The 57,671-nt window shown below is 36.3% G+C and carries 30 protein-coding genes (1 of these 30 running past the window's edge); 8 read left to right on the top strand and 22 right to left on the bottom strand.

Annotated elements, in window-relative coordinates:
- The 5 genes from HHU12_RS12275 to HHU12_RS12255 all read left to right on the top strand — a co-directional run.
- Nucleotides 1-483 carry the 3' portion of a helix-turn-helix domain-containing protein gene (locus tag HHU12_RS12275; protein ID WP_169657040.1) on the top strand. 432 nt of this gene lie to the left of the window's left edge, so the window shows 483 of its 915 coding nt (coding positions 433-915); its start codon lies off the left edge, out of view; its stop codon occupies nucleotides 481-483.
- Nucleotides 484-592: 109 nt separating this feature from the next.
- Nucleotides 593-1,033, top strand: a complete 441-nt coding sequence (locus HHU12_RS12270; RefSeq protein WP_169657039.1) for a nuclear transport factor 2 family protein — start codon at nucleotides 593-595, stop codon at nucleotides 1,031-1,033.
- 15 nt (nucleotides 1,034-1,048) lie between these two features.
- Nucleotides 1,049-1,456, top strand: coding sequence for a nuclear transport factor 2 family protein (locus HHU12_RS12265; protein ID WP_169657038.1), 408 nt, complete (start codon nucleotides 1,049-1,051; stop codon nucleotides 1,454-1,456).
- A gap of 27 nt (nucleotides 1,457-1,483) precedes the next feature.
- Nucleotides 1,484-2,392 (top strand): alpha/beta hydrolase, encoded by a 909-nt coding sequence (locus HHU12_RS12260; RefSeq protein WP_169657037.1) that lies wholly within the window; start codon nucleotides 1,484-1,486, stop codon nucleotides 2,390-2,392.
- 322 nt (nucleotides 2,393-2,714) lie between these two features.
- The gene (locus HHU12_RS12255) at nucleotides 2,715-3,311 is read left to right on the top strand and encodes a hypothetical protein (RefSeq protein WP_169657036.1); all 597 of its coding nucleotides are present in this window, start codon (nucleotides 2,715-2,717) and stop codon (nucleotides 3,309-3,311) included.
- 153 nt (nucleotides 3,312-3,464) lie between these two features.
- On the opposite strand, the gene HHU12_RS12250 is transcribed toward HHU12_RS12255, so the two are convergent.
- The 22 genes from HHU12_RS12250 to HHU12_RS12145 all read right to left on the bottom strand — a co-directional run bounded on the left by HHU12_RS12250 (nucleotide 3,465) and on the right by HHU12_RS12145 (nucleotide 52,286).
- Nucleotides 3,465-5,285, bottom strand: a complete 1,821-nt coding sequence (locus HHU12_RS12250; protein WP_169657035.1) for an arylsulfatase — start codon at nucleotides 5,283-5,285, stop codon at nucleotides 3,465-3,467.
- A 118-nt stretch (nucleotides 5,286-5,403) separates the two neighbouring features.
- Nucleotides 5,404-6,744, bottom strand: a complete 1,341-nt coding sequence (gene fucP, locus HHU12_RS12245) for an L-fucose:H+ symporter permease (protein ID WP_169657034.1) — start codon at nucleotides 6,742-6,744, stop codon at nucleotides 5,404-5,406.
- A gap of 144 nt (nucleotides 6,745-6,888) precedes the next feature.
- Nucleotides 6,889-7,776 carry a T9SS type A sorting domain-containing protein gene (locus HHU12_RS12240; RefSeq protein WP_169657033.1) on the bottom strand — a complete coding sequence of 296 codons (888 nt, stop codon included), beginning with the start codon at nucleotides 7,774-7,776 and terminating at the stop codon, nucleotides 6,889-6,891.
- Nucleotides 7,777-7,788: 12 nt separating this feature from the next.
- The gene (locus HHU12_RS12235; RefSeq protein ID WP_169657032.1) at nucleotides 7,789-9,318 is read right to left on the bottom strand and encodes an SUMF1/EgtB/PvdO family nonheme iron enzyme; all 1,530 of its coding nucleotides are present in this window, start codon (nucleotides 9,316-9,318) and stop codon (nucleotides 7,789-7,791) included.
- Nucleotides 9,319-9,344: 26 nt separating this feature from the next.
- Nucleotides 9,345-11,165 carry a hypothetical protein gene (locus HHU12_RS12230; protein ID WP_169657031.1) on the bottom strand — a complete coding sequence of 607 codons (1,821 nt, stop codon included), beginning with the start codon at nucleotides 11,163-11,165 and terminating at the stop codon, nucleotides 9,345-9,347.
- Between the two features lie 133 nt (nucleotides 11,166-11,298).
- Nucleotides 11,299-12,450, bottom strand: a complete 1,152-nt coding sequence (locus HHU12_RS12225; RefSeq protein WP_169657030.1) for an alpha/beta hydrolase — start codon at nucleotides 12,448-12,450, stop codon at nucleotides 11,299-11,301.
- A gap of 13 nt (nucleotides 12,451-12,463) precedes the next feature.
- Nucleotides 12,464-13,669, bottom strand: a complete 1,206-nt coding sequence (locus tag HHU12_RS12220; RefSeq protein WP_169657029.1) for an alpha/beta hydrolase family protein — start codon at nucleotides 13,667-13,669, stop codon at nucleotides 12,464-12,466.
- Between the two features lie 12 nt (nucleotides 13,670-13,681).
- Nucleotides 13,682-15,034 (bottom strand): sulfatase family protein, encoded by a 1,353-nt coding sequence (locus tag HHU12_RS12215; protein WP_169657028.1) that lies wholly within the window; start codon nucleotides 15,032-15,034, stop codon nucleotides 13,682-13,684.
- A gap of 566 nt (nucleotides 15,035-15,600) precedes the next feature.
- Nucleotides 15,601-21,777, bottom strand: a complete 6,177-nt coding sequence (locus HHU12_RS12210) for an alpha/beta hydrolase family protein (RefSeq protein ID WP_169657027.1) — start codon at nucleotides 21,775-21,777, stop codon at nucleotides 15,601-15,603.
- Nucleotides 21,778-22,471: 694 nt separating this feature from the next.
- Nucleotides 22,472-23,806, bottom strand: a complete 1,335-nt coding sequence (locus tag HHU12_RS12205; protein WP_169657026.1) for a SwmB domain-containing protein — start codon at nucleotides 23,804-23,806, stop codon at nucleotides 22,472-22,474.
- A 353-nt stretch (nucleotides 23,807-24,159) separates the two neighbouring features.
- The gene (locus HHU12_RS12200; RefSeq protein ID WP_169657025.1) at nucleotides 24,160-27,123 is read right to left on the bottom strand and encodes a hypothetical protein; all 2,964 of its coding nucleotides are present in this window, start codon (nucleotides 27,121-27,123) and stop codon (nucleotides 24,160-24,162) included.
- A gap of 182 nt (nucleotides 27,124-27,305) precedes the next feature.
- Nucleotides 27,306-28,895 carry an Ig-like domain-containing protein gene (locus HHU12_RS12195; protein ID WP_205959872.1) on the bottom strand — a complete coding sequence of 530 codons (1,590 nt, stop codon included), beginning with the start codon at nucleotides 28,893-28,895 and terminating at the stop codon, nucleotides 27,306-27,308.
- A gap of 50 nt (nucleotides 28,896-28,945) precedes the next feature.
- Complete coding sequence (locus HHU12_RS12190) at nucleotides 28,946-30,571, bottom strand: RagB/SusD family nutrient uptake outer membrane protein (RefSeq protein ID WP_169657023.1); 1,626 nt, start codon at nucleotides 30,569-30,571, stop codon at nucleotides 28,946-28,948.
- 3 nt (nucleotides 30,572-30,574) lie between these two features.
- Nucleotides 30,575-33,745 (bottom strand): SusC/RagA family TonB-linked outer membrane protein, encoded by a 3,171-nt coding sequence (locus tag HHU12_RS12185; RefSeq protein ID WP_169657022.1) that lies wholly within the window; start codon nucleotides 33,743-33,745, stop codon nucleotides 30,575-30,577.
- A gap of 278 nt (nucleotides 33,746-34,023) precedes the next feature.
- The gene (locus HHU12_RS12180; RefSeq protein ID WP_169657021.1) at nucleotides 34,024-38,028 is read right to left on the bottom strand and encodes a putative glycoside hydrolase; all 4,005 of its coding nucleotides are present in this window, start codon (nucleotides 38,026-38,028) and stop codon (nucleotides 34,024-34,026) included.
- A gap of 167 nt (nucleotides 38,029-38,195) precedes the next feature.
- A complete protein-coding gene (locus HHU12_RS12175) occupies nucleotides 38,196-39,359 on the bottom strand; it encodes a putative glycoside hydrolase (RefSeq protein ID WP_169657020.1) in 1,164 nt (387 codons plus the stop codon).
- Nucleotides 39,360-39,405: 46 nt separating this feature from the next.
- A complete protein-coding gene (locus tag HHU12_RS12170; protein ID WP_169657019.1) occupies nucleotides 39,406-41,841 on the bottom strand; it encodes a hypothetical protein in 2,436 nt (811 codons plus the stop codon).
- 125 nt (nucleotides 41,842-41,966) lie between these two features.
- Nucleotides 41,967-46,052 carry an ATP-binding protein gene (locus HHU12_RS12165; RefSeq protein ID WP_169657018.1) on the bottom strand — a complete coding sequence of 1,362 codons (4,086 nt, stop codon included), beginning with the start codon at nucleotides 46,050-46,052 and terminating at the stop codon, nucleotides 41,967-41,969.
- Between the two features lie 228 nt (nucleotides 46,053-46,280).
- Complete coding sequence (locus HHU12_RS12160; RefSeq protein WP_169657017.1) at nucleotides 46,281-47,216, bottom strand: SGNH/GDSL hydrolase family protein; 936 nt, start codon at nucleotides 47,214-47,216, stop codon at nucleotides 46,281-46,283.
- 69 nt (nucleotides 47,217-47,285) lie between these two features.
- Nucleotides 47,286-48,695, bottom strand: coding sequence for a sulfatase family protein (locus tag HHU12_RS12155; protein ID WP_169657016.1), 1,410 nt, complete (start codon nucleotides 48,693-48,695; stop codon nucleotides 47,286-47,288).
- Between the two features lie 11 nt (nucleotides 48,696-48,706).
- The gene (locus HHU12_RS12150; RefSeq protein WP_169657015.1) at nucleotides 48,707-50,536 is read right to left on the bottom strand and encodes an alpha-L-fucosidase; all 1,830 of its coding nucleotides are present in this window, start codon (nucleotides 50,534-50,536) and stop codon (nucleotides 48,707-48,709) included.
- A gap of 721 nt (nucleotides 50,537-51,257) precedes the next feature.
- Nucleotides 51,258-52,286: a LacI family DNA-binding transcriptional regulator gene (locus HHU12_RS12145; protein WP_169657014.1), complete on the bottom strand. Its 1,029-nt coding sequence runs from the start codon at nucleotides 52,284-52,286 to the stop codon at nucleotides 51,258-51,260.
- Nucleotides 52,287-52,557: 271 nt separating this feature from the next.
- Between HHU12_RS12145 and HHU12_RS12140 the strand changes: the two genes are divergently transcribed.
- The 3 genes from HHU12_RS12140 to HHU12_RS12130 all read left to right on the top strand — a co-directional run bounded on the left by HHU12_RS12140 (nucleotide 52,558) and on the right by HHU12_RS12130 (nucleotide 57,001).
- The gene (locus HHU12_RS12140) at nucleotides 52,558-54,336 is read left to right on the top strand and encodes an L-fucose isomerase (RefSeq protein WP_169657013.1); all 1,779 of its coding nucleotides are present in this window, start codon (nucleotides 52,558-52,560) and stop codon (nucleotides 54,334-54,336) included.
- Between the two features lie 66 nt (nucleotides 54,337-54,402).
- Nucleotides 54,403-55,800, top strand: coding sequence for an L-fuculokinase (gene fucK, locus HHU12_RS12135; protein ID WP_169657012.1), 1,398 nt, complete (start codon nucleotides 54,403-54,405; stop codon nucleotides 55,798-55,800).
- 154 nt (nucleotides 55,801-55,954) lie between these two features.
- Nucleotides 55,955-57,001 carry a GntR family transcriptional regulator gene (locus HHU12_RS12130; protein WP_062618508.1) on the top strand — a complete coding sequence of 349 codons (1,047 nt, stop codon included), beginning with the start codon at nucleotides 55,955-55,957 and terminating at the stop codon, nucleotides 56,999-57,001.
- The last annotated feature ends 670 nt before the right edge of the window (nucleotides 57,002-57,671 follow it).

Genomic DNA, 57,671 nt, shown 5'->3' with positions numbered 1-57,671 from the left:
CATAAGGAATATTATAGTGATCATGAAGATAAATTTCAGTTTATACAGGTATATGTATTGCAACTTTTGAATCAGATAAAAAGACTGTTTCAAAAAAATGTCAATACTAAAGATGCTGATGAGCAAATCCGCTCTGCTGACTTGAAATTACTTTCACGCTTTCAGAAATTAATCAAAACAAGCTTCTACCCTGATGCAAAACTGGAAACCTTTGCCAACTTGCATTCACCTTCCTATTATGCGGGATTACTCAATATTCACCCTAATCACTTGAATGCCGTAGTGAAATCCATCACAGGGAAAACGGCATTGAACCATATCCACAATCATATTTTGAAACTCGCCAAAGCAGAATTACTTCAAACAGAGAAAAATGTGAAGGAAATTGCTTACGGTCTTCACTTTGAATCTCCGAATAATTTCAGTGCTTTCTTCAAGAAGAATACCCAAATGACACCTGGTGCTTATAGAAAAAGTAAGTAATCTTTGAAATTTATACTTCTTGCTTTGAAACGAAAAATTCATTCATAACAATCCTAACGACATTTGTATTGTTCAAAAGATAAAACAATAACCTTAAATGTCGTCACTTATGAATTTTGCTGAAAAAGCTGTTACACAACTCTTTATCGCTACAGATCAACAGGACTGGGATAAAATCGAAAAGATATTTGATGATCAAGTAGTACTTGATTATTCGAGTATGAACGGAAATCCGGCCACAACTTTAAGTCCTCAGGCTATTACAGATGCATGGAAAGGAATTCTTCCTGGCTTTACACATACGCATCATCAATTAGGAAATATAATTTCCATTATTGAAGGCGGAACTGCTGAAGTTTTCTGTTACGGTACTGCCACGCATTATTTAGAAGATGAAGGTGGGAATGTGTGGACAGTTGTCGGTACGTATGATTTTGAGTTAGAATTGAAAGAGGAAGAATGGAAAGTGACGAAAATGAAATTCAATTTTAAATATCAGGATGGGAATACTTCTCTTCCACAAAAAGCCATCGAAAAAGTAACTCAATAAATTATCTATCAAGAAATGAAAGAAAATACAATTGCTTTTTTAAAAGCACTCGAAGAAAAAGATGTCTCAAAAGTAGTAGCTCTATTTACAGAAGATGGTGTGCATTCTAATCCTTATCACTCTGGTTTATTCCCTGAAGGAGCAAAAGGGCGTGAAGCAATCAAAGCGTATTGGGAACCTGTTTTTCCAAACTTTGAGCAGATGCTTTTTCCTATTGAAGAACTTCATGTGATGGAGGCATCAAGAATGATTTTCGTGAAATTCAAAGGGAGAATTGAGTTGAAAGGTAATGCTGGGTGGTATGAAAATGACTACTACGCCACTTTCAAATTCAATGAGGACAACCTTATCACGGAGTATGTAGAAATCTTCAACCCTATAGTAGCAGCGAAAGGTTTTGGCTTGCTAGATCAAATTAAATAATAACAAAAACACAAGAGACTTATAACTATGAAAAAGATTAATTTTAAAAGCGAAGGATTCAATTTAGCAGGCCATTTATTTTTCCCTGCAGATTTCAAAGAAGGAACACAATACCCTGCCATTGTAGTATCAGGAAGCTGGACTACTGTCAAAGAACAAATGGCAGGATTGTATGCTGAAAAGTTTACTGAGAATGGATTTATTACCCTGGCATTTGATTTTAGAAACTATGGGGAAAGCGAAGGTGAACCTAGATTCTGGGAAAACCCTGAAATGAAAGTGATAGATATCAAGAATGCGGTTTCTTATTTACAGAGCCTTTCAGAAGTGGATAGTGAAAGAATTGGTGCTTTTGCCGTTTGTGCAGGCTCTATGTACACCTTAATGGCTGCTTCTGAAGACAATAGAATCAAAGCTGTAGTTACGGCCGCTTCATGGCTTCATGATGCTGAAGCGGTGAAGTTATTTTATGGAGGCGAAGAAGGTGTGAATACTAAAATTGAAGCTGCACGTAAAGCTAAAGAAAAGTTTGCCAAAGAAGGTGTTGTAGAATACATTGAAACTATTTCAACTACAAATACTGCTGCCGCAATGTATGGTAATTATGATTATTATCTAAATCCTGAACGAGGTGGAGTTGCAGAGTGGAGCAATGACAAGTTTGCTGTGATGAGCTGGGAAGATTGGTTGACTTTAGACCCAATGCCTTATGCTCCAAAACTTCAGGCACCTACATTAATGATTCATTCTGATGGCTGTGTGTTGCCACAATACACCAAAAATTTCTTTGAGAAAATTGCTACTGATAATAAGGAATTAATGTGGCTAGATACAGAATTGGAGTCTCCTATTCAACAATTCAATTTCTATGATCAAGAAGAGGAAGTAGGTTTGGCAATTGCTAAAGGAAGTGATTGGTTTAAGGCAAAATTGTAATAATTTTATTAAAAATCGGGAGATTTCTAGTGATCTATAGACACGGATGACGCTATCGCTTAACATCCGCGCCATTGGCTAAGTACCTCTAGCGCAAATGTTAATCGATAGCGTCATTTGTGCTTTAAAGATCATAAGAAGTCTCTGACTTCTACAATAAAGAATCAGTAACTATTCTTTTAAACAAAATACTTATAAAATAGCACAATAGACATATCATTTATAAATAATCCATTATTTCATAAACAATCACAATCCATTTCAGTTCTCTTGTGGAATGCTCACATCGCAACTACTCTTTTCTAACTAAAAGTCTAATCTGATGAAAACTATCGTTTTACAACTCATTGCCTTATTCCTTATCTCCTCATGCACAACTACAAAAACGGCACTTGTAGTACCTGCTAACAACAGTATTGAAATTGATTACCCTTCTATGGATGTCTTTAGAGCCAGCATCAAAAATGGCGGCGATGATGTAGGGATTGCCGTATTATCCAAATCTACAGAACAGCAAATTAGAGGTTTTGGCCTGGCACCGAGAGCCAATGCTGATGTGATGGTAGAAAGAGAAAACAAATTGACCATCAAAAATGAACTCGATCATCCTGTGAGTGTCAAATTACAGATCACTAAAGAAAGTAGAGCGGTTTTCCAAAAAGAAGGAGAATATGTGAGTTTTACTTTGAGAAATAAAAGTGCACAATCCATTCCTTTGATTATCCCCACAGTAATGAACCCCAACCTTTCCCCCTTTTCTAAAAGCGGCGTGGATTTGAAGATGGGGCAAGAAATTCTTTTTAGAGTTAAAGGCCGTAATTACAACCTTCTTACTGTAGATAACAATATTAATAATGGGGATGAGATTGATGTCGCTGACCTTCTAAGAAATAGAAAAAGAGAATTAAACCTAGATTAAATAATCTATTTTCCCATTAAGCAATCACACCTAAGCAAAAAAGACTACCACACAAAAATGTGGTAGTCTAAAACACTTTTTCAAAACACCTTCATTTAATGTTGGCAAAACTAAATAAGGTGTGTTATACTAATTAATAGAAATTTACTGCGATTATATAGTTTCCGTTTTCCCTTCCACATAAATATAGAATGCGTTCGTTTCTGTTTCGTCTTCGGTTGTAAACCATGCGGTCAACTCAGCATTACCCTTTGTCATTTTAGCTTCTATTGTTGCAGATGGCAATGTATTATCAACATCTACTGAATATATCTTTTCACCTACTTTAAGGTGTGCTTTTTTAAATTGGATTGCTTTTCCGTTAATTCGTTTATCCTTTGATTTTGTAGCCGGATAAGCATCTTCAATTGAAGCACCTAACGCCAATCCACTTTCCTCAGGCCATCTGCTTAAATCAAATTTATAAGCTCCGTCTTTTGTAAAGTTGACTAAAAGTTTTGCAGGCTTCATTGTATTTCCTTTACGGATCAAACTTTGATTCCAAGGTGGGTTAACTCCTAATTCTGTATGAGCATCATGGCAAGTCAACACATCTACTGAGTCTACCCCTAAGTTGATGATAGAGTATTTTGTTTCCTTAATCATGTTATCCCACCAAGTGTTATAGAATTCATCCATTGCTGCTACTTTGTCAGGATATTGAGTGGCAATATCATTGGTCTGCCCTGGATCTTCTGAAATATTGTACAATGCTTTTCCATCGATCAATCTCCAGTCACCTTGCATCACACAGCTTTGCTTTCCTTTTTTGGGCCATGGAAGACGCTGTGTATCTACCACCAACATACGGTCTTCTGGCTTTTCTTCTTTTTGAAGGTAAGTGCTCACATCTAAACCGTCCATTTCTTTTACCGGTTTGAAATCAATACCGGCAAATGTTGTCAGCGTAGGTAATAAATCTACGTGAGCAATCAACTCATTCAATTGTTTACCTCCCGTAAGTTTACCATTTGGCCATCGGATGATAAATGGAACTCTGTGTCCTCCATCATAGTGACTTGCCTTTGTACCTCTCATACCAGCATTGTAACCGTAATATTCTTTTGTCTTTCTGTTTTGCTTATACCCTGCCGCTGTACCATTGTCTGAAGTGAAGATGACGATTGTATTATCAGCAATTTTCAATTCATCTAACTTTGCTAATAGTACTTTGAAGTTGTCATCAATATTAGAGATCATACCATAAAACCTTTTTTGAGGTTCTAGTAACTTTTTCTCGTCTGCATACTTTTGATAGTACTCATCAGGTACATTGTAAGGGCCATGAGGGGCGTTTAAACTTAAGTAAGTAAAAAACGGCTTGTCTTTATTGTCTTCAATAAATTTGATGGCTTCGCTAAACCATACGTCTGTACAATAACCTTCTTGCTTTTCTGGTACTCCGTTTCTAAAATAAGTGTCATCAAAGTAGTCATTGTTCCAGTAGTCAGGCGTTTGCCCGATACCTCCACCACCATGATAGAAGGTCACATCAAAACCTTTATCATGCGGTCTGAAAGGGTGGTTATCTCCCAAATGCCATTTACCAAACATTGCGGTACTATAACCATTTTGCTTGAAAACCTCTGGCATTGCCAACTCATCACCGTTGAGCATAGAAGCACCCTTGATTGTATGCCACACACCATTTCTGTTAGGATTTCTCCCGGTCATCATTGCACCTCTTGTGGGTGCACAAGTAGTCGATACATGGTAATTGGTTAGGTTGATGGCCTGCGTTGAAAAGTTATCAATTGCAGGTGTCTGGATAATTTTATTTCCATTAAATCCCAAATCACCATATCCTTGATCATCTGTGATTACAATAATCACGTTCGGTTTGTTTGTTGTCTCTTCCTGCTGACTCACTTTTTGACATGATGTCAAAACCATGAAATAAGTCAAAGCAAGAAGGATAGTATATTTTGTTTTCATAAAAATTAAAAAATTACTAATGGGTTTGAATGAGGTAAGAGGGAAGAATTAAGAGTTAAGATGGTTCGTGTTGAAGAGTATATATCTTCATTCTTAACTCTTAATTCTTAACTCAATTTTATTTGTTGGCAAATCTTCTGTAGCCAAATAAAGCGATCATACAGAAACATACAAATGGAATTAGGAAAGAGAAATTCACTCCGTCCAATCCCATAATTTTGTCCTGATCGATTAAGGCTCCTTGCATTGGAGGCATTAACGCACCGCCTACAATGGCCATCACCAAACCTGCCGCACCAAACTCTTTATCGTGTTCTAAATTTTCTAAAGTAATTCCGTAAATGGTAGGAAACATCAATGACATAAATGCTGAAGTAGCAACCAAAGCGTAAAGTCCCGTTTGTCCTCCTACAAATACTGTAATACCTATGGTTGTCATACCACCTAGTGCAAAAACGGCTAGCAATAAAGCTGAATTTACATATTTCATCATGGCTGTGGCCACAAATCTACAAAGTAAGAACGTTACCATTGCTACGATATTCAAGCTTTGTGCATCTGCTTTTGTGTATCCGATGTTTTCAGCATATTGAATGATAAATGTCCAGCACATAATCTGCGCACCTACATAAAACACCTGTGCTAAAACACCTTCTCTATAGATATTATTTTTTACCAATCTGCTTAAAGTCGCCTTTAAGTTGAATTGCTCATCTTCCTTGTTGTTTGGAATTTTTGTGATCGCAATTACAATCGTCATCACAATTACTACAATACCCAATAATGCGTAAGGGTCTCTGATAATCATTAAATCGTGCATCTTGATCGCTTGTTTCTCTGCTACGCCTAACGTCGTATAAATTAACGACCCATCCGTTGCTTTTTCGGCTGACTGTAATTGTGATAAGATAAACTGCTGTGCCACAAACATACCTGTGATTGACCCGATAGGGTTGAAAGATTGTGCAAGGTTTAATCTTCTAGTTGATGTTGATTTCGTTCCCAGTGATAAGATCAGTGGATTGGCAGTAGTCTCTAAAAATGCCAAACCAAAAGTCAGGATATAAAGGGAAATTAAAAAGAAGCCAAATAGCTGGAATTGTGCCGCCGGAATAAATAATAAGCATCCTGTTGCATACAACCCTAAGCCTATTAGAATTACAGATTTATATGAATATTTTTTGATCAGAATCGCCGCCGGCAATGCCATTGTGAAATATCCACCATAAAAAGCAAACTGTACTAATGATGCTTTAAAAGTTGTGATTTCCATTACTGTCTGGAAAGCCGAAACCATAGGGTTTGTGATATCATTCGCAAATCCCCAAAGGGCAAATAAACTTGATATCAGAATGAAAGGCACAAGGTATTTTTTTTCTACCACCTGCTCTTTCTCGGGCGTAATTTTCTGTTCAAAACTCTCTTGAGTTTCTACGTGATCGGTCAATAATTCATTCATTTCTAAAGTGCGTAAAAGTGTTTTTGTAATTTGTACTTCTGAGTAGATTGATCAAAAATTGTATACCGTAAAAGTAGTAAAAGCAATACAGGAAAGTTTCCTTGGGTTTCCTGCTAAGTGGCGGTTTTAAGTATCTCAAATCTTTCATTTTCTAACCATAATTACACTTTTTTCCATTGATTTCAAAATATAAATCCCCTTTGGACCATGTACTAGTTTTAATGTCATCTGGTCCGATAATGAGGAAGTTACATCATAGGATATTTCTTTACCATCTATAGAAAACACTCTTAATTTTGAGTGATATTTTTCATCTAGTAATAGTGTTAATTGATCCGTAAAAGGATTAGGATAGGCTACTAATTCTCTTTCATTTTCTAAATTATTTGTAATAATAACGATAGAAGAATAACTGTACTGACCATCAAAATCCGTTTGTTTTAACCTGTAATAAGCAATTCCATTCAGAGGTTTTTCATCATCAAAATGATAATTTAAAGACTGATAAGAATTCCCTGCCCCTTTCACTTCTTTCAAAGCTTCCCAATTACGTTGGTCAGTACTTCTTTCTACAGTGAAAAAATCATTATTGAGTTCAGTAAGAGTACTCCATTCAAGCCTTACTATTTGCTCTACTTTTATCCCTCTGAAATAACTCAGTTCAATAGGCAACTCAAACCCTTCATCCAGCATTAAGGTGCTTGAGCTATAACCTAATGCGGCTCCACCTGTATAAATGGAAAATAGGTCTAAAGGAGTATTTTCATTGACCACTACCAGTTCATTACCGGCACTTCCACCACCTCCATAAATCAAGGCCATTCCTGATGCAATCCCTTCATCTATTACCTGTGATTGACTTCCAATGCCTTGCCCGCCTCCGTAAATAAGAGGCAGACTGATGGCACTTTCTGTAATCACAACATTTCCAAAGCCATTTCCTCCTCCTCCTTGATAGATATTTTGAGCTTTTAAATTCAAAGCAAAAAGAACTAAAAAGGGAAGAAGTATTTTATCTTTTATGGTATCCATAACCTGTTTTTTTTAAGGTGCAGTTCTTACTCCTCTTCCACCACCGTAACCATTTCCACCGTTATAAAACGCCGCGTAGGTTCGAGCAGATGTATACATAAAGGTTTCAATTGTCCTGAAACCACCTCCTCTTTGTCCTAGCCCTTTATCTCCTGTTTCTGAGGTATCATTCGGGTCTGAAATAGTATATGGGCCTGGCCAGTTTTCTGTATTATGGTTTCCTGCGTTATCCAAGGCACCATCACCATGAATACCAGTATATGCTCTTCCATCAGCATGTGCTACAGATACACATGTTTCAAAAATATTTCCTCCCATATCCATAATACCATAATAAGTAGCACCAGCAGTCACTCTTCCTGTCGAACTTGCGTGGTCTGCAAAAATTCCCACTCTAGTAGGGCTATTGATATTATCTTTTGTGATGGTGTAATAATTTGCATTTCCTGCAGTTGTAGAATATCCAGTTGAAATCACTTCGTTTTCTGTTCCTCCACTCGAAATCTCCAAAATATCTGTGACTACATCTGCTGTCCCCCAAGGGTACTCCAATCCGACAGCAGGAAGTGTGCCTCTACATGCTTTCTCAAACTCAAGTTCTGTCATAGGACGCAACGCAGCCCAATCCAGATAAGATAAAAGATTATTAGCAGTCATAAAACCCTGTGGCACACTTGGTGTGGAAGAAGAATAGGTATCTCCTGATTTCTCTAAATTATTCCTGTAAAGGACAAATGAATTAATATGACATTCTACCAACTGCCCTGATGATAATGTATTGAGGAAATCAGCATATTGGGACTGTGTAATTTCATATTTCATACAATAAAAAGCTTGATAACCTTTAGGATAGTCGGCAGGCAAAGTACCGTCTTGAAGTGTACCTGATAAATTAGACGTATTATAATACAGATTACCTGCAGTAGTACCAATCGTAATTGCATCTTCAGAGCCAACGGTATAGGGAATATTTCTTTGAATTGTACCTACTCCATTTTCATAATACATATGGAAAGAGTAACTCTCATTATCAGGCGTTCCAAGGTAAAATTGTCCAGTAGGTACATACACCATTTCTATCCCAAAAATTTGTACTTCAAAGGTATCGTTATCCCCTTGATTGTCTTTTCCGTATTCCCATTGCAAAGTCACATCATAAGAAGCATCCCCTTGACTTTTTTCGATTGCACTATATAAAAACACTCCTTTTGAAACACCTGTCCCTGTATCATCACTGCTTTCGATAATTCCTCCAGAGGCAGAATGTCCCGAATCAAACGTCAAGGAGGCGTGTTGCCAGTAATCGTGATTCAAATTTCTGAATTTCACAAAAAGCCAAACGGCATCCCAGTTGTTTTGCCCTCCATTCACTCTCCATGAGTTTTTCCAACTTACAGTAAAGTTGATAGGAACAGTTTTGGTCAACGCATTACGTGTACCAATAGCAGGATCACTTACTGTGATATTAAGATCGTTGGCATGGGTGAGTTGAAATAAGAACCCTTGCCCGAATAGTAGTAAAGTAAATAATAATCTTTTCATTCAAGTACTGCTTAAGTGTGTAATTTTTAAAATTCAAAAGGCTGTAGTAGCTGACCTTTCACCTCTCCTTCTTTATAAGAGGCATGTCTCCTTCTTGATAATTCCTCTGCTTCCATTTCTATTTCTTCCCAAATAGAATAGTTTTGACTACCGAGAATTCGAGCTATTTCTTTTTTATATTTCTTGTTAGTTTTTGCTCTTTTTTGGCTTAAGCTTGATGATGTAATTTGATGCTCTTTCAATGTGTTTATATTCTCCATCACTTTAGTTCTCACTGCTTCTTTATAAGCTTGCTGTTGTTTTTGAGTGAGTAAAAACCGCATCGTGTTTTGTCTTACTACAGGGTCAACTGCTAAATCAATAATTTGATCTAAATACTTCTGATCTTGATTTGTGTAAGTATTAATTAAAAAGTTATAACGGTAGGCTTTATCTTTTATCGGTGTTGTTCCAGTGACTGTATATACCTTCTTATTTTCTCTTTTCACTTCAGCAGTCACTACACCATTAGGAATATCTACATAAAAATTATTCATCCCTTTTTGGGCCTTACCTACAAACTGTTTATTACAGTACACATCACCTTCAGAGGTTAAATAAGTAACAATTTCTACCTTATCCATCTCCTCTTTTTTAGCATGCCTCTCTGTTATGATCAAGTTCAGTTGAGACTTTACTTCAGTAGTTGTTTTTGTAGTATTGTAAGCCAATAAAAGTATTTCATCTTCACTGATTTCATTATTTTTCCATTTGTCTTTATAGTGTTTTAATAAAACAGTGAAGCCAAAACCATGATTTAGTTCAGGTGCAATAAAATTCCCTTTCTTTAAATTATTCCATGAGTTTAAACTGATCATCTGCGCATCAAATTTCACAGCATTTTCAAGTTCACCTCTAAACGTCCCAGTCTGTTTATTGGCTGAAATCACCAAATCATGAGGTTTGTTCTTTCTGTACATAAATTGACTTTCTTGCGCCGATAAAAACTGTACATAAGGTTTATTGTGTTTTTTTGCCAGTGAAGGAATAATCTCATCTACTGTACTGTTGTTGACATGAATATTCCAGATTCCAGCGTATTTTGATAATACTTTATTGATATAATTCTTGCTTCTTGGAAATCGAGTCTGATAAATATATTCTAAAGGTTCATTGATAAATTTTTCAATTGAAACCAACGCTGAATCAACGGTTTCTACATAACTCAAATCATTTTCTATTTTGGTTTGAATAGTACCATATGACACATTTGAGATATTTAATTCATCAATAATTGATTCCGTATTTCCAGTCAGCGTGATAATTTCTCCTCTTTCTGACCTCAACCACTTCGCACTATAAGTCGTATTTTCCAATGCGTATTTTAATTGCATTTTCATCATATCCATCATCTGATCCTGCTTAACTGAAGCTGGGTGATGGAAGTCTAGGTAGAGTGAAAAATTAAAATCTATATTCTCTTCATTGGCTACTCTATGATAAGCCTCTATGATCCTTGAAAGTACTTTTAAATCACTAAAAGGAGTATACCTGATTACAAATTGAAAGCCATCTACTCCACATGCTTGTGCTGACAACATCTCAAATTTCACCGCATCATCTATGTATAAGGGGTTGGTAATTTCTGAGATCAATGGTAAATAAGTAGCTTCTGTGGTATGCACGCCTATTTCTTTATTGACGTAATTCGAATACTGAAAGAATCCAAACCAAGGTGATTGTGCACTGTATAAAGAATAAGGATGATTTAATGCCATGACAAGCTTCTCTGGAAAAACTTGTGATGGTTGTGCTTTAGTCATTACTCCCAATAAGAAGAAAGGAATAGCGAATAATAGTGATTTCATTATTTATAACTTTTGGAATAGTGAATCAAAAAATGAGATGATATGGGTTAAAATTTAGAGGGAAGTGGGAAGAAGTAAGAGGGAAGAGGGATGAGGGTAGTTGCTATTCCAACATCATACCTCTTACCTGTAATTATTGCGACTGATCAGGTGAAAAACTATTTACTGATTGCCCTTTACGATATTTAGTCAAACGTAAAGTATTATCAGAAATAATTTGTTTTCTCCTTTCGATCTTCAGAATTCCTTGGCGTTTAGAAGTTACTTTTCCCAACTGATCATCCAGCACTCCTAAAGACTGTAAGAATTGATCTGTAGAATGAGTAGATTCTTCTAAAAACGCTGCGGATGAACAAAAACCATGTCCTCCATTTTCTTTGATGAAAGCGTAACTTCCTTTATTTTTTTCAGCTAATAATTTTACAAAAGATTCTCCATTACGTTCTGTTCTTTTCTGACTTGGATCATCATCATAAGCTGCTTTATCTTTTAGGCCGTAAGCGACCCAAACAGGTGCCAATTTAGAATAATCCAAGTTGTAGATATATGACTTTTCATTGAGATAAACGACATAAGGATTATGCAATATAAAACCAATCACATCTGTATTTACACTCAAATCATCGTGCGGATCATCGACAGATTTCAATTGTGTGGCTAAAGCAAGATGTCCTCCAGCGGAACCACCTCCTACTATTATTTTATCAGGGTCAACACCCAACATTGCTGCATTTCTTTTTACCCAACGCAGGGCTGTTTTGGCATCTTGTGCTGATGTAAAACCACCGTCTGAAATACCATCTCTCTGTACCACTCTATAGTCTACTCTGATATTAATAATACCTCTTTGTGTAAAATATTCTGCTTGAGGTTTAAAATGAAGAATATTTCCAGAGCTCCAAGCCCCTCCATAATACCATATAATGGCTACTCTCTTATCTGACTTTTTCCAGTCTGAAGGGTAATCTACAAATAAAGCAAGGTCACGATTCGGTGTAGATTTATAGATAAAAGCATCACTGTCTACAAAGCGTAATTGTCTTCTGTAAACAATTGTCTCAGTAAAAAGATGTTCGTCTTTTTGATCTCCTTCTCTCAATGCCCTCCAGGTACCATTTTCTGAATAAAGCACTTCATTAAAATCCATTACTTTATTGCCGTTGGTATCCTCCTGCCATTTGAAAAGCTTGTCGCCATATTTCAGCTCTTCTCCAGGTTTTATGCCTTCTTTATCATATTTCCCTCCTGCAATTGTCATGAAGGGCAGAAGGAAAAATAGTATCATTAATCTTAGCATTTTATAGCTGTTTTTTAGATAAAATAATTGTTTCTGAAGAAGTAGATATTCCCTCTTCTGTAGTGATTTGGAAATAAGCTGCGTACGTATTTTCAGGTAAAAGGTGATGGATCTTTTTCCCCTTCCATTCAACCGTTTCAGTATTCCATTCTTTTTTAAGCCACTCACTGCTCTCATATGTGGAGTAGAAAAGTTGTATTTCTTTGATATTGATATTGTTCAAAATAGAAATAGAAACCTTCCCTTTCTTAACTTTGGGAGCTGTAAGTTGGGCAAAGTGAGGTGCCCCATTGATCACTTGATCTGCAAAAGCATAGCTTTCTTTTACATTCCACCCAGAGCCATGACCATGTTTTAGTCCATTTTCGAGATATAAAAACGCTTCTCCTTTCACTGCCTTTTTAGATTGTATAGTGGCAGGAAGTGGAAAATGTGCATCATTCGTACCGTTGACAAAAAGTATGGGCATTTGTGTCTGAGGCAAATACACTGAAGCTTCAAAATAAGTCATTGCATTCTCTAGGTAAGCCACGTTATCAGAAGCTAATGCTCTACCCATATGCCCGTCAGTATCTTTCAAATAACCACAGCCATAAATAGGAACTGCAAACTGAAAACGGTCATCAATTCCTGAAATAGAACTCGTCAGCATTCCTCCCCAACTGATACCTGTAATCCCTGTTTTATTAGGGTTGACACCTTCAAAAGAGCGAAGCAATGAATGTCCTAATATCACTTGAGCAACGGCTTGATAATACCATTGATCTTGTAAAGGCAGGTCATAATCATGAAAAACACCTTTTCGTTGTGGGCCAGATCCTATAAATGTATCTCTTTCATCATGTTTTTTATTGGAAGGAATATGACCTTCCAAATCCATGGAAATAGCCACAAAACCCTGCTCATTCCACTTCTTTACCCAGGCAGGATATCCTGTTCCGCCTCCTCCATGAACTAATACAACTGCAGGATATCCCCCTTCGGGTTTAGGTGTCTTTGGATAGCTGTAATAAGCATAAACTTTTGTTGGATTTCCTTTGTAAGGAATACCTTCATAAAAAATGCTTTGCATTCCCTCTACTTGGGCTATTTCTGTTTTTTCCCATTTAGGAGCTTTGAATAACTGTTCTAGGTCCCAAGTACTCTTCTTTTTTTGAGCGAAAAGAAAAATGGGTGAACAAAGAAGGAGAATAAGTAAATACTTCATTTCTAATAACGATTAAAGTCGTACCTCAGAAATACATTTTGGATCAGGTAACTCTGGAAGTTCTGATTGCCAATTCAACATTTCTTTTTTCAGTACTGCTACCACTTTAGGATATTCAGATGCCAGATCATTTTGCTCTTTGGGGTCGAGTTCCATGTTATACAATTCAACCTTAGAATGATCTGTACTCATCATCATTTTCCATTTTCCCTTTCGTATTCCTAAATGAGGCCAATAGTAATCTTTTCCATGAAAACCTTTCCACTCCCAAAAAACAGGCTTCTTTCTCTGTGACGGTTTTCCTTTTAATACATTCGCTCTTGACTCTCCATCCATTTCTTTCGTACCACTGATAGACAGCCCTGCCATATCCAAAAACGTAGCAGGCATATCTACCCCAGTGATTACAGATGTTTCATCTACTTTTCCTGCTGGCACTACTCCTGGCATCCATGCTATGAAAGGTACCTTTACACCTCCTTGGAATAAAGACCTCTTTTTTCCTTTCAATCCACCTGTTTCTCCAACACAATAGTACAATCCTAAAGCTTTTTTGTTTCCTTGATGGTATTTTTTACCCTCTCCGTGTGTATGTTCAGGGCCATTATCAGAAGAGAAAACGACCAAAGTATTTTTATCCAGTCCTAAAGTCCTCAGTTTCTCAAATAGTTTTCCTACATAAAAATCAGCTTCTGCAATAACGGCTGCATATACTTGCTGTTGTTCTGGAAGATCTTTGAATTGCTCTAAGAAATGTTGTTGAGGAAAGTGGGGTGTATGTGGTTCATGTAACCACAGATTAATAAAAAAGGGCTTATTTTTATTTTTTTCTATAAACTCAATGGCTTTCGGTACTGTTTCTTCTGTCTTAATTTGTTCTCCAGGAAGATTAAAGGCCGCATACTCATCATAGCCGTATTCATAAGGAGTTGGTGCATCTTTGATGCTACGATTTGTTAGGTGCCATTTTCCAAAATGACCTGTAACATATCCGTTTTTCTTAAAGAGGTCTTGAACTGTTGTAGCTTTGGGGTCTAACCAATCAGGCATCCCCGCCTTTATATGATGTTTAGGTGTTGCGAAATGTTGATGTACGCTGAGTCTTGCGGGATATTGACCGGTCATAACAGCTGTTCTACTTGGTGAACAAACAGGACTATTGACTACAAACTCTGTAAAGTCAGTGCCTTCGTCTATCATCCTATCTAAATTTGGTGTTTTACAAAAAGAGCTTCCATGCTTGCCTAAATCACCATATCCCCAGTCATCTGCGAAGATAAAAATAACGTTCGTCTTTTTTTCTTGTGCAAAAGATGCTATTGATAAAACAGTAAAAATTGCCAATATAAAAACTCTAATATTCATACTTGTCTTGTTTAATCTAATAGGTTCAGTAAACTAAATTATTGTCAACTTTTAATCTACATTTCTCATAGCTTTCTATGATCTACTTTCAAGCCTCTTTCTTCTTCATTTTTGTCTTGAAACAAAAACGAAGCAAAAAATTCAAGGCTTTGAAGTCAAAAGCTAAATTCCATTCCTCTCGCCTAAATGATTTTAAACTCGCTAAAGCTCAAACAAGAAAATCATTTTTAACGGCTCAATACATGAAATTCTTAACGCTTTTCCCTTCAAGGCCGAGGGAAGCACTACCAAACGAATTAGGCAGAAAGCCCACTGGTGCGAATGTTAAGCGTTAGCATCATTCGTGTCCTTCAAATCATCAGAAATCTCCTGATTTCTAAAAAATATAGATATTCAAATAACTTAGTTTACATTGTATTAAGTAATAAGAAGTTTATAGTTAAGTGTGCATCAGGACAGGTTTGATGTCCTGATGCTCCACTAAAAAATTGATACTACATTAGTATTTTGAGACCTCACACACAAAGCACTACCAAGTTGAGGTCCAGAGCTTTCTATATAATGCTCTAAAAAACTACCTTCTTAATATATCTGCAATTATCCCCTAAAATTTGGATAATTAGTAGACCATTTTCTACAATTTGTGTATTAAATCTTTCTTCTTGTATTGTTGTTGCCAGAATCACTCTTCCTTGCACATCTGAGATGACAATTTGCTTGCCTCTGAGCGGTTGGTCTGCACTAATATGAAGTCTATTGTTCATTTTATATACTTTGATATTAGCCAACTCTTCTTCTACAGAAAGTGGTGGTTCTTGATTTTCTAAGAATAATATTGAATAAACACTCTTAGTCACACCATCTTGTGCCGTCACTGTAATGATTGCTACTTTTCCTGCTTCAGTTACTTCAGAGATCTCGACATCTGCTAATTCATCTTCCAACACCGCTTCAATTGAAGGAATCACTGAAGAAGTTAACTGATAAGAGTAGTTGAGTGAATCTATTTTAAAGCCTTCTAAACTTGTACCTCCAATAAGAATATCGGTTAGATTCGCATTAGATGAGGCTGTTTCGAATGTAAACTGAATGCTATATTCTTGTATTGTAACCTGATCTTCTGCAAGAACTTCTATCAATACCTTATTATCTTCTGATAGTTCGCCAACTGTTACGGTTGCCATATCGTGAACAGCACTAGCAGTTACTACAGGTACAGAAGAGGCATAAGGAAGATGAACAGTATACGTAACTACATCTGCATCGAAACCTTCTATCAAAGTATTGTCTAATAGCAGTTCTTTCAATGATGCATTACTTGATAGCGTTTCATCATAAATGAATTCTACTACATAAACTGCTTGTGTTTCACCGTCCTCAGCAACCACAGTTACCGTAGATTGTCCTGGAAGCACTGTTGTATTTTCTATGGTATAACTAGCATTTTCATCTTCCAATACAGCTGACAAATGAGGCACTTCTGAAGTTCCCATTGGTAATGCTACGGTATATTGTAATACCGCTGGATCAAAGTTTTCAACTGTTTCGCCATCAACTGATAAGGATGTCAAGTTTGTATTTGTAGAAGGATCAGCTACTTCAAAGATGACAGAGTATACTTTTTCAGCTCCATTCTGAGCAGTAACAGTTACAGTAGTTGTACCTGGCAATTCTGTTGTTTCTTCTATTACAAGCGTAGTTGTTTCACTATTTTTCGTGGCTGTCACTACTGGGGTTACTGTCGTTCCATAAGGTAATTCAATTGTATAGTTTTGAACTAGTGGATCGAAACCAGTAATTAATGTTCCATCGACCAACAAGGCTGTTAATGAATTATCTTCTGATGGTGAAGTGATGGTAAAGTTCACTGTATATACTTTTTCTGCACCACTTTGAGCTGTTACTGTGACAGTAGATGTACCTGGTAATTCTGTCGTTTCTGAAATTGATAATGAAGCTGTTTCATCATTTTTTGTCGCTGTAACTACGGGTACCTCAATCGTTCCAAAAGGCAACTCTATAGTGTAGCTTTCTGTTGAAGCATCAAAATCTGCGATCAAATTACCGTTTACCAATAAAGCTGATAAAGTGTTATCCTCTGATGGTGCGGTGTAAGTGAAGTTTACTGTATAAACTTTTTCTGCACCGCTTTGAGCTGTCACTGTTACGGTAGAAGAACCTGGCAATTCTGTCGTTTCTGAGATCACTAATGATGCCGTTTCATCGTTTAAAGTCGCTGTAACTACAGGAATTTCTGTTGAGCCATAAGGCAATTCAATAGTATAACTCTCTGTTGAGGCATCAAAATCCGTGATCAATGTACCATCAACCAACAATTCTGATAATGTATTATCTTCTGATGGAGCGGTGTATGTGAAGTTTACAATATAAACTTTTTCGGCTCCACTTTGTGCTGTTACTATCACTGTAGATGCACCTGGCAATTCTGTCGTTTCTGAGATCACCAATGACGCCGTTGCATTATTTTTTGTCGCTGTAACTACTGGAATTTCTGTTGATCCATAAGGTAACTCTATAGTATAACTCTCTGTTGAGGCATCAAAATCTGCGATCAATGTACCGTCTACCAATAACGTTGATAATGTGTTATCGTCTGAAGGTGGAGTAACGGTAAAGTTCACCGTATATACTTTTTCAATGCCACTTTGTGCTGTAACAGTTACCTCTGCTTTTCCCGGTAGAGCAACCGCATTGGTTACTTCTAATGATGCCAAATCATCATTTGCCTCCGCCGTAACAGTAGGAATATTAGTCGAGCCATAAGGGTATTCAACGTTATATTCTGTAACATCTGCTGAGAAACCATTTATTAGTACATCATCCAAAAGTAACTCTGTGATTGTAGCATCATTTGATGGGATTGCAATGTTGAATGACAGATTGTAATCAAGAGTTGAATTATCTTTTGCTGTTACTCTTACTGCAGTTGAACCCGGAATTGTTTCTGGGTGAATCACTTCATAAGATGCTTCTCCATTGACCGTTTTAGCAACTACATTTGGAAAACCTTCATAACCATAAGGTAGTTCGATAGCATAATTAATTTGATCTGATGAAAAATCTTCAATGCCTTCACCATCAACAATCAATGCGGATAATCTTTTATCATCATCAGAACTGACTCTTGGTCCTTTAACATTATCTATGTAATACACATTATCGTTACCATTGAAAGGTGAAGCGTCTTGACCGAAAAAGATGATCATTTGATCAAAAATATCTCCATCATTAAGCAAGTCTTTAAAATCGAAAGTATATTCTACCCATTGGTCTTGAACTAGAATATCTTGAGATAATGTAATATTAGCATTATTCGAATTATTTCTTAATCTCACTCTCAAACTATTTTTATCCGAATATAAACCATCATCAGAGGTTTCTTGATATACTTTTAGTTTGACTACTTTATCAATATCCGTTTCGAAATGACCATTGAATAAAATCTGTACTTGTGAGTGTGCGTTTTCTTCTTTTACCACTTTTGTCACTCTAGCACTTTGAGAGATACCAGTTAATGAAGGATTATCCGCTGATGAAGTGACTACCTTATAAGGGTTAAAGAAAGACAAGTTCTCATTGTCAGAACCATCATTATAGTAGATTATCTCAGTATAAGCTTGTGCTCTATTTATCACTTCTCTATCATTAAAATAGCTCAGTGTCTTTTCGTCCTGATCCGTAATTGTACCTGATACATAACTTAAAGTTACATCACTACCATAACTGATCGGTTCTTCTACTCTAAATTCAATTGTATTCTCCAACTCTACGACTTGATGTGCTACTGCTGAACCATTCACCTTCAACTCAAATACAGCATTCTCTATGCTCGCTAACGATGCTAAACTTACTACATCCATCACCACTTTTCCTCCGCTGACATCAGTATTCAAAGAAGTAATAATATTATCTGATATTACTTTTGGTCCTCTTAAGTCATCAAAGTAAGTCACCATGCCTGTGGCAGTAAAATCTGGATCACTATCATTTGCTCCAAAGTAAAAGGAAATGGAATTATAACCTTCTAATTCTTCAGTGGTAAAATTCGAAAAGTCAAATTGATACTCCTGCCATGTATCCAAGCATCTTAATGTCCCTAGAAGAGACTTTTGTGTAGGTGAATCATTGTCTTTTTTCAAGATCATCTGAACATTCTTATTCAAATTCTCAATTCCAGTATCTTCTACATAAACTTTAATCGATACTGTTTTTGTACTTGTGAAATCAAATTGTGACCCTGCTGGCAAATCCCATCGCATCTCTGACCATTGACGGTCTTCTCTTACATATTTGGCTACAATTTCTTCAGGGTAACCATTTGTATCAGGGTTTTGAGCGTTTTCGTCGACCGTTGCAGAACTCACAAAAGCAAAATCCAAAATAGATGCTCCTCCCACATTGTATAGAGAATATAAAGAATGATCTGCTGATGTATTATTTTCTACTGGTAGAATGGTGTTGACCGCAATTGAATTTCCTAATTCGTCTGTAATAGTTCCACCTGTGAAAGTAAGTTGTATCGCTTGACCTGCTTTTACCGTTTCTTCCAGAATCAATTCAATAATTTGATTTTTCACCTTCACTCTTTCTATCCCTACTGCTACGTTATTGACCATCAATTGGAATTCAGGATTCTCAATATTGCTAATAGGTGTATGCGATTGGGCCGAAATCGTAATCATCTTACCTTCATCCGAAGTTTCACCTTTCAGTTTCACTTGGTCCTGCAGAATTTTTGGCCCTTGAATTTTGTCAATATAGAACTTCATTCCACCTCCTTCTTCCGCTAGATCATTAATTATAGGGAAGAAATAGAACGTATTCATATACTCCACCTCTTCCTTGAAAGCGTTAGGGTTAACTTCGATGGTGTAATCTACCCATTCATCAAATTTTTCAATTGGGAAATTAAGGAGATACTGAGTTGCTGATTCATTGTCTTGACGTAATGCAATTGCACATTCATTATTGGTCAACGTTTTACCAGGGTCTTCGACATACATTCTTATTTTGAAATGAGTCGCTTCTGAAAAGTCAATTTTTCCATCAATAGTAAATGCCACATTAGCATACCTTCCATCCAATCTTGTTAATAAATTGGCTGTGCTACATGGACCTAAAGTTGGGTCTTGTGCTTCTGTATCTTGCGTCATTAAAATATAGCTTACCTCTGCAATTTCAGATTGTCCATCTTCATAATAAGAAAACAATACATCTTCTTCAGAAGCCATAGTAAGTGCAATCGTATACGTTGATTCTTGTGTTCCGTCTTCTGATGTGATCACTACTGTAGCTGTAGTTGGCAACTCCTCTCCTGCAGTTACTTCTACCGTAGCACTGTAATCATTTGTGATTGCTGTAATTGCCGGTAATGCACTTGTTGAATAAGGTAATTCAAAAGTATAGGCTGAAGTTCCTGCATCAAAATTTTCGATTGTACTTTCACCTACTTTTAAACCTGAAATAGAAGCATCTGATGATTTAAAACGGTGTACATCTGATGTTAAATTGAAGGTACTATTATCTGTAATTAAAAAATAAGAAGCGTAAGTATTGTCAGGTACTACGGCTGAAACGGTAGCACCATTGACCGTTGCAGGCATGGAACTCCATGTTTTACTACTCCATACTTCCGATCTGTCCGTTGTATAATAGAATGTTGCGGATTGAATACCTGCACCTGCATCCGTCACATTGACCGACATTGTATTGGTTCCATCAGTATAAGCAGGTACATCAATTTCTAATAATGGTGTACCGCCATTGATAATTCTATCTGCAAAAATATAGCTTTCTTCTTCGTTCCATGCTACCGAATGCCCGTGACCAAAACCATCTTTGATAAATGTATAAGCATCACCTTGAATGGCATTTTTTGAATCCATTGTGGCAGGTAATGGGAAATGTGCATCATTGGCTCCGTTCATGAAAAGCATTGGCATAGTGGCTTGATGTAGATATGCAGATGCCTCATAATTTGTCATGGCATTGTTTACATAATCTTGATCAGTAGAAGCCAAACTATTACCCATATGTCCGTCCGTTCCTTTTAGGAAACCACATCCATAGATTGGGATCGCGAATTTAAAACGTAAATCCAAACCTGCAACTGTACTCGTCAACATACCTCCCCAGCTTACGCCTGCAATACCAATCTTAGTGGCATCTACTTCATCAAAAGAGGCAATTAACGAATGTGCTTTGATGATTTGTGCTACTGCATGATAGTACCATTGTTCATCGATTGGTAATGCATTGTCATGAAAAACACCTGTCCTTGCCGGACCTGCTCCATCAAAAGTTGCTCTTTCTGCTGAATCATCTAATGAAGGAATGTGCCCTTCTAAATCCATGGAGATAGCGACAAATCCTCTATCGTTCCAAAGTTTTACCCAGTCATCATAGGCTGTACCGCCACCGCCATGTACTAATACTACAGCAGGATAACCATTTTCTGGCTTTGGTGTTGATGGTAAACCATAATAAGCATACACTTTTGATACCTCTCCTTTGTAATCGATGCTTTCATAGAAAATACTTTCTAATCCGTCAACAGCAGAAGTGGTGGTTGTTTCAAAGTTGGGAACTGCTTTTATTACATCTAAATCCCACGGTCCTGTATACTCTTGTGCTTGAACCGCATTGGTCATAACAATAGCCGTGAGGAAACAGAGTAATTTTAAAAAGTCTTTTTTAAGTGATTTCGTAAAGTTCAATTTCATTTCTTAACCATTAGGTATTATGATTCCATAGAGCAAAGTTTTAAAACTCATTATTGGGAAGAATTGAGATTCAAAAAAGCTCAAAAAATTTCATTTCAATAGTTTCTTCATTTTGTGAGTTGAAGAATAGTGTTGTGTAATTTATAGGGTTTGAAAGGTTTACTTTTTTTGATGAAAGTTCTTTCAATAAATAGCGTTCGTGATTACACAAACTTGGTACTTTGTAAACTATCAATCCTTGTTTCTACCGGTTTTCTATAGACTACTTTCAAGCATTCTTCCTCTTCATTTTTGTCTTGAAACAAAAACGAAGCAAAAAATTCAAGGCTTAGAAGTCAAAAGCTAAATTCCATTCCTTTCGCCTAAATGATTTTAAACTCGCTAAAGCTCAAACAAGAAAATCATTTTTAACGGCTCAATACATGGAATTTTTAACGCTTTTCCCTTCAATGCCGGAAAAGCACCACCAAATGAATTGGGTAGAAAGCCTGCTAGAGCGAATGATTACGTAAGCGTCATTCATGTCTTCAAATCATCGGAAGTCTCCTTATTTCCTGATATCATAAATATTCAAAGACGTAGTTTACAAAACACTTAATATTATAAAAGTAGAGAAATAAGCAAGGTCAAATCATGAGAAATATTGAATCCCACCCTCAAAATCTATTTCAGATGGGATTCAATACCTTACCAATTAGTTCATGATAAATTCTCCACCTTTTAAGTCTTTGATGTAATAGACAACACCTACAGCGTCGCTATCTTTATCAGGGCTTCCTAACATGATCGAAGCACTATTAAATGTAGCTTCTTTAGGTGACATTCCAGTGAAGTCAAATTCATATTCTACCCACTGGTCAAATACTTTAATATTAGTGCTTTGTACTAGTTGATTCTTTACTGTATTATCAACCTGAAGTGTCAAAAAGATTTTATTATTTGTAACCTCTTTGCCTGGATTTTTACAATACACTTTTACTTTAAAAACGGTATTGATTTTTGGGTCAATCTCTTGATTCAATTTGAAACGGATTGCTGACCAAACTTCACTTCCTTTTGTGAAAGTTCCTACTTTAGCATTGGCATCAAGTGGGTCTGCAACTCCTTCACTAAAGTCTCCCCCATAAGCGGCTAATCCATTGATGTGGGTGTTATTCCCTCCAAAATCAGTATAATTCAATAGTTTTAACTCTACTTCGTTTTTAACTACTTGATTCTTGAAATATTTGATCTCTTTGCCAGTTACATCTGTGATTTTACCTTTTGTATAAGACACTTTCACATCTTCACTTCTTTTAAATGGCTTTTCTAAATCAATGACAATTCTTTTTGCCTCTACAGTTACATTTTCAATAGCTACATTTTTATAACCATTTTTGATCACTTTAAAGACAGGCTTTTTAGTTTTAGTATCTAAGTCATCTTTTGTAACTACATCTAAGATCACTTGATTTCCTTCTAAATTTGTTTTCGCATTGAGCAATACATTTTCTGAAGTAATGCCAGGTCCGCTGATTTCTTTTAGGAAAACCTGTACACCTACTGCCTCTCCTTCCTCATCTTTAGGAGACATGATCAACACTAATTTCGAGTAATCCGTTTTAAGTGGTTTACCAGAAACATCAAATGAGTAAGTAACCCACTCATCATATTTTGTCACTTTCTGTATTTGGGCTAACTGAGTCATTCCATCGTTAGCTTCATTTCTTACTGCCAATAAAAGCGTGTTATTTTTAAGTGGACCTTTAGGGCTTTTCACCATTGCTGTCACCTTAAAAACTTTACTGCCTGATAAGTCTAGCAATGCCGGCAAATCAAGTGTTACTCCACCGTATGCACCTTTACCTTTTTCAAACATTGAATACTCCCCATCATTTAGTGGAGAAGGTGTAGTACTTAGTTTTCCTAAGAAAGGTTGTAAATCACCAGCAATACCATTCTTTCCGTGATATACTGTCTGTCCAAAAATAGACTGACTTGATAAAAGTAAAAAAGTACAGAATAGTGATAAATAGATAAAATTCTTCATTTCAGTTAAATCATTGAAAGATTAAAAAAATCTAATATTATTTCTTAAACAGTTCGGCTAAAACTTGCCTATTGTTTTGATTTCCTATGTAACAAATGTAATTCACACACCTACAAACTTTATTGTCTATAAATTACAAAGAGTGGTCTAAAAATACATAAGGTGAAAAAGCTTAAAAAGACGTGTAAAATTAAGGTTTTATAGTGAAATAAGGGGCTTTATTGAAATTTTATTTTCCAAAATACCTTACATCTAACTCAAAATTATTTTATGCTATTTTCCATCTCATCTAAATATTCAAAGCTTCTTCCCAATGTTTTAGTCGTTTGAAAATTAGCTATAATTGACCATTCCTATAACAAAACTTTTTTTACTACCCGATTCCTTTCAAACATCACCTGCACAATCACCACTCCTTTCACATTGATTGGTATTCTATTTTTCGGTTGATGATGTTCTCCTTGATACAGTATTTTGCCATTGCTGTCATAGACCAACACCTGATATTTTTGATGAGCTGAAGTCTGTTCAATCATCAAGTAATGATCATTTTCTGCGTAAACTTTAATCCCATTATCCCTACTATCCAATGATAAAATAGGATCGGCTGTACTGTTGATCAATAGTGCAAAAACATTTTTTGTTACCCCGTCTTCTGCCAGCACATTGATTAAGGTTAATTGACCAAAAGCTGTGGCTTTAATGATATTGACTTCAGCCTTTTCATCTTCTGTCACAACAGTTATTTCCGGCATTGTGGTTCCTTCTACTGTCAAATTATAATGGTTGATTTCATTGGAGAAGTCTGATAATAATTGACCGCCTACTCTAATTTCTTTTAGTAGAACATTGGACGAAAGGACTGGTAAACCATAATGAAATTGATAGGTATTTTTCGATATTCCATCTTCAGCAATCACTTCTATTTTAGTAGTGCCCGGAATAAAATCCGTTTTTGTCACCGTAAAAGTTGAGGCTGAATGACTCTTTACAATCTCTGTTATATCTGGTAAATTTTCGGGGAGCATTTCTTCAGTAACTGTAAAGTAATAGTCAAATACTGTACTGTTAAACTCTTCCATTGAGCTTCCATCGTAATGCAGGCTTGTGATTAATGCATCTGAAGAAGGCAACTCTTTTACTATAAATGATATTGTAATTTCTCTTCTCGTTCCATCTTGCGCAGTAAGGTCAATAACACCTACTCCCGGAATTTCCCATGCTTGTTGTATGTCGAAGTGAGTAGTTTCATCCTCCAAATCAAATGTGATATATGGTGCGGATGAATTTGACACATCAAACATTATACTATAACTATCCTCTTCATTAGAAAAACCTTCCAGTTCTTTACCGTCAATATAAATAGCTGTAAGATTGACATTATCAGAAGGAGGATGCATAGTCAATTCAAAGTTATATTCCTTCTTTACTAGAGGATCTTGAGCCGTTACTACAACTTCTATTGTACCTGGCAATGACTCAGGATAAGTAATATTGTAAGTAGCTACATCACTCTCTAAGTTTAAGTCCAAAACAGGTATAGAAGTCGTCCCAAAAGGATACTCTAATGTATAGGATTCAGTATCTTGATCAAACGCTGTAAATATATTTCCATCTATAGAAAGTGACGTCACATTTGTATTTTGGGAAGGTAGTGCCCTTGTAATATTCACTTGATAAGTCAATGTAGTCGTTTCATCTTCTGCAGTGACTTGTATAGAGGCTATTCCTGGTATTTCTTCTGCTGAAATTACTTCTACTGTCGCTTTTGCATTATTTGGCATTGCTTCTATTACAGGTGACTCCTCTTGTGTATAAGGTATCTCAAAATCGTATTCAAATAGATAAGGATCCAAATTTTCTATCGATTGTCCATCAACTGAAATCGCTGACAATGTAGCATCATTGATATACGCTACAGGTGGTCCTTCTAAAGTAGAGAAATAATAAACACATGATGTTCCTGCAAAATCTATATCTGGTGAACCTAAGAAAATCCTTAATTGGTTATAGCTGTCACCTTGAAAATGGATCTGTGAAAAGTCAAATTCATAGGCTACCCATTGGTCTTGTACAGTGATGTTTTGGGTAATTGTATAAAAATCAGACGGATCTTCTGTATTCAAAACCCTCAACTTGATATTGTTGTTTGTCGGAATATTGTCTTGTGAAGGTTGATAGATATAACATCTAAAAACTTTATCCTTTTGCATGGAAATCACTCCATTTAAATCGACCTGCAGATAAGAATGTAAGTCCTCTTCTTTCACAATTTCAGTTATCTTTTGTTGGGGAACATCCTCAGTAATTGAAAAGTTATCAACAATATTGGTTTGTAACTTGAAATTGGAGAGTGTTGGGAAATTATTTTCAGCTCCAAAACTGTAAATTTCCTCTATTTGATAACTTACTGTGTTGATAAGTAATTGATTTTCGAAATAACTCAACACTTTTCCTTCACTATCCGCTATACTTCCTCCTTTATAACTTAATTCTACTTTGTCATTATAAATGACCTCTTGCTCAAGATGTAATTGAATGGACTGTTCTTGAATATCAATAGATGTTACATTTACGATTTCATCGTTAATTTTCACTTCAAATTGAGGATTATCTGAAGATGAAATGGAGTGAGCACTTAATACATTCAATGCAATGCTTTTTCCATCTTCTGACAGTACATTACTCGTCATTATAAAATCAGAAAAAATAAGTGGACCTTTTACTTCAGCAATAAAACCGGATAATCCTGTAGAAAGCCCTTCTGTATCTTGTGGTGCTATAAATAAAGACACGGTATTAAATCCTTCTAATTCTTCTGCTGTAAAATTAGAAAAATCAAAGCTGTATTCATCCCATTGATCAAAAGCGATAATCTCTGTTCTCATCACTTTCTGATCAGTTGTAGTACCATCTTTTCTTAAGATCAACCAGATATTTTTATTCACATTGTCATTGCTTGGTTGATCAAAATAAAGGGCAATTGAAAAGCTTTTCTCAGTGGAAAAATCAAAGGCTGTTTCTTCAGGTATCACCCATCGTATTTCAGACCAAACACTTTCATTCCTTTGAAATTTTGCGATGGTTTCTACTTCAAGTTCTTCAAATGGATTGGAAAAATTTTGATCAAGTTCTACTGAAGTAAACGTACTTAGTGATAGAATTGAAGGTACTCCAAAATTAAATAGAGTAGTGAGGTTGCTGGAAGTACTGGATAAATTGCTCTCCGCTTTTGAAGAGGATTTTACTTGGGCTGAGACACAATGACTCAGCAACAATGCTACATAAAGTAGTATAGTTAGTCTTATTTGTTTCATACTATCGTAGATTGAGGGGAGAGGGATGAGATAAGAATGAAAAGGGAAGAGGGAAGAGTAGTGTATCGTGGGTAGTATCTATAAAAGATCATATACTTGATTGAAAATCACATGAATCTCATTACTTAACGACCTTAATTCTTCATTCTTCCCTCTTACCTCATCCCTCTTCCCTCTTTTTATTATTGTAAATAAGGTCCTCTGATATCATTGAGGAAATATTCCATACCAACGGCTGATCCATCATCACTATTGATAGCAAAGAAGATCACAACTTTTTGATACTCAGTTTTGGCAGTGAGGTGAGAGAAATCGAAAGTATACTCTACCCACTCTCCATAACGGTCTGTTACGATATCCTGATCTAATTTCAATTGGGTTGCTCCTTCACCCGCAGTATTTCTTACTACAAGGCTTATGATATTATTTTTAACTACTTTTCCTGGATCCGTAGTTTTCAACCATAGTTTGAAAACGCCATTTTTCTGTAGATCAAGTGGCTGATCTAGATCAAAAGTGAGATTAGGGTAAGGATTGTCATTTCTTATAATTTGCATCACTTCCTCTTCTTCACCTAACCTTGAATCATCAATCACGGTAGTTACATCTAACTGGTAGGCTCCGCCAAAATCAGCAAGATTATTTTCATCATCTCCTTCTACATAATATTGGACCGTTGTTTCTACTTTAATCGTGATTTCATCTGTCAATCCTCCATCTTCAGCAACAGCTCTGATGATAGCTTCACCTTCGCTTATTGCCATAACTACTCCTTTTTCGTTGACACTTAAAATCGTCTCATCTGAAGAACTCCAAGTTACATTTTTGTTGGTCGTATTTTCAGGTATGAAAGTAGTGGTCAATGCAAGTGTCTCTCCAAATGAAGGCAATACAGTTTCTTCTGGAATATTGATGGTCATACTTTCAGCAGGAACAGGTGCAATAACATTGACTGTAACAGGTCCTGCAGTGATTTTTCCATTGGAGATAAAAACAAAAGCTTTTCCTTCTCCAACTGCTTTCAATGTTTGATTTTCGATTACTACAATCGTACTGTCCGATGTGTAATAGTCAAAAATAGTATCGTTTGCATTTTCTGGGAGATAAGTAAACTCTAATTTAAGGTCTGCTCCTCTATCTATAATTACCTGTTGTGGCAAATCATTGATAGCCGTAATAGGAATCAATTCGTGTACTTTTAAAACTGCTTCACTGACAATTTGCTCTTTTAAAAAGTTATTAGTGTAGGAAGTCAAAACAGTCAAACCCGGTGAATGCGCAGAAACTAAGCCTGATCCATCAATATTCGCAATACTTTCATCTTCTACGCCATATCGGATCAACCCTAAATCATTTACATCAAAAGGGTTGGTATTGGCAATTACCTGAATGCTTCTTCCTTCTACTACATCATAAAGTCTTTTTGAAAACTGAATCGTTTCCACTTCACTTATTTCTTCTCCAACTACAATAAATGTAGTATCCTGAATACCTGACGGAACATGCTCCGCAACAAGAGAAGTCCATCCTTCTTTTTGAGCTACTACCCATCCTGTCGTTTCATCTACCTTTACAATGCCGTCTCCTTGAAGCACCGACCAAACAACATCCTCTGACCTTACATCTTCTGGCTGAACGAAAGCCATAAACTGTAGTGAATCCTCTACTTGTAATCCATACGGCTCCTGCCATGGACTGATGTACACTTCTGTGACCGTTTGCATTGCTTTTTGCTCCTCTTTTTGTGCACAACTTCCTAAAAGGAGAATCATGACAAAGCTTATAATGCTGTTACTATATGTTTTCATATTATTTATCATGATTAATACCCGCTATTTTGTTTCCAAGAATTATTCATGGTCAATTCTTCAATTGGTATAGGCCAGATGTACTCATGTCTTGGGTAAGGATAAGGCTCATAGGTTACCAAAATAGAGTCTTTTTCTACATTTAAAGGCCATTCTGGATTATCAGATGAATGATAATAAATCACTCTTGCATCTGACTTTTCTTTCAAGCGATTGGTTCTTACCAAATCAAACTTCCTCTTTACCTCTCCGTTCAATTCTACTCTTCTCTCCTTCCACACTGCCTCTCTAAATTCTTCATAAGAAAGACCTTCCGCTAGTGGTAAAAGACCTGCTCTTTCTCTTAAACGATTGAGCTGTGCATAAGCTTCTGCAGTTGGTCCAGCGTTGACTTCATTTGATGCTTCAGCATAAATCAACATTGCATCTGCAATTCTATATAACACGATGTTGATATTACCATCATGATTCAATGCTCCATCTACACCTCTGTAAAGATTAGGGTCGCACCACTTATGAAAAAGAGGATTACTGAAACCTGTTTCTCCATTGGCCATAGTAGTTTTGGTCAACATACTCCATTCTCTTCTTTGATCATCTTCTTCAAATGCTCTATATAGATCAGGAGTAGGAATATACCAGCCTCTTTGTGCTCCGTTGAAAGAAGGGCCTCTTACACCCCAGAAAAGTGAATTGCTTCCCATATTTGATTCTGTCACCAAATAAAGTCCTTCATTTACACCTGATATATTTCCGAACTCAACAACTGATTCTTTCGAGAAACGATTTCTCCATGGCATTCCGCACGCTGGCGTTTCACCGTCACCTTGCTCGAAAATATCAAAGCCTCCGTTGTTATGAATTGCTTTTTCAGCATAAACCATTGCTGAATCATAATTTGTAGCCAACCCAAGAACCATATTTCCTTCCGTTGTCTTTCTCCACCCTGCCAAAGTCAAATAGACTTCTGATAAAATCACATTGGCAGACGTTTTTGTCATTCTTCCTTTAAATTCACTTGAATAACTCTCTGGTAGATCTTCTAAAGCTTCTTTTAAATCAGGAATAATGATAGTATGGTATATTTCTAAAGCATTCACTCTTGAGATTGATGTGATTTCGCTGAGCTTATTTGTAGATTTCGTCACTGAAGGCACGTCTCCAAACATTCTTACTAAATGATAGTAATATAAGGCTCTCATCACTTTCAGTTCGGCAATATGACTGCTTCGGATATTTGGATCTACAGCATCCATTTTGCTGATCAACTCCATTCCTTTATTACAGTCGGCTACCCCTCTCCAAAGTGGCGTCCAAACTCCCGAATACATAAAAGGTTGAGATGAACTCACTTTATGCAAAACATAGGTATCGACAATTGATCCTAAGTTGAAAGAGGCAGACATATCATCTGTCCCAACATCCCATAACGGAATAAAACGAGCGTATAAATTCGTTCCTTCTACCCAATTCTCATAAGGAGCCAATGTCAACATCTGAGCCCCTTCTGCAGTTTGTGGTATCTCGTCTTCTGTGATCAGGTTTTTAGGATCTTCAACTAGAAAATTTGAACATGAAGTTGAAAAAATAAAAACGCCTATTAAAAAATGCAGTAAGCTATATTTAGTAAAGTTCGTCATGGTTTATAAGCTTAAAGTTAATCCAACAGTATATGTAATCGGTAATGGGTAAATACCATAATCATGTCCCATCATCAATGAATTATTTCCTCCCAATGACACATCAGGATTGTACCCTTTGTAGTTGGTCCAAGTATAGACATCATTGGCTGATAAAGTAAGTGTACCTCGTGTTTCTTTTAACTTGAATCGGTAACTCAAATTGATTCTTTTCAATCGGATAAAAGAAGCGTCTTCAATAACAGCATCACTGAAAAGTATATTGTTTTGTGAGTTACTTCTTCTTGGTGCATGATGGGTTTCACTTGGATTATCAGGTGTCCATCGGTTATCAAAGTTTTCCTGTTTTACATTCGAGTTTCCATCCATAAACGATAATCTCCAATCCGTTAAGTTCGCCATTTCACGACCGTGTTCTCCCACTATAAAGAAACTGAACTCAAGATTTTTATAGGAAAATTTATTATCCATAGACCAAATAAAATCAGGTTGTGCCCTGCCAATGACTGTCTTATCATCTTCGGATATTTTTCCATCTCCATTCAAATCCTTGTACTTCTGCTGTCCAGGATGCTGTGCCTGCAATCTGTCTGTTTCTTTCCAAGGTGTGTACGTCACATTATAACCATGCTGTTCTACATCTGACTTGTATTTTGCTGATGCTTCAGCTTGCGTCATTCCTTGAAACTCTATAAAATCTTCGTACTGATATACACCATCTGTTTTGAAACCCCAAAATGCACCCAATTCTTCACCGACAATCAAACGCTGTGTTGGGCCAGTGATCCATGGGTTTTGATACCCTGTACTTAGTGTATCTGTTCTGAGTGATGTAATCATGGTTTTAGACTGCGTATAAGCCAAAGTGGTTGACCAAGTAAAGTTTTCTTTCTCTACGTTGACCGTTGTCAATGACAATTCAATACCCTCATTATTGATAGAACCTACATTCAATAAACCAGTCTGAAATCCTGAATAAGAAGGTACATTGGTCACCAAAAGAAGGTCTTCAGTATCTTTGTTGTAATAATCCGCCGTCAATGAAAGTCTCGATTTATACACTGCTACATCCAATCCTAAATTGATTTCTTTTGTCATCTCCCATTTCAACTCATCGTTGGTAAAAGAAGCTTCTCTTAATACAGAGTACTGATTGGCCGGATCTCCTAATATAACTCTGTTAGTGGTGTAGGTATTCAGTGATTGGCCGACCGTTGAAGCCGGATTACCGTTTGTACCATACCCTACTCTCAGTTTTAACAAATCAATATTTTTGTTGTCTTTTAAAAAGTTCTCATTGTTAATCTTCCAAGATGCGGCGGCAGCAGGGAAATACCCCCATTTATTTCCTTTGGCAAATTGTGAAGCTCCATCTGCTCTTAATGATAAGGTTAAGAAATACCTCTGATCAAAGCTGATGATTGATCTAGCTACACCTGACATCAATGTTGATTCTTGGTTTCCTGACATATTAGGAAGCTGTAATAAACCGGCTCCCATATCATAGTATAAGTTATTATCCGTAGGGAAATTTTTGGCTTCTTGCTGACTCCAATCCACTCCCAAATAACGCATACTTCCCATGATTAAGTTTTGGGTTTTCAACCTACCGAATGACTTGTTGTAACGAATCATATTGTCCCAGTTCCAAGTCATTACATTGGTATATCTTCTTCTGGCCCATCCAGCATTGAAACCTTGAATGTATAAGCTTCTGTCTCTGTAAAATGAATTCTCTCTTTGGCTAAGAAAGAAACCAAAACGTGACTCCGCTTCCAATCCATCTATCACTTTATACTTTAAATAGAAATTACCTAAAAGATTATTGTTGATATAATCATAGGTATTACTATTGACATAAGTAGTAGGTGTATTGAGTAAATCAGCGATTGTAGAATCAGAACCTAATGAGTTTTTCCCATCAGGTGTCATCGTTGGTTGCGTTCTTAACGTTTGATATACTACACTCGACTGTCCTTCATTTCCGTTAAAACTAGTGGCTGTATTCACTACTTTTGATTCACTTCGTGTGAGGTTTAAGGTAGAACCAAACATCACCTTTTCAGATAAATGAGCATTCATATTTCCTCTCAAAGAAAACCTTGAGAATCCTGAGTTAGGAATAATACCCTCTGAATCATACAAACCTGCCGAAGTATAAAAGTTAAACTTCTGTGTACCTCCAGAAATTGTAACGTTTCCGTCTACAGTATGTCCTTGCTGATAAAATTCCTTTTGCCAATCCGTACTTGACATCTGACCGTTATTGGCTACGGCTAATAATGAATCCGAAACATTATGACCGGCTTCCTTACGTAACTTTACAAAGTCATTTGCATCTATCATGTCCATATATGACCAAGGAGCTACTTCATGCACTGAATAATTGACAGAGGCATTGACTCTCGTTTTTCCTGCTGAACCTTTTTTAGTGGTAATCAAAATAACACCATTAGAACCCATCGCTCCATAAATGGCGGTAGAAGATGCATCTTTCAAAACTTCAATGGATTTAATATCCTTAGGGTTCAAATCTGCTAATGCACTCATTTGTGCTCCTTCTTCTTGCTCCATTCCTGCATTGGTGCCTGAAGCTAAAGGCACACCGTCAATCACATACAAAGGTGCTGAATTGCCACCCAATGAGTTGACACCACGGATTCGAATGGAAGAAGATGCACCAGGTTGTCCGGAGTTGGTGGTTACTTGTACACCTGCCATTCTACCTTGTAATTCATTTTCAAAAGAGGCTTGCGACGTTTTTTCCAGCACATCTTCTCCTACTCTCCCCACTGCTCCAGTAAGATCTTCCTTTTTTTGCGTCCCGTAACCAATGACAATGACTTCTTCTAATTCATTGAATTCTTCTTGGATTATGATCGTTATTGAAGATCTACCATTTATTGGTACTTCTTTCGTCACAAAACCCAAGTAAGATACTACGAGTATATCGTCTTTATTTGCTGAAAGTTTATAGCGTCCATGCATGTCTGTAACAGTTCCCATACCGGACTTTCCTTTAATTGTAATCATTGCTCCTGGCAATGTTCCGTCTTTACTATTGATCGTTCCTTCTACAGTAAAATTTTGAGCGAAAACTTGTGCGTCAAATGATAGTAATGCGAATAGAACAAAAAATAGAAAGAGGCTTGATTTGTAATAATCTTTCTTCACTTCAATTTCTAAATAGATGATAAAAAATTACTTGCTTGTAAAGCAAATGTAGAGGTTACGCTTCTGTAAAATGTTATCCAAAAATTACAAACTATGGTCTATTTATGGTCTAAAGCAGTTAAAATCAGGTTTTCTGTTACAAAAGCGAGGTGAAATAAATATTAAAAAATCATTGATGGGAAATTAGTAATATTTTTATAAACTCAAGTACTAAACGCCTCAATTTTTGAGGTTTCGAGTACCTTATCATTACAATTTACTCGAAACCTCCGTTACTTTTATTCCTTTACAAATTTTTGAGTGACCACTTCTGCGTTCACTTTTTTGCCTTGCAATACATACACTCCCTTGGGAAGTTGTTGTACATCAATATGAGTTGACAATCCTGATTTTAATACGCTGTTTTTCCCTAAAACATCTGTAATATTCACCCACTGTAATGGTTCTGAAAAGTGTACTATCGATGTTGCAGGAATTGGATATAACGAAAAAGATTCATACGAATCTAAATCTATTGCATTAATGATCTCATTGTCCGTACTGACTCTATTATTTTCTCCTATTACGGAGGGACCTTTTAATGCTGTAAAATAGATAGACAAAGAGGATGCATCAAAATCTGTATCAGGCGAAGCGTAAAATAGATTCACCTGATTGTAATCACTTTCTAAAAAGCCTACATCAGAGAAATCAAAAACAACTTCTATCCATTCTTCTTGTACTTCAATATTCTGATGAACGGCAATTTGAGTCTCCACATTATTATCTTTTCTCAAGTAACAACTGATTCTATTCTCTGTGATCGGCTGTTCTAATTGGGGTTGAAAGATTTTGAGTGTAAACACTTTGGAAATGGAAAAGTCAATATCATTTTTTAGATGAAAAACCATCGTAGAATGCACTGTACTATCTGACCTTGTGAACTTTAAAACTTTCTCTTCCTCCACTATACATTCTAGATTAGGGTTGTTTACTAATTCAGTTTCTCCCATAAAAGGGTACATAGAATCAATCAAAGCGTTGGTACCTTCTGCAAAATAATAGTCATTGAGATCAATGGAAGTTAGGTTTTCAATATTGATCTCCAATACGTTTTCTAATGCATTTCCAAAAGTATCTGTTATCCTTCCCTCCATGGAAGTAATGAAAATACTATCCATCTCATGGTTGATCATTATTTTCGGTAAATCGAAATAAATTTCTTTTTTAAAAGCATTGTATTCAGGGGTGAGCGACACCGTTTCTTCTTCCAATTTTAAGGTAAGACTATTGATCTGTACTGTATCAAAATCATGGTTATTTTCAAGAGATACAACCACTTGATTTCCGTATTGATTGGTTCTGGCACAGAGTATAAAGTCATCTTTCTCAATTGCGGAACCCATCAAACTACCAACATAATATTCTTCTGATCTTGAGTTGAAGTCTGCTCCATCAAAATGAAGATAAACCTCATTATAATAGTCCTCCAGCTTTGTCAAGTATTCAAAGTCAAAAGTATAATTTTGCCAGCTGTCATACGTCAGAATACTTGTACTTTGAGAAAGTTGAGTTGCTGAGTTTCCATCCTTTTTCAACGTAAGTGTCAAAAGTGTATTGGCACCTGCTACTTCTTTGATTTTCCCCGCCATCATACTCAACTGAAAAGTCTTTAAATCTTCTGCTCGAATCTGACCGTCTATTGGAAGTTTTATATAAGAAACGTTTTCATTTTCCTTCTGAAAAAAGTGAGCTCTTGTAGCAGTGAATTCCGCTGTGGATGGAGACGTCTGCGTCTCTTTTTTGACTCCTAAATTCTCACTTTCCATTGCCTTTATATTGTGATGCAAATGTCCGTTACTCCAATAAGGGGTTAAATAATGATCAATGTTAGCAGATTTACTTTCTAAATCCACCGTTACTTTTCCATGTTCAAATTCTCTTGACAGTACCCATCCTTCTTTTTTAAAGTTGCCCAAAGGTTTTCCAAAATTCTGAAACAACTTATCATAGGACCCTAAACCACCATCAACACTTGCGTAACCCCATGCATAAATAAAATAAGAGTATTCGTGCATTCCCATCAGAAAACAACCTAATGGAAAATCAATATTGTCATTAGAGATAGAGATCAATTCCTCATTTGTATATTGATTGAGAAAGTCGATATCACGCCAATACCAGCCCGGCCATCCTTTCATAATTACGGACTTGCCCATCTTGCCAAGATTATCCATTGTCTGAATATCCATCAGAATGTTTTCTTTGCTTTCACTTCCCAAAAATGCAAAATGCTCTACCAAAAGTGCGTCTGCATATTGTGCTAAATGCAATCCTTTGATCACTCCTTCATTATATTCTGATCTATAGCCATTGATAATAATAAACTTATCACCACCAATTACCTCACGAGTTTCTTTAAGCATAATATCTAGCCCTTCAACTATTGCATCGTACTTCTCTTGTCCCCATAAATTGATGTTACTTTCAAGCGTCACTTGAATCAAAGCATCAATAAATACGCCGTCGGCTCCAGTTTCATCCAAAGTATTTTTCAAAGATGTGATCCACCAATCCCTCACCTCAGGGAGTGAAATATCATAACGCACCACTTCAACCCCTTCTCCATTTTCTCTTGTATCCAATACCCATTCTGGGTGAGAAAGAAATTCTTCACTCGCTTGGTACACATTATAATGCACAAAGCCATTCCAATAATAGATCACTTTATAGTCGGGGTCTAGAGCTTTTAACTGTTCCACTTCTGCTTTGATTCCAGCTTCTGTATTTCCATAGGGAGTGATGGCATGTGTTTTTTCTAGCGTAATAAAGTTGGAATGATTGATAACAAAATCTGCTTCTTCTGGAGTAAGTAAACCGCTCTGTTTATGAAAGTGTAAATGAACGGGAATTTGATTCCAGGAGAAAGATGGAAAACGTGCTGGAAATTCTTTTTCAACACTCACCTTATTTTGAATTGGTGTTTGCTCGAATGCTCGAATATATTGGCCCGATGCTGAAAAAATCCCTACTCCTGTATAGCTTAATGTTGCTTGATCTTCTTGAGCAATATGTGTGACACCGTCTAATTTTAGCGTCATGTTAATACCGTCTTGAACAACGGAAGCGATATTAAAATCATTACCATTAATCGATACCTTAAAATTATTTTCTACGCCTTCAAGTGCTAAAAGATCAGGGGTATTGAGTTGAAATTGGATGGCTGTACCTTCCGTATTTGTGGTAATATCACTTACCCTGATTTGATTCGGGTAGCTTTGTAACGGTACAGTTAAGTCACTCAGGTAAAAAGTATTTCCTGTAGCATCAAGATCTGTATCTGCTGAATTAAAAAACAGAAACACCTGATTGTAATACGCTTCCTTAAAAACCATGTCTTTGAAATCGAAAGTATACTCTACCCATTGATCAAAGACAGTAATGTCACTTGTCTTGACCAACTGCGTACTGCCATATCCATCTTTTCTCAAGAATAATTTCAGCGTATTTGAAGTGACCTCTCTTTGTGGATCTTCCATATACATTTTCAGCTTAAAAACCGGTTGATCCTCTGGTAAATAATATCCCTCCAAATCAAACTGTAATGAAGTGTGAACTCCTTCTGTTTTAATCACTTTTCCTACTGTCGTATTCGAGTTAATATTATCAATAGATGGGTTAGCTACCTGACTTTCCAATTGCCCCGTTAGGATACTTAAATGATCTAAATTTCCTGTAAAAGATTCTAACACTTCCGTCTCTGTGATAAGAGGTGTGCTCAATTGATCTATGAAAAAGGAAATATTTTCATATTGCTGATCGGTATCTGGAGAACCGAAAAACAAAAATACTTGGTTATAATAAACCTCTCTTGTGGGTACGGTGCTAAAATCAAAATGGAGTGTCTGCCACTCATTTTCAGTAGTGATCAATTGTTTATTCCCCAACTGCGTAAACGTGGTATTGTCTTTTCTCAAGATCAACATTACGGGCACTTCAGTAACACCTTCAGGAATAGAGGAGACCAATACATTCAAACTAAATGTACTGTTATGGTCGATATAAATACCTCCTGTTAAATCACTATTTATAGAGGCATAGAGTCCACTGCTTCTGGTAAAACGAGCTACTTTTTCGGAGGTTCCCGTTGTTGGGTTAGGGTTATCTACTTCCGTTATAAATTCGCCATTGTAGGGAGAAGCAAACTGAGAAAAAGGGATGGATCTCACCTCTAGTTCTTGGCCGTAAATCATACTGAAGTTGCAAAGAAGAAGAGAGATAAGTAATGGTAAAAATCTTTTCATTTCGTAGTTAGTAATAATTTCATTTCTTTCAAAAGTGTAGCATCTACACATCCCAAAAGTAGGTTGAACGCACCAAGATCTGTTGCACAATTCTTACAAAATGATGGTTAAAAAATACAAAAAGCATCTCTCAGGGAAAGATGCTTTAAAATAGTGTATAAAAATTACTACTGTTGTTTCCAACTAAAATTTGATGTCCTGTTTTCTAGGTCAACTGTCACTTTTACTTTCTCAAATTCTCGTGTTAAAACCCAACCCTTTTGAGTAAATTCATTGAGAGGTTTTCCTGTATCTTTTTCCAATAAATCATATTGAAGTTGAAAGCCATGCTTAAATTCATATCCCCATGAATAACTGAAATAAGAATAATCATTGGCCCCCATCAGAAAACACGCTAATGAGAACGGAAGGTGTTCAATTGCTAATGCTTTTTTATGTTCAAAAGATTCCTTCATCACGTCTTTATCGATCCATGAAAAGTTGGGCCATCCTTTGACTAAAGCCATTTTCTTTTGCTTACCAATCTCTTGTACCGCTTTGATATCGGCTAAAAGCATCTCTTTAGAGCCACTATGGAAATGTCCGAAATGTTCGATCATCACTGCATCTGTATACTTCACAAATTCCATCCCTTTAGTGGTACCTCTTAGTGATCGTATACCATTACAAATCATGATGTTATCTTTGCCCAAAGCCTCTCTTGTTTCTTCTAAAATGGAGAACAAACCATCTTGAATCGCATTAAATTTTTCTTCTCCCCATAGTTTTTTGTTTGCAGGAGAAATGATTTGGATAAACGCATCCATAAAGACACCATCACAATCATTTTTCATGGCTTCCACTGCTACACTCACCCACCATTTTCTCACTTCCTCATTCGAAAGGTCATATCTTTTGAGGTGCTTCGTATGCGGTTTATAATCCAATTCGCCGTCCAATCCTCTCAACCACCACTCAGGATGTTGATCATAAGTGGCATTGGCATCGTAAAAAGAGTAGTTCAAGAAGGTGTTCCAATAGAAAATTACCTTCGCATCTTTGTTGTACTTCTTTAATTTTTCAGCATCAAGATAAGTCCCCTTCTCAGTGCTCTTTAACTTATAATATCCGTGCATTTTCTCTAATGCGATGATATCTGTTCGTTGTGCTACAAACTCTGCTTCCTGCTCCGTTAATGTATCTTTTGGTTTACCAAAGTGAAAAAACATAGGTATTCTACTCCAATCATGCTTCATCACTCTTGGTGGTTTTGCTTTTTTGACTGGAGGATTTTCTGCTGATAATGATAACGTCAAGAATGAACAGAAGAGGAATAATAATAACTGTTTCATATTTTTTTCTGATTTTAATTAAGCAGTTAAACATTTAGATAACTGCTTATGGTTGAAGTGTCACATCTAATGGAATACTGTACGTCAGTTCCCACGTTTTGCTAGTAGGTTCAAAGTCTGTCTGCCAATAATCATTACCATGTTTTTCTTGTTCAAGTTGGATAGGATTGCCATTTCTCTTTAAGACTAATTTCAAGTCTTTATAAGATTTCAAACCGGCTACTGTCATTGGTATATACCCGACACCGCTTTTGAAATTCACTTCTAATGCTTTTGATTCGTCTTCTACCTCTATTTTCAAAGGACATTTTCTGATTACCTTACCATTGCTCACCTCTAACTCCAAATTATTTTGTTGAGCTTCTCTGAAAATCGGTTTCCATGTATCTTCAGCTTCTTCCAAAAAAGCTTTAAAGGCCTGATTGGGTCCATAATAACTTTCTGCTTCCTGCGGAATAATACACATCACAACTGTGAATTCAATACTATCTCCTGCTTGTAACGTTTTAATATCCGATGGTAAGTTGATCTCCATCAAATTTGAATTTACTCTTCCTCTATGAATACCATAAGTAGAAAAACGAGGTGCAACTTCTTTTCCACCAATAACAGCTTTCCAGTCCCTTAACACCAAGCCTTTGTTTGCCCATGATCCCCATTGTTTTGCAACTGGATTGACTGCTTGATGCATACTTAACCAAGGAGTTTCACCTTCAATCTTGATCTCTTTTTGAAGGTATTTTTTGTCTTCCCATTGATTCTCCATTTCTTTGATCAATCCCTTCTCATTGCCATACGCAAACATCTTCTCTGTAGAATACGCATAGGTTTCTGAACCTACTTGTACCAATGCCAATCGACTGAATTGAAGTGGTTTGTCCACTTTTATTTTCAAAGTATAAGTACCTCTATTATAATCGTCAGTTCTATAGATCGAAGTCATTAATTCATAACTCGCCTCACCACCTTCTGTTACTCCTGCATAGACAACTTCGGTCATATTTGGGCTCAATCGTTTATGACGCGTCTTAATGTTGGCTATTTGCTGTTTCTTACCATCCATATCATACACTCTCATAAAATCTCCACCACCTACATTACCGGTCCAATTCCAGACTTTCGGGTTGGCTACACCTTCTATTGTGCTTTGAATCATCAACGGGCGTACATCTGTCATCATTGTAGAAGCCTGTCCGCCATCAGGTTCATAACAGATACTCTCACCAAAAGCACCAATGGCAGATTGTTCCCACAATTGATTGTTTTTAGTCTGAGCACTCGGCCACCCTACCAAAGAAAGCTGAGAATGCGATGCCGCTGGCAAACTTCCCCAGAAACCCGAAACTCTTGTAAACTCTATGTTCACTTCAGATTTAGGAGGAATAGCAATTTTGGTGTAGGCTCTTAGCCAAGGTCCATTAAACTTTGCCGGTTCCATATGCCAATTTTTCGATATTTGTACAGGAATACCCAATGGGTTTCCATCATTGTCACGAAGTAAAATCGAAACACCTGTAATGTTTTGTACGGCATCTGTTTTCTCAAAAACCAATCTTCTGAAAACCGTTTTAGCAGAATTATTTTTGAAAGAAAGATCGATTCTTTCCATGCCATCCAAACCTTCGATATTATCATTAATAGACACTACAGTAGATTGATGTAATGGATCTTCTTTTATTTCTAAATCACTAAATGGACTTGTTTTCTCTTTTGCACTAAACTGTAATTGATGTACTTCATTTTCCGTATTTGCTGTGATCAACGTTGCGGATACTTTTCGTCCAGATATTGGTGCTGACACTGAAAATTTATTTTTCTTAAAAGTGACAGCTCCATTTTCCGTTGCAGAAAGTAAGCGTAATTTCTTTCCTGCTTTAGTCTGAATGTTCACTTGTTTTGAGATCAATTTTGTTGACTTCACCTCTTTTTGAGGTAACTCCAATTCCAAAACTAATTCCATCTCGTCTTCAGGAACTTGATTTCCTGTAAATTCAAATTCAAAAGAAATTACATCATTCCAAGAAGCAATTTCTAAAGAGAAGGGAAAATCAGGTCCATCTTCTAAAGCCAAGCCTGTAATATATCTTCGGTGAAAAAACTGACCACTCTCGATTAATTCATTATTGGTAGCAATATCAGCACCTGTCACTACTTTATATTTAACACCATCATACACCAAATACAACCCCAATAAATCCTGGTCTTTTTTAAAAGAAGCTTCAGGTAAATTTTGATGATGAGCCTCTTGAATATTCATCGGATTAGTAAAGAAATCTAATTTCTCCAAATGAACATTTTTATAATTAAAGGCTAAAAAGTGATGGTTGGTTTGAATATGGAATGTACTCGTTTGATCTAGTGTTTTAGGATAATACATATAACTATAAGTACTCGCATTATCCCACAATGTGGAAGGCAGTTGTTGCCCTACAACCGATAAAGAGGCTAACAAAAAAAGTAGACTCGTATAAAAAAATTTCATTGTCATTTCATTTTAAAGTAAATCATCGTCACGATCCAAAAGTAGGTGAAAAGCCTTTTTTTCTATTGGTTAAAAATGACAATGATTTGTTGTTTTGTGACATTATGCTAGGAATCCCTATTATTTTAATCTGCTACTTGTTTATACTGCTTCTTAAAGCTTGCAGGAGTAATATTAAACTGCTTTTTGAAGGCTTTTGTAAAGTAAGATGGACTGGTAAAACCTACAGAAAACATCACTTCCCTTACAGATAACGAATGATCATGTTCTAACAAATGCGCTGCTTTTTTCAAACGATACTCTCTTAAATATTCATTAGAATTCGCACCCGTGATTTGTTTGAACTTTCTGTAAAACTGTATGTAAGACATATTCAGTGCATCCGCAATTTTCTCAATATTAAACTGATCATCTGCATAGTTTTCCTCTAACAAGTCTTTGATCTGCTTCAGAAGTGTTTCATCTTTTGTCAACACCTCTTCTTTATCAGGACTCATGATTATTTTCTTCTTCAGCTTCTCCGTTTCATTACTTTTCTGACTTAAAAGGTTGTTGACCTGCAACTCCAACATATAAGGAGAAAAAGGTTTTCCGATATGCAATTGCCCCCCTTTTTCTAAGGCTTGTTTTCTACTTTCAAAGTCCACAAGGGCTGTCAGGAAAATAATTGGAATATGATTGGTGTTGACATTGGCCTTTAATTTTTCTGCCAATTCGTAACCATTCATATTCGGCATATTAATGTCCAGTAAAAGTACATCTGGAAGAATCTTTCCTACTTTTTCATAACCATCAATGCCATCTTCTGCATCAAAAACCTGATATTTATCGGAGAATAATTGATGAATCAGCTCACGAATTTCAAGGCTATCATCTACCACCATGATTTTTGGCTTATTATTGATAGTGACTATCTGCTCAGGCTCTTTCTCCTTTTCTTTTGTAATCGTATTTTCTTGTGGAAGATCTTCTTTTATTTCTTCAGCTACTTTGGTAGGAATCACCACATCAAATGTCGTACCCTGAGCCGGCGAACTTTCCACACTAATTTGTCCTCCATGCAGGTCTAGTAATTCTTTTACCAAGTACAACCCAATACCGCTACTTCCAAAAACAGTATCCTCGTTATTTCCATTAAAGAAGCGTTCAAATATTCTATCTATTTCCTCTTCCTTAATGCCGATTCCGGTGTCTTCCACTCTCATTTTCAATTCCTGTCCATCTTGGAAAACAGCAATTTTCACATCCCCTCCTTTCGGCGTATACTTAAAGGCATTGGAAAGTAAATTGAACATAATTCTTTCGATGGCCGCTTTATCAAACCATCCATTGATCATTTCATCATCAATATCAATCTCATAATTAATATTTTTATCTTGAGCATAATCTTCAAACGCCTCTGCTGTTTTTCTGATAAATGGAATAATATTTTGCTGGATCGGCTTCAACTTCATTTCCCCTTGTCCCACTTTTCTGAAATCAATCAGAGAATTGGTCAAACTCATCAAGCGTTGTCCATTGATATTAATGTTATCCACAAAGCTCTTCAAATCAGGATGAAGTCTTTCATCATACGCTAGTTTTTCCAACGGACTCAAAATCAATGTTAGAGGCGTTCTCAATTCATGACTGATATTGGTGAAGAACTTCAGTTTCGCTTCATTAATTTCTTTAATATGTTCTTTGTCTTTCTGCTCCGCCAATACTTTTTGACGCAGTCTAATCATATTTGTCAGATACTTTGTAACGCTAAATACAATCAAAGCCAATATCACAAAATAGATCAGATAGGCTAAATAGGAAGCATACCAAGGACGCTCAATTATAATTTCCAGCGTTTTTACTTTATCACTTTCCACTCCATCACTATTATAAGACTTCAATTCAAACGTATAAGATCCTAATGGCAGTTTAATATAATTGGCATGTCGCTGATTGGTTTCAGTATACATCCAATTTTTATCTACTCCTTTCAAACGATAAGCAAACTTTGTATTATTAATTCCTTCTGGGTTCATTGCTCCCAGTTCCAAAGTCACCTGATTCATATCATAAGGAAGCGTAATACTTGCCGTTTTGTAAATCGGTTCGGTCAGTAATATCTTACCTTCATATTTCTGTTGAGGAAGAATTTCTTGGTTTCGAATTTTCAGTTTTAAAATCTGAGGATTTGGAGTAAATGGATTATTTTGAATTTCAAGTGGGTTGAATACTACCAATCCCTTGAGAGAACCCATTAATAAAGAACCATATTGATCTTTATAATAAGACGATTTTCTAAAGTTATTCGTACTAAGGCCATCTTGTGTATTATAGACTTTTACGGCTTTTGTGGTGGGGTTATATTTTACAATTCCGTTATCAGACGTCAACCACAACTCCCCTTCTTTATCTTCCAAAATACTGTACACCACATTATCAGGCAAACCATCTTTGATCGTGATTCTATCAAAACCTACAATTTTACCATCCTTTTCAATACATCGGTGCAGTCCTCCTCCAAAAGTACCAATCCATAAAACACCCGTCTCACTTCTGTAAATACAAAATATCTTATTGCCACCTAACGAATTGTCGTCATTACGGTCCGATAAAAAAGTAGTAAACTGTTTTGTCTTCTTATCATATTGGATCAACCCATGGTTCGTTCCAAAAAGAAGATTCGTTTCACTATCATTATAAAAATGATTGACATTGGACCCCAGTTTTAATTTTTCATCAAACTCTTCATATACTAAATCTTCCTGTTTTCTTACTTTTTTACCATTCAACCTCAACCTGTAAACTTTCCTTAAAGAAGAAAGAATAATATCTCCATCTACCTCTGCTATGGTTTCTATATACTGCGATTTATTGGGAACATTTCTAGCATGAATAAACTTTCCTGAATCAAGATCATATACACTCACTCCTTTATCATTCGCTATAAAAATTTGGCCATTCAATTCACAAATCCCAGTTACATTAAGGTTTTCTAATTCTTTTCTAAAGGTCAAATGATCAACATTTTCTAAACTAAAAGGCTCATTACTGATACTTAATCCATCCATAAAGTGCACTACCCAAAGCCTATTTTTACTATCTATCAAAAGGTTATTGGTCAAGTTGGATTTCAATGAAACTTCTTCCTGAGATACACTATTCTGGAGCTTGTGAAATAGCTTTTTATGAGGATTTAAAATACTTATTCCTCCATGACCTGTAGCAAACCAAACCACCCCAGAGTCTTCCAAGAGTATATCATTGACAATATTACTGCTCAAACTATAGTTCTTTTTAGAGTGAGAATAATGCTGAGCACTGTTCTTATTAAAATTATATTTTATCACTCCTCCACCAAAAGTCGTCACCCAGATATTTTCTTGTAGGTCTTGTTTGATATTCGTGATATGAAAATGCTGAGCACTAGAAATATACTCTTTAAAAGACTTCTGAGCCACCAGCTTCATTTTCTCCCAATTCAAATCAAACTTCAACACCTTCGTCTTCGTTGAGACATAAAGCATATTAGTCTTCTCCTCTAAAATCATATTGGAACAGAAATAATCATCATATTTCATAATATCATGTACTTCTTTCACATGAAAGGAACCGTTTTCACTTTTACGACTAACGATAATGGATTTATGGGTTAGGAAATAATAAGTGGAGTTGACTTGAATTAAATCAACATAATAACCTTTTACCCTTTTGTTTGATTTCTCTACCTCTAATTCCTTTACTGTATATACACCGTTTTTAAGTGTCAATTGATATAGCCCACCTCTTGCTAAAATCCATTTCGTATTATCATCAACATCAATAATCTTCTCAATCACATTGCTCTTCGAAAGAAAAGCGTTCATCTCTTTAATTTCAGTAAAAGAATTATCGTCTATAGAGTAAATACACAACCCTGCATTGGTACCTAACCAAAGGTTTCCGTTTTTGTCATTATGAATTAAATAAACATAGCTGTTCAATAAAGACGTTTCATCTCCGGGCTCATGAACATAAGATTTAAACTCATTTCCATCATAACGAATTAAGCCATTGGGGGATCCCATCCATATAAAACCAAATTCATCTTGATGTAAAGTGATAATGGTATTTTGATTTAATCCCTCTTCATTTGTCAATCTATTAAAGTAAGGAACGTTCTTTTGTCCTATTGCTAAAAAAGGTATAAACAGAAGGTGAAAAAGCAGGTATATTTTATGTCTTTGTTGCATTATCATTTCAATTTGTAATCACGATTCCATGATGTAAATGGAAGGTGCAAAAAATCACTTATTACTGTTATCAAAACTACAATTCACCTTTTTCAAACTGTCGGTGAATAATAACAAAAAATTGTTCATTTCTTTCAAAAGCATCGATAACAGTCCAGAAATGGGTATTTATTTAAAATATAGGTGATCGAAATATGACAACTTAAATCGTCTAATGCAAGTTTTCTACTATTTCAAGGGCAACAATTCCTGATCTATTTCTATCTGAATCTTACGTGCTTTTTTATCGGCCTTTTCAATTGACAACCCTTTCTTCATCTTTGGCCTTAAGTGCCCTGTCTGATTTAGCCAAGCATCTTTCATTAGCTTCTGACGTTGGTCTACTAAAGTAAAAACGCTAGCGATTTTCAGTAATTCTTGTGGTTCTTGATAAGGCACTATTGTATTCTTTTGATTTAGTAAATTATACTTTTTGATCAAAGGAAGCGCCATCACCCAATGCCCTTCTCGATTCGGGTGCACACCATCATCAGCTAATACAAACTGAGGGTCTTCCACTCTTTTTTCTTCTAAATATTTTTTCATTGGAAAATGAATATCGATTACTTTCCAATCCGCAGTATATTGTTTGCTCAACACCCAATCTGCATATAAATCCAAGACATTCGCATAGGCTTCTCCTTTAATAGGATCATAAATAGCAGGTGTAAGATGAATGATTTCGGCTCCTGATTTTATTACTTCTTCATGAAGCCACTCCATTCCTTCTTTATATTTTGCGAAACGTTGATCGTCATACGGCAAATAAATCCCATCGTTCATTCCATAACAGGCAAAAACTAAATCAGGCTTCAATTGATCCAACACTCTTTGTAATCTTTCATGCAGGTCTGGTCTTGGAAACTCACCATTGGCATGCCCTTCTTCTGATAAACCTGTTACGGTCTCACTGGGTAAGCCTACGTTGATAAATTCTATGGTTCTATTGGGGTAATTGAGTCTAAAATAGGTTTCGAAATAGGAAATATAACTCCCTGCATACGTGATACTATTTCCTAGGAAAACTACTCTTTTGATAGAAGGATCAATGGAAAAGTGTTCTTGAGAAAATATATGGATTGTACTAATTGTAAAAAGGAAAAAAGTAATAATAAGCTTCTTCATAATGCGTTGTTTGTCTTAAAAAAAATCAGCTCAATTTAATACAAATTGAGCTGAAATATTCTGCAATTTTTATATTGTTTCTTTACGTGGCAAAGTTTTGATCCAAGCATTAATCATATTGTTCAGCTTGATGACTTTATCTTCATTATCAGAAGCTAAGTCATATTTTTCAAAAGGATCTTCTGTGATATTATAAAGTTCTTTCCGTTCTCCTTTCTTATCCACCAAGAGCTTCCAATCTCCATACCTTACGGCATTGGCTACCCACTTATTATTGGTTGGTTTTTCATTGGAATAAGAAAAACGCCAATCCCAGAAAATAGGTTTCGATCTTTTAAAAGGAACATTTTCAAAAACAGAAGCAAAGCTTTCTCCATCTACTTTATAGTTATCTGGAAGCTCTTTCATACCTCCCAAATCTAAGAACGTTGGTAAGATATCCACTCCTGATAATACACTAGTAGAATCCGTAATGCCTTCTTTGACATGACCTTTCCAACTGATAATAAAAGGAACATTGACACCGCCTTGAAATACATCTACTTTACGACCTTTCAAACCACCTGTTTTTCCTGCCGTCAAAGCCGAACCATAACCTGCCGGTCCATTATCACTACTAAAAACAATGATGGTATTTTCTCTTAATTCCATTTGATCCAATGCCTTCATTAATCTCCCTACATGTTTATCTGCATCCGTCAAAACTGCAAAATAGGTTTCTTGATCAGGCGAAAGATGGTTAAATGGTGCTTTCTGTTCATCTGAAGGCCAAAGCGGTGTATGAGGGTCTTTCAACCAAAGATTGATAAAAAAAGGCTTTTGTTTTCCTTCTTGTCTTTTGATAAAATCGATGGTTTCATCAATCACAATTCTGCTTGAACTCTGTACCCAAAGCGTATCATCGTCCATGAATCTTGTCGTTGGGAAATGTTGATCTCCTTTCCATGTAGGACCATTTCCATTCCATACCCTTGTTTCATCGTATCCATAAACTTTAGGTTCTGGAGCAGAGAGGTCACCATGAGGTTCACCGCCACCACCTAAATGCCACTTTCCGAAATGAGCAGTGGTATAACCTGCTTTCTGCATCAGAGATGGTAAATAGTGAGGTAGTGTTTCATCCAACCAATTCGGCATGCCTCTTTTGGCATTTCTTTCATTTCCTGCAAAATGAGCATGCACATTATGAAACGCCGGGAAATGCCCTGTAATGATAGAGGATCTACTTGGTGAGCAAACGCCACTTGTGGTATGAAATTGAGTAAACTTCGTTCCTTCCTTAGCCAACTGATCCAGATAAGGCGTGACAACTTCTTCACTGCCATAGCACCCTAAATCTCCATATCCCCAATCATCTGCAAATACAAAGATGATATTGGGCTGTTCTTCCAATTCTTTCTCCTGTACCTGTTTGTTTACAGAGCAGGAGAAAAATAGGAAACAGATACCTGCTAAAAGAATACTGTTTTTAGCTCTCATTTCAACATTAATTAGTTTTCTAAAATATGAGATGAAGAAACTACGGGCACAAAAGAAATAGATGCAAGATGAATCCATCCCGTCTTATCTTTATCGTTTAACTGTATTGAAACTTCCTGCTTACCCGCTTTATCGAAATGAATCACACCTAGTTTTCTATGCTTGAAAACATTCATTCTTCTTACTTCCTTCTGATTTTTTACTTTTGGAGTTTCTCCACTGTATGTAGGCACAAAGTTATACGCATGATTATTAATTGTCAGTAAACCTTCTTCCATATCAGATGTCTGATCACAAGCATAGTCAATAGAAACGATATACATTCCCGGTTCAGGTACTACGACCTCCCAAGTGGCTTTACTTCCTTTCTTTTTCCAATCCGTTAAAATTGGTTTTGAATGCCAATCTCCAAAGATCTCCATCCATCTTTTCTTCCCTACTTCTACATTTACTATTTCTGCTTCATGAGGTAATAATTTTGTTTCCAAACCAGTGTTGATCACTTTGTCAGTCGCTACTTTTGGCGTTCCTTCAAATTCTACAACAATCACTGAGGCAATAGGATCATGCTTCATTAATGGAAGCGTAATCGAAGTACTGAAACTTTCATTCACTACCACTACATCTTTATTAGAATCCAAGAAGTAAGCCTTAGTTACTTTATTTTCAAAAAGAGGCAAGTTCAATACATCATTCTCTGGCCATTCTTTCACAAAAAGATACATTTTGTTTCCTTTCTGAGTAGAAGCAAACTGTGTCTGACCACCTAAGTAAAGCGGTTTTGTACCATAAATTGCTTCTTGATATTTCTGAATCCACTGCCCCGTTTCTCTTAAAATCATTGCTGAAACTTCAGGAACTGAACCGTCTGCTTTAGGACCAATATTGAATAAGTAGTTTCCTCCTTTCGTCAACACATCAATCAAACGGTGAACAATTTCATCTTGGGTTTTCCAGTTGAAGTCTAAATTACTGTAAGCCCAAGTATTATTGTGTGTATCACAAGTCTCCCAAAGACCGTCCATTGGCATCGCTGGGATTTCATTGTCACCTAACGTAGTGAAATCACCTAAACCCTGCCCGATTCTTGAATTGATCAAACAGTTCGGTTGGTATTTCTCCACCATTTCTTTCAACTGTACCACCTGATCCTCACGAATTGGTCCAGGTGTATCAAAAAAGATACAACCAATTTCACCATAATTCGTCAATAACTCCTCAATTTGAGGTAACGCTTTCTCCGTTAAATATTTTTGAAAGTCCGCTTTTTCAGGATCAAATTCCCACGTATTTCCATAACCGTCTTTTTCAATCCAATCTTGCGTCTGAGAATAATAAAAACCAAACTTCAATCCTTTTCTTTTACAAGCTTCCGATAGCTCTTTTACAATGTCTTTTTGATAAGGGGTTGCTTTAGTAATGGTAAAATCGCTGACTTTAGAATCAAACATAGCAAAACCATCATGGTGCTTTGCGGTGATCACTAAATATTTCATCCCAGCATCTACCGCCAATTGAGCGATGGCATCCGCATTAAATTCCGTAGGGTTAAAAGTCTTCGCTGTCTTCTTGTAATCTTTGGATTTAATCTGAGCTCTTTTCATGATCCACTCATTGATCCCGAAATAGTGTTCACCATCCCATTCACCAGCCATTTGTGCATATAAACCCCAGTGAATAAACATAGCAAACTTGGCTTCAGTATACCATTGACTATCCTTATCTACACTGTTTCCTTTTTTGGTTGCTTGCTCGCCCCAAAGCTCATCCATTCCTTTCTCTTGTGCATTTATCACTAATGAAGAGAGGAAAAGTATAAGTAATATAGAGTATTTTTTCATTTCAATTTTTATTAAAATTATTAAAAGTTGTGGCAGAAGAAAATTGAAAGTTTACTTGTGTTCTAGGCTCTTTTTAAAATTGATTTTAATTCAAAACACACGTTCTTATTTTATCCTTCTGCAATTGCAGTCACAAAGAATTAGTTCAAAAGTACAAGCAGGTGAAAAAACATAGTTGGAGAAAAGTTTCAATAAATTGTCCTTTTCTATCAGGGGTAAAAAAACATGTCTATTATGTAGAAAAAAGCATTTTTTGAAGAATAAAGGAGGTTAAATCTTACTACTATGTAAACTAGATTATCCTCAACTATCAATTGATAATACTGCAAACTTTTAAGGTACTTCTTCCAAGCTTCCTTCTTCTTCATTTTTGTCTTAACACAAAAACGAAGCAAAAAAGTCAAGGCTTTGAAGTCAAAAGCTAAATTCCATTCCTCTCGCCTCAATGATTTTAAACTCGCTACGCTCAAACAAGAAAATCATTTTTAACGGCTCAATACATGAAATTCATAACGCTTTTCCCTTCAAGGCCGGGGAAGCACTACCAAATGAATTAGATAGAAAGACCCCTGGCGCGAATGTTAAGCGTTAGCGTCATTCGTGTCTTATAGATCATCAGAAATCTCCTGATTTCTAAAAACTACATTTTCCTTCATTTCGAAATTGGAAGACATCGCCAAATCATTATCACAAGTGGCATCAAATCAACACCTCTTCCCTGTTACTTCGTGCTTTCTCTCTTCAGATAAAAAGTATTGACCATGCTTGTCTGATACTGATAATTTTCTCCTTTTCTATTTTTGTCAATTTCATCCAATAATAAATAAGAAGCTTGAACACCCATATGTTCCGCTGGTTGATTGATGGTGGAAAGTTTTGGGGAAGTGTAGGTTGACAAAGGGTCATTGGCAAACCCTAATAAAGATACATCATCAGGAACACTAATATTTTTTTCTTTTAAAAGCTCTAAGGCTTGGAATGCATAATAATCATTGAAGCAAGTGATAAGATCGATGTCTTCAATACTATATTTTGAAAGTAATTTTCTCAGACCGGATTTCACTTCAGATTCGTGCTCACACTTAATAATAAAATCTGGGTTGACTTCTATTCCTTTTTCTCTTAATGCTTCTTGATATCCTTGTAGACGACTGAATGATGTTGACACTTCTTCACTTCCTTTGATATGTACAATATTCTTACACCCTTTATCAATAAAGTCGGATACCGTTTCAAACATTCCTTTAAAGTCATCACTCACAACATAATTGGCATCAATCTCCTCATAAATACGATCCATAAACAGAAGTGGAATACCTTCATCTTGAATATCAATCAAAAAAGATGGATCATCATGATCATAAGAAAGGAAGATAATAATACCACCTACATGATAAGAGGATAAAGCCTGACAAGCTTCTTTTTCATGTATCGAAGAGTTACCCGCTGTAGAGATAATAATCTGATACCCTTTGTCATGCATCACTTTTTCTATTCCTTTTAATACTCTAAAAAAGAAGTTGGTATCGAAAGTTGGGAAAATCACACCGATGGTCTTAGTATCCTGTTTCTTGAGCCCTTGAGCCAATGGATTAGGTTTATAGTCCATCTTTTCAGCCAACGCTTTCACTTTTGCTTTGGTCTTACTGCTGATTTTAGGATGGTCATTTAGTGCCCTTGAGACAGTAGACACGTTCATTCCCATCGCTTTGGCTAAGTCTGTCAGTGTAGATTTTCTAGATTTTTTCATCGGTCATGAATAGATTTTGATGCTCAATGATACGTTTTGAAGCGCAAAAATGCAAACCTTTGCATTGTCTTTTCATTTTCAGCCCTCTATAATTGTATCATCAACACGAAACAAACAACAATAGGTAACTCTTCAAAAATCTGAAATGAAATGTTGATCAAATGCATATGTATAAAACATATACTAAGTTTTTGAGGAGAACATCGGAACTAAGTACTAAGTCAAAAGGATTTCATGATTTTGCCTTGGTACTGCATATATAAATACAATTATGATCTTAACAGCATCTAACTTACCAAAGATTGGTATCCGTCCTACAATTGACGGCAGACTAGGAGGCGTTCGTGAAAGCCTTGAAGAACAAACAATGGCAATGGCGAAAACCGTTCAGAAGTTCTTAGAAGAAAACCTAAAATACCCAACAGGTGAAGCTGTACAATGTGTGATTGCAGATTCGACAATTGGTAGAGTAAGAGAAGCAGCAGAATGCGCTGAAAAATTCGCAAAAGAAAACGTGGGTGTGTCTATCACTGTAACGCCATGCTGGTGCTATGGTAGTGAAACAATTGATATGACTCCACACATTCCTAAAGCAATTTGGGGATTCAATGGTACAGAAAGACCAGGTGCTGTATACTTAGCGGCGGCATTAGCGGGTCACTCACAAAAAGGTGTTCCAGCATTCAGTATTTACTCTCATGAGGTACAAGAAGCAGGTGATACAAATATTCCTTCTGACGTTCAAGCGAAATTATTAAAGTTTGCGAAGTCAGGTTTAGCAGTTTCTATCATGAAAGGCAAGTCGTATCTTTCTATTGGTTCGGTATCAATGGGTATCGCTGGATCAATCGTGGATGAGACTTTCTTCCAAGAATACCTTGGCATGAGAAACGAATATGTAGATATGTCTGAGATCTCAAGACGTATCGAAGAAAACATTTTCGATCAAGCAGAATACGAAAAAGCATTAGCTTGGACAAAAGAATACTGTGAGGAAGGTGTTGACTTAAACGAAGAAGGTGTTAAGAGAACAGATGCTGAAAAAGCGAAAATCTGGGAGAAAGTTGTGAAAATGACTTTGATCTGTAAAGATTTAATGCAAGGCAACGATAAATTAAAAGAGGCAGGATTTGGTGAAGAGGCTTTAGGTCACAATGCCATTGCCGCTGGTTTCCAAGGACAAAGACAATGGACTGACTTCCAACCAAACGGTGACTTTATGGAAGCGATCTTAAACTCTTCGTTCGACTGGAATGGTATTAGAAATCCATACATGATGGCTACAGAAAATGACGCTTTAAACGGTGTTTCTATGCTATTCGGATACCTATTAACCAACCAAGCACAAGTATTCTGTGACGTTAGAACTTTCTGGTCTGCGGACTCAATCGAAAGAGTAACTGGCGAGCGTTTAGAAGGTTTAGCAGGTAACGGTGTGATCCACTTGATCAACTCAGGTTCTGCTACTTTAGATGGTACTGGTCAGCAATCAGATGCAGAAGGAAACCCAGTAATGAAGCCGTTCTGGGATATTACAGAAGAGGAAAAAGAAAAATGCTTGCTGAATACGAAATGGCCTGCCGCCATTCACGAGTACTTCCGTGGCGGTGGCTATTCTTCTCAGTTCTTAACGAAAGGTGGAATGCCTGTCACTATGGCGAGAATCAACATCATCAAAGGTATCGGTCCTGTACTTCAGTTGGCTGAAGGATGGAGTGTTGATCTTCCTGACCATGTACATAAAGCATTAGACCAAAGAACTAACGAAACTTGGCCTACTACTTGGTTCGTTCCAAGATTAACAGGTGAAGGTGCGTTTAAAGATGTTTATTCAGTAATGGCGAACTGGGGTGCAAATCACGGTGCATTCTCTTACGGTCACTATGGCGAAGAGTTAATCACTTTAGCGTCAATGCTTAGAATCCCTGTTTGTATGCACAACGTGGATACGAACAATGTATTCAGACCTAGCTCATGGGCTGGTCATGGAATGGATGCTGAAGGGGCCGATTACAGAGCTTGCTCTAATTACGGGCCTTTATATAAATAGGAAGACTATCATCACTAAAGGCTATCAATTTTGGTAGCCTTTTTTCATTCAAAATTTTATTCTATTATGACTAAAGATTTAGCCGTTGTTCTGGATTGTGGAGCAACAAACATCAGAGCCATTATCCTTGATAAAGAAGGGCAAGTAGTTGCAAAATACGCTGTGAATAATAACTCTAGACCTGATCCTTCTAATGAAGATTATACGATCTGGGACATCGAGGAAATCATGGACAAGCTAAGCTATTGTTCTCAAAAAGTAATTGAATTAGTAGATCACAAAAGAATTGCAAGCATTGGTATCAGTACATTCGGTGTAGATGGTGCTTTTGTGGGTGAAGATGGACAGTTATTAAGCCCAGTAATTTCATGGAAATGTCAACGTACCATTCCAGTACTTGACAATATAGATAAGTATTTTTCTAAAGAAGATTTATTGATGAAAACAGGTGTGGGAGCATTCAGTTTTAATACCATCAATAAAATGATCTGGTACAAGGAAAACCAAGCGGAAACGATTGCTGATGCAAAGCACTGGTTATTTATTTCTTCTTTGATTGGTTATAAATTGACAGATCAGTTCTATACGGATCACACTATGGCCGGTACTGCTCAGTTATGTAATTTAGTATCTCAAAATTTCGATCAAGAGATTTTAGATAAAATTGGTTTAGACCGCGACCTTTTCCCTGAAATGAAATATGCAGGAGAAAAAGTGGGTGAATTAAACCAAAGTGGTGCTCAGTTATTAGGTCTTCCTGAGGGAATTCCTGTAAAGAGTATTGGTCACGATACACAGTTTGCCTTATTCGGTGCAGGTGTTGACCTGACAAATGCTGTATTAAGTTCGGGTACATGGGAAATCTTAATGGTACAAGCCAAAGAGGTAAACCTAAAACCGGAATTAGCGGAGCACGGAATTACAGTAGAGTTTGACCCTGCCAAAGGACAATACAACATTGGTCTTCAGTGGATGGCATCTGCCAATATCGAATGGGTGAAAAATACTTTCTTTGCTGACCTTGCTGATGATGTGGTGTACCAAACGATGATTGCGGAAGCCATGAAATCTGATTTGGAAACTGACGTTTATCAACCAAAGTTACAGCCGGATCAAACGATCAATATTTCTTCATTGGAGCTTTCTTCTAATCGTGGTGACATCTTCAAATCATGCATGCAAAGCTTAAGCAAGCAATTGAAAAAAGCAGTAAGCATCTTGGAAGAAGTGGGCAACTTCAAAGTAGAGCAAATCACTGTTGTAGGTGGTGGTGCCAAAAACGATTATTGGAATCAATTGAAGTCGAACGAAACCAACTTGAATATCCAAACCATTCAGGAAAAAGAAACAACCGTATTAGGTGCTTCTTTCTTCTTATTTGATGAAACTGCTGAGACTATTAGATCTAATTATCAATATAGTTTTACCAATTTTGTCCCTCAAGATGATACGATTCTAGCATAATTTTGATAAAATAATATTCGAAGTATAAAAAATCGTACATTTTATACTCCGAATATTATTTTCTATTTCTTTTTGAAAATTTCTACTTAACTTCATAGCATAACGAAATGGAGTTGGAACACTCAACTATCAATAAACACCTACCGAATAAATAATGGCTGATTACATTGAACAGTTATATACCGTTTTTCAAGAAGAAAGTAAACAGAATGTACCCAAGTATGTTCAATTAAGTAATACGTTCAAAAACCTAATCAAGCTTGGCGTCCTGCAATCAGAGGACCGCATGCCTTCTTTCAATGAACTGATCTTTAATTTAGATGTATCAAAAGATACGATAGAGAAAGCTTATAAAATTCTGAAAGAAGAACATTACATTATCAGTGTTAGAGGCAAGGGTACTTTTGTCATGAGTAATTCTTCTCTAGGAAAAGCGAAGGTATTGCTCATCTTCAATAAAATGAGTAGTTCCAAAAAGAAGCTCTATGAGTCTTTTGTCAAAACTTCTGAAAACCATCTGGAAACAGACCTCCTTTTACACAACGGCAGTTTATCACATCTGAAAAAAATCATCTCAGATCAGAAAAACAATTACCATTATTTTGGTATCATCCCCATTTTCAATCAAGTTGATGATATTGATGTAGAAAAGGTCCTCCAACTTTTACCCTCCCACCAACTTTTACTTTTAGGAAGAGCAGAAAACAACCTCAGTAAAGTAATACCTAGTGTTTATGAAGATTTTTCAGAAGATATTTTCAATACACTTCAGCAAAACATCAAACCTATTTTAAATTTCGAGAAACTGCACTTGGTTATTGCAAAAGACAGCACTCGTGCTTTAAGAGATATTTGGTCTGGCTTTGTCCGTTTCTGCATCCACTTTAATATACCCTACACAGTCACCTCTCAGTTTAATGTGGGGGAAATTGTAAAAGACACCTTATACATAAGCACAGATGATCAAGACCTTACTAACATCGTCAAAGATTGTAAGGCCAATAATTTTGTATTGAGCAAAGATGTAGGGATCATCTCTTACAATGATTCTCCATTGAAAGAAGTGGTTGGCGGTGATGGTATCACTGTGATTACAGCATCTTTTAGAGATATGGGGAAAATTGCCGCGCTTCAGATTATCAATAAGAAGCTGGAGAGTGTGAAGGTTCCATTTTTGATGAAAAGAAGAGGTTCTTTGTAGGGAAGAGTTAAGGGTTAATTGAACTAGAGTTTAAACTAATGAATTATTCTTTTTTATTTTTGATAAGCAGTTTACTGTTTGTTTTTAGTTTACTTATTTCCGTAAATATTTGGACCTCTGATACAGATGAAACCACTCAATATCTTACTATTTTTTTCGCCTTATTTTTTCTATATCTATTGATAAGAGTAATTAAGATTTATGTAAAAGTGGATTTGAATAGAAAAGATAAAACGCTACACGTAAAGAAATTCTTTAGCTCAAAGATTTATAAAATTGATGAGTTGATCAGATGGGAAGATCTATCAAATACATATCGAGTAAATTACAATCGAGTGGTATTATATTTCAAAGAGGAGAAGTTAGATATTTTTGACCACTCGGATAGTCATGGGGTAAGCGAATTACATTATTATCTCAAAAAACATTTCCAGGACTTTGAGAAATAGAACTAAAATTCTCAGCTTCTATATCGCAAGTGTTAAGCCGATAGGAGCCACTTGTGATGAATCATTGGCGAAGTCTCCCGACTTCGAAATGAATGAAACACATTCTTTACTATTCGAAGTCAGGAGACTTCACCAATAGTAAGTTCCAAGTGACGAACTGTGTTTAAAAGCAAATTTATTTCATAATTCAACCAAATTTTATTTTGGTTTTGTTTTTTGTA

The sequence above is a fragment of the Flammeovirga aprica JL-4 genome (genome assembly GCF_012844305.1).
Lineage (GTDB): Bacteria > Bacteroidota > Bacteroidia > Cytophagales > Flammeovirgaceae > Flammeovirga > Flammeovirga aprica.
Note: the sequence above shows the minus strand (reverse complement) of the source record. Positions and strands in the feature narration are given on the sequence as shown.

Bases quoted from the DNA above. Each gene is read 5' to 3' on its own strand.
- HHU12_RS12270 (WP_169657039.1), top strand. From the start codon at position 593: ATGAATTTTGCTGAAAAAGCTGTTACACAACTCTTTATCGCTACAGAT.
- HHU12_RS12265 (WP_169657038.1), top strand. From the start codon at position 1,049: ATGAAAGAAAATACAATTGCTTTTTTAAAAGCACTCGAAGAAAAAGAT.
- HHU12_RS12260 (WP_169657037.1), top strand. From the start codon at position 1,484: ATGAAAAAGATTAATTTTAAAAGCGAAGGATTCAATTTAGCAGGCCAT.
- HHU12_RS12255 (WP_169657036.1), top strand. From the start codon at position 2,715: ATGAAAACTATCGTTTTACAACTCATTGCCTTATTCCTTATCTCCTCA.
- HHU12_RS12250 (WP_169657035.1), bottom strand. From the start codon at position 5,285: ATGAAAACAAAATATACTATCCTTCTTGCTTTGACTTATTTCATGGTT.
- fucP (WP_169657034.1), bottom strand. From the start codon at position 6,744: ATGAATGAATTATTGACCGATCACGTAGAAACTCAAGAGAGTTTTGAA.
- HHU12_RS12240 (WP_169657033.1), bottom strand. From the start codon at position 7,776: ATGGATACCATAAAAGATAAAATACTTCTTCCCTTTTTAGTTCTTTTT.
- HHU12_RS12235 (WP_169657032.1), bottom strand. From the start codon at position 9,318: ATGAAAAGATTATTATTTACTTTACTACTATTCGGGCAAGGGTTCTTA.
- HHU12_RS12230 (WP_169657031.1), bottom strand. From the start codon at position 11,165: ATGAAATCACTATTATTCGCTATTCCTTTCTTCTTATTGGGAGTAATG.
- HHU12_RS12225 (WP_169657030.1), bottom strand. From the start codon at position 12,450: ATGATACTATTTTTCCTTCTGCCCTTCATGACAATTGCAGGAGGGAAA.
- HHU12_RS12220 (WP_169657029.1), bottom strand. From the start codon at position 13,669: ATGAAGTATTTACTTATTCTCCTTCTTTGTTCACCCATTTTTCTTTTC.
- HHU12_RS12215 (WP_169657028.1), bottom strand. From the start codon at position 15,034: ATGAATATTAGAGTTTTTATATTGGCAATTTTTACTGTTTTATCAATA.
- HHU12_RS12210 (WP_169657027.1), bottom strand. From the start codon at position 21,777: ATGAAATTGAACTTTACGAAATCACTTAAAAAAGACTTTTTAAAATTA.
- HHU12_RS12205 (WP_169657026.1), bottom strand. From the start codon at position 23,806: ATGAAGAATTTTATCTATTTATCACTATTCTGTACTTTTTTACTTTTA.
- HHU12_RS12200 (WP_169657025.1), bottom strand. From the start codon at position 27,123: ATGAAACAAATAAGACTAACTATACTACTTTATGTAGCATTGTTGCTG.
- HHU12_RS12195 (WP_205959872.1), bottom strand. From the start codon at position 28,895: ATGATTCTCCTTTTAGGAAGTTGTGCACAAAAAGAGGAGCAAAAAGCA.
- HHU12_RS12190 (WP_169657023.1), bottom strand. From the start codon at position 30,571: ATGACGAACTTTACTAAATATAGCTTACTGCATTTTTTAATAGGCGTT.
- HHU12_RS12180 (WP_169657021.1), bottom strand. From the start codon at position 38,028: ATGAAAAGATTTTTACCATTACTTATCTCTCTTCTTCTTTGCAACTTC.
- HHU12_RS12175 (WP_169657020.1), bottom strand. From the start codon at position 39,359: ATGAAACAGTTATTATTATTCCTCTTCTGTTCATTCTTGACGTTATCA.
- HHU12_RS12170 (WP_169657019.1), bottom strand. From the start codon at position 41,841: ATGAAATTTTTTTATACGAGTCTACTTTTTTTGTTAGCCTCTTTATCG.
- HHU12_RS12165 (WP_169657018.1), bottom strand. From the start codon at position 46,052: ATGCAACAAAGACATAAAATATACCTGCTTTTTCACCTTCTGTTTATA.
- HHU12_RS12160 (WP_169657017.1), bottom strand. From the start codon at position 47,216: ATGAAGAAGCTTATTATTACTTTTTTCCTTTTTACAATTAGTACAATC.
- HHU12_RS12155 (WP_169657016.1), bottom strand. From the start codon at position 48,695: ATGAGAGCTAAAAACAGTATTCTTTTAGCAGGTATCTGTTTCCTATTT.
- HHU12_RS12150 (WP_169657015.1), bottom strand. From the start codon at position 50,536: ATGAAAAAATACTCTATATTACTTATACTTTTCCTCTCTTCATTAGTG.
- HHU12_RS12145 (WP_169657014.1), bottom strand. From the start codon at position 52,286: ATGAAAAAATCTAGAAAATCTACACTGACAGACTTAGCCAAAGCGATG.
- HHU12_RS12140 (WP_169657013.1), top strand. From the start codon at position 52,558: ATGATCTTAACAGCATCTAACTTACCAAAGATTGGTATCCGTCCTACA.
- fucK (WP_169657012.1), top strand. From the start codon at position 54,403: ATGACTAAAGATTTAGCCGTTGTTCTGGATTGTGGAGCAACAAACATC.
- HHU12_RS12130 (WP_062618508.1), top strand. From the start codon at position 55,955: ATGGCTGATTACATTGAACAGTTATATACCGTTTTTCAAGAAGAAAGT.